The organism is Priestia sp. TRN 1309 (assembly GCF_050846875.1).
GTDB lineage: Bacteria > Bacillota > Bacilli > Bacillales > Bacillaceae_H > Priestia > Priestia zanthoxyli.
Window position 1 is genome coordinate 1 of sequence record NZ_JBOZGM010000004.1, and the last position, 57671, is coordinate 57671.

The following is a 57671-nucleotide window of genomic DNA, read 5'->3' on the forward strand; positions in this document are numbered from 1 at the left end:
GTCACCGGTACAATATCGGCAACTGGTCGTTTAAAAGGTGTTTTGATCCCTGTCTCAAAAACAGGGGTCAGTCCCAATGTTCATTGAGTGCTTTTTGTTCTACTGCCGGTTATTTAAATAAACTCCTTAAAAAACCTCGTTACTTTTGCAAGGGTATACAGTAAGGTACGCTTCATAACAGGCTCTTCTTTCTTTTGGATTTCAGGAGGTTTAACCCAGCGCTTGTGATTGGCAATAAGAATACTTTTATCCATTTTGTTTTCCATCGCCATCGTCAACTCTTTTGCAAATTTTTGACTATCGATAATGACCATTGATTCGTTATTCAAAAATGTAGAACGGGAATCTAAATTAAAAGAGCCTACGGCGCTAAGTCTTTGATCATAAATCACAGACTTTGCATGGATCGAATAAGGTCCTTGGTATTCGTAAAGCTTTACACCTGTCTTCATAATCGTATCACGCATACTAATATATCCGGAAAAAGCCAACACATTGGGCGTAGATGTAACTGAATTTGTGAGTAGCGTCCATTTAACGTCTGGCTTCTTTTTCATGGCTGTATACTTTCTCATCGCATTGGTGGGCACCACATAAGGACTTTGAATAAGAACAGAGCGGTTAGCTTCTTCTGCTAGGTTAATAAACGTTTTCCACATAAAAGGTCGTTTATTAAAGCGTTCAATTGGATTATGAATAAAAGAAACACGCTTTGTAGAAACGGTGGAAGCATTCCAATTAATCTTGGGGGTCGCAAACGTTTCTCCTACTTGCTTAGCTTTATCATATTGCTGCAGCAGCAAAGCTTTCATCCTCTTCCCCTGATCAACCTGGTACTGTGTGAGATGATGAAAAGCTTTTTTAGTGTAAGGATGAGCCCATAATTCATTTATATAATTTTGCATTTGAGTGATGACGCTATCTTGTTTATGTTTACTGTTTGTAATAAAGACATCACGATCATAGACGAAGTCTGGAGGAGGCTTTTTAGCCAAATATTTGTCCCCTATATTCCGTCCCCCTATTATGCCTAGCTGTCCGTCTACAACCATTATTTTGTCATGCATACGATTTTGCCACGCCCAAGGTTTAAACAATTGAAACGGTTCGTAATACTTCACTTCAATATTAGGATGTGAAGCTAATGCATAGAGCACGCCCCTTCGGTTTCCCCGTAAGCCGTTAGCTATCCCATCCAAAAGAACGCGAGTATGGACGCCTCGATCAGCTGCTTTAAAAAGAGCGGCCATAATTAAATCAGTTGACTCTCCTTTTCCTATTGAGTAATAAGCAATATCAATCGATTTCTCAGCTTGTTGAATCATTTGAATACGAACTCTTCCTGCCTCATAACCATCTTCAAGAAGTCTCACTCGGTCCGTAGACTCACTGTGACCAAAAAAGCTAGCCGGTTTAATTGAGGTCGTTTCCTCTCCTATTTTTAAAGGTACATAAAAGAGAACCACCGCCGTTATAACCACATACAGAATATATAAAGATAAAATAATAAGTAATCCTTTGAATGCTATTTTTATCATCGCAACTCCAGCTTTTTGTCTTTTTCTGTTATCGTTCACAAATAATGATCATTACATGCAAGAAACTGCTTCCTTGATTACTTTGCGCTTTGTTCTTTTGACACATTTATTTTTTCTGATTCACTATTTGTATAGTATGCTAGTACATATCATAGAAAAAAGGATGATGGTGATGGAGGAATATTCTTTTCGTTTTCATATTACAGATTCTTACCCTTTGCAAAATGAAAACGATAAAATAGAAGCTGTTGTACGCACCAAAATCAAGCATGCGGAGCGAGGATGCTTGTACGAGGGTTATCTTCGTGTTCATATCACTAAAATCGGGGTGTTTCCTGTAGCAAAAGATATTGCTGAAGCGATTGGCGTTCGTTCGCTTCGTCAGCAGTTAGCGGCCGAATTAAAAAGATACGTACGGCCGCACCGCAATTTTTTATAACTTTATCCAAACATTTGTCCAAGTGGACTTTCATCTGTAATAATATCTTGAATAGCATAGATAGAAATTGGAAAGTAAGGAATTCCATATGCGTAAGGAGCCAGGTCATACAGCTGATAAAATAGTACAAGTGATTTATCGGCGATATAAAAATCCTGATCTGGTTTAATTCCTTTATATTCTCCAAGAACCATAATATCGCGCTCTTTTATTTGCGCTCCTACTATTTTAGAAAGAACACTTACGTAATTACTGTCTTTTTTAAACAAATCTTTTAGTTGATACGTTTTTCCAGTCAGCACATTAAACGTTAACGGAACTACCACGGTCAATCCGTGCGCTCCCCCGGAATAAGCAAAATTGACAAGCGTTAAGCTGAGCACATTTCGCTCGTTTGTTTTCAACTCATAATAACCCGTTTCTTCTGTATCCGGATTTTCTCCATATCCCTGCTGACGAATTAATTCATTCGTACGCTGCAAGATTTTACTGTTAATGCTGTGCTGAACCGCTGGATTAGTCAAATGAACAGCTGGATAGTAAACGTTTAACTTTTTCTTCACTATTTGTTGAGAATATACCGTTGCAGGTAACGTAACCATCGCTTCCTCCTCTTTCTATACAGAATGTTACATTCTATTCTTTTAGCTTTCATTCCATTACTGAAGCAAAAAAATCCCGTGCATATACGCACGGGATTTTTAACTTTCTATTATTTTACGTTGTTAATTGTTTTAGCAGCGTCTACCGTATTTTTTAATAGCATTGTGATGGTCATCGGACCAACGCCGCCTGGTACTGGTGTGATATAACCTGCAACTTCTAAAGCCGCTTCGTAATCAACATCACCAACGAGTTTACCATTTTCCATTGTGTTACCTACATCAATTACAATGGCACCCGGCTTAATATCATCTGCTTTGATAAGTCTAGGTTGTCCTACAGCTGACACAAGAATATCAGCTTGTTTTGTTAAAGCAGATAAATCTTTTGTGCGAGAGTGAGCAATTGTTACCGTTGCACTTTCTTGAAGTAACAGCATGGATACTGGTTTACCAACAATATTGCTTCGTCCAATTACTACCGCATGTTTACCTGAAATTTCTTCACCTGAACGTTTAATTAACTCAACGATACCGTGTGGTGTACATGGTAAATAGCACTCATCGCCAATGACCATATTCCCTACGCTTACTGGGTGGAAGCCATCTACATCTTTTTTAGGAGATACAGCATTTAATACTGCTTTTTCATCAATATGTTTTGGTAATGGAAGTTGAATAAGAATACCATGAACAGATGGATTTCCATTCAAGTGATGGATTTCGTTTAAAAGCTCTTCTTCCGTAATCGTTACGTCACGTTTGATAATTTCAGACGCAACACCGATTTCTTCACAAGCCTTTGCTTTTGCTTTTACATATGATTGGGAAGCAGGATTTTCTCCTACTAAAATTACGGTTAAACCAGGAACGATACCTTTTGTTTTTAATTGAGCTACCTCTTCTTTTAATGCGGCGCGCAGTTCTTGCGCTACTTCTTTTCCTTTAATTACTTTCGCTGTCATGATGTTTTTTGCTCCTTTCAACTGTAGCCATTTAATAAATGTACGAATTATAGTTATTAATCTAACACAAAAGTTCGGTTTTGTTCAATGTTTTTATTATTTTTATTTTAAATAGATAAAAATAAATAACAAATAACGTATATTCCATTCTTATCGCACTATAATATTTTGTATTCATAGAAGCTGTTTTTATTCAAATGTTGCTTTTCTAAATTAAAAACCGCGCCTTCGGCACGGTTTTCGACAATTTATTTTTTTGTTGATATGCTTTTCTTTGTAGTCAACGGCAGCACGTCTTCCTCTGTTTTTAGATCCTTTACATGCATTTCCTTGAGAGGCACACTTATTTTCTTATTTTTCGGAGGTTCTTCAAAATTCTCCACCCAATCACATAGCAGTTCAAATCCTTGATACACATAAGGAAGGAGAGGCTGAAGCTTTCGATCTGGATCAATTTGATGATTCCATACTAAGCTATCAATATGGTTTCCATTTTCAATTACGTAGTGACGATGAAGGTGCTGCTTACCAGAATCTTTTACCAGTTGTTCATAAGGATAAGCATGAATATCCGGAAAAATAAGAGCATCTAACGACCCTGTAATGCTTATCAACGGAACGGAAATATCACCTGTATTTTCAATTTCACGAACTTTTTGCTTAACATCTTGTGGTCTTTCTTGATAATCATACTTTTTAAAAATAGAATCTAACGAACGATCTCTAACTCCGTTTTCAAAAAGCGTCAAGTATTTTTGCCACGGAATGCTTCCAGGTGCTTGACTGTCAAACTCATCTCTATATATATTAAGCGTTAAAAACCAATAATACTGGTCATGATATGGCCATAAAAACTCAGATCCTTTTGGCAACCCTGCTTGATACAACCGGTGCAAAGCTTCTTTTTGCGATTCACCTACCGTATACAGTGCTTCTTCGGCATGATTTACAACAGGTGTTAGGGAAGTGATCAAGTTATCGTGATCAGCTCGCCACATAACCCCTTCCCATTCAACCCCTCCATTAAAAAGCTGAGGCTCTCCATTTTTCCCATCGTTTTCTAAAGCATAGCGAACAACATAACCCCCATTAGAAATACCTAAAGCATACGTTTTTATATCAAAATATTCTGTCACTTCTTTCTGGAGTTTGTGACGATAATTTTCAAACAAAAATCTCTGAGCAATTTTTGTCACTTCTCGGTATTGAATATGCCATTTTCTAATGGAGTCTTCTTCTTTGACTAGAGCGTTTTTTGCTTTAGCAAATGGATCATCTCTCACTTCTTCTCCCTGTGTCCCTTTATCAGAAGCAGCAAACGCAAACCCTTTTGCCAACACATAGTCGCTGAACAGTAAATCCGTTGATTTCTCATCTCTGGTAGCTGGAACTCCCGACATAACTAACTTTCCATTCCAGTCATCAGGAATTCGAATGAGAAATTTACCACCATCAACTTCACCTTCTACTTGAACGCCCGTTATTTCTTCAGGCTGATACATGTAATACCATCCATTTTTTTCTTCTTTTGTTCCCCAATAGATAGGAGCCAGCCCAATGTTCCCATAGGCAGTCGCTGCTTGAAATTGAAGAGGGTTTTTAGTCGTTAACCAGTTTCCATACTTACCGTCAAACGTTGTGATATTCAAGTGATAACCTCCATTCACATTTGCTTTTGAAGACAATCTTCGGGGACTGTACACGCATAATTTTAGTTAAATATTACCATTATTTTCTCGAAAAGTACATCAAAACGCCTTTGTTGCAGAAAGAAAGTAGACATTTATCACATCTGAGCCCATAGCGCCGTATAATATTGAAATTTATTCAAAAAAAGGAGTGTCAATGACTATGAGTTCGTTTAATTCTTCAAAACTCTCTACGACTCTCATTCCCCCTGCTACTTCCTCCTATCCGGTTTCTGGAAGAAAATATACTCTTACTCATTCTGATACAACCGGTCAGCTTTTTTTAAACATCGGATGCTCATATAACAACAAGGCGATAGATAAAAATATGCGTGATGAAGTACTAGCTGCTCTTCACGTAACAGACCGACAAGCAGTTATTCAAGGCGAAGTTTTTGTTAGCGGAGGTGAGTTCAGCCGCGAGCAAGCACAGCTTCGTTATCACATTTTCCGCCGGGAGCTTCCGCTTGCTTTAGAAGCAATATTTTACGGAGACCAAGCGTTTTTTCAACATTATCCAGACTTGCTAAATACACCGATTTACATTTATTTCGTATCGACTTATCAAGAATTTAGAGGGTGGTCCTATTATCAAACCCCTAAATTTTATTTAAAACAAACATGCAGCAGCTAGCACGCTAGTGCATAAACTAATGGGAAATGAACGAGGAAGGTGTGAATATCTCATGTACAGTCAATGGGTTTACCCCTATATGCCGCGCTACTACCATCCAGTGGTTCCTACTACGAATGAAAATTATTTGGAACCTTATAGATACAATGAAGACTTATTTTCTTATATCCTGCATGAAGAAGAGGAAGTTAGATCTACACGCGATGTAGACAGAGTGATGAAAATTTTAAAACGCCAGTATCAGTCCATCTACAGAGATGCTCAACGAGGCGGGATGGATAGCAAACTAACAGAATACTTATTTCGTTCCATTGTAAGATTTGTTGATGATAACTATAACAATTACAGCGGATCTATTAACGAACGCGTCGAAAAAGCCGCGCGACAGCTGAAAAAACGTGATCCCTGGATATTTGAACTTTTTAACTTATACAGCGTTTCCCCTGTTTCACAAGTTCGAATTACTAACACGATTTTAACCGTTTCATTTGAAAATTTACGTAGAGGAAATGAAGTGCCAAATCCTAGATAAACAAAAAACCGCCACAATTGTGACGGTTTTTTGTTATGGTAATACAGTTGCTCCCATTAGATGGCTATCAACTTGTTTAGCTACTTCACGACCTTCATGAATAGCCCATACGATTAAACTTTGCCCACGACGAGCATCACCAGCAGCAAAAACACCTTCAACATTTGTTTTGTAATTTCCATACGCTGCATCTACGCGACGATTTTTCGTTTCAACACCAAACGCTGATAGAACCGGATGCTCTGGACCTTCAAACCCAATCGCAATAAAGACAAGCTGAGCTGGCCATACTTTTTCTGTTCCTGGAATTTCGGTAAAGATGTACTGTCCATTTTCACCTTTTACTTTTTCCATTTGAACCGTATGAAGTTCTTTTAGATTACCTTGCTCATCTGCCACGATTTTTTTCGTTTGAATTGAATATTCACGTGGATCGTCCCCAAATTTCGCCTGTGCTTCTTCATAAGCATATTCAAGATTAAATACATGTGGATATTCAGGCCACATATTATCTGCCGTACGCTCAGCAGGAAGCTGAGGATGTTTACCAAACTGAACAACACTGCGGCATTTTTGACGAAGAGCAGTAGCTACACAGTCAGCTCCCGTGTCTCCGCCTCCAATAACAATAACGTCTTTTCCTTCAGCATCAATAAATTGACCATCTTTGAAGTTAGAATCTAAAAGGCTTTTTGTTGAAGTTGTTAAGTAGTCCATTGCAAAGTGAACTCCTTTTGCTTCACGACCTTCTAATACTAGATCTCTTTGCTTCTGAGCTCCTGTACACAAAATGACAGCATCATATTGTTCTTTTAACTCTTCAGCAGTAATGTCTTTTCCAACTTCGGTATTCGTTACAAAATCAATACCTTCTTGTGTCAATAAGCGAACACGTCTTTCCACTACTTCTTTATCTAGCTTCATATTTGGAATTCCATATGTTAATAAACCACCGGCACGATCTGCTCTTTCATATACCGTTACTGAATGACCCGCTTGATTCAGCTGATCTGCGCTCGCTAAGCCTGCTGGCCCAGAGCCAATAACAGCAATTTTTTTGCCTGTTCTTTTCTCCGGAATACGCGGAGTAATCCACCCATTCTCAAACCCTTTATCAATAATAGCGCGTTCGATATTCTTGATCGAAACCGCTGGGTCTGAAATAGCAAGCGTACAGGAACCTTCACACGGAGCAGGACAAACGCGCCCTGTAAACTCCGGGAAGTTGTTCGTTTTCATTAAACGCTCTAAAGCTTCTTTCCAGCGTCCTTTATAAACTAAATCATTCCACTCTGGAATTAAGTTATAGATTGGACATCCAGAAGTAAAAGCATTAATATCCATTCCCATGTGGCAAAAAGGTGTGCCACAATCCATACATCGTGCTCCTTGACGGCTTAGCGCTTCATCAGATAAAGGAGCAGCATACTCTTTCCAATCACCTAAACGTTTTAACGGGTCACGTTCCTTCCCTTTTTCACGTTTGATTTCCATAAATCCTGTTGGTTTTCCCATCGTACTCTCCCCTTTCTTACTGAGCTACCGCTTCTTGTTGTTTTGCCGATGCTTTCTTTTCTTGTTTTGCATTTTCCTCAAACGCACTCATAGCTGCTTCTTCTTCCGTTAACCCAGCTGCTTTTTGCTCTTCAATGCGATTCATCATGCGTTTATAATCATTCGGAATCACTTTTACAAATTTCGAAAGCGATTCTTCCCAATTTTCTAATACAAATGCTGCTTTATGACTGTCAGTATATTTTAGGTGATTTGCAATCATCTCTTTTACTTCTTCTGCTTCTTCTCCTTTTAAGCTCTCAAACCCAATCATGTCTTTATTACAAAGGTTTTTGAATGCTTCTTGATCATCAGCAAATACGTAAGCAATACCGCCAGACATTCCCGCACCGAAGTTTTTACCTACATCACCTAATACGACAACGCGTCCGCCAGTCATATATTCACAGCCATGATCGCCAATTCCTTCAACCACTACGTTCACACCGCTGTTACGAACCGCAAAACGTTCTCCTGCTAGCCCGCTAACATAAGCTTCACCGCTTGTTGCACCGTAAAATGCCACGTTCCCGACGATAACATTTTCACCTGACACAGCTGTTGTTTCCTTAGGTGGAGCAACGATGATTTTACCTCCTGATAATCCTTTTCCGATATAATCATTTGCATCTCCAGTTAGATACATAGACATTCCTTTTGGAACAAATGCACCAAAACTTTGTCCTGCAGAGCCAGTGAATCGAAGAGTAATCGTATCTTCTGGCAGACCTTTCTCACCGTAACGTTTTGTAACTTCACTTCCTACAATTGTTCCAGCTACACGGTTAATATTAGAAATTGGCAGTTCTAACTCGACTTGATACTTATGCTCGATTGCTTGCTGTACCGCTGGCAAGATTTTTTGCATATCAAGAGATTCGTCAATTTTATGGTTTTGAGGTGTTTTAAAAGTACGTACACCTTCAGCTTGATATAAAAGAGTTGTTAAGTCTAAGTGCTGCGCCTTCCAGTGATTTTTTGCACGTTCGCTAACGCTTAATACGTCTGTACGTCCAACCATTTCATCTACTGTTTTAAATCCAAGTTCAGCCATAATTTCGCGTACTTCTTGTGCAACAAATTTCATATAGTTAACGATGTGATCCGCTTCTCCTAGGAACTTTTTACGAAGCTCTGGGTTTTGCGTCGCCACTCCAACTGGACATGTATCTAAGTGACACGCACGCATCATGATACAGCCTAAAACAATTAAAGGCGCCGTAGCAAAACCAAACTCTTCTGCTCCTAAAAGTGCTGCCATGACTACATCTTTACCCGTCATTAATTTCCCGTCTGTTTCAAGCACTACCTTTTCGCGAAGACCGTTTAACATAAGCGTTTGATGAGCTTCCGCTAAGCCCAGTTCCCACGGTAGTCCCGTATGTTTAATACTTGTTTTTGGAGATGCTCCCGTACCTCCGTCGTAGCCGCTAATAACGATAACGTCCGCTACTCCTTTTGCTACTCCGGCAGCAATCGTTCCTACTCCTGCTTTTGAAACGAGTTTGACGCTGATTCGTGCATCACGGTTTATATTTTTTAAGTCATGAATAAGCTGTGCTAAATCTTCAATCGAGTAAATATCGTGGTGTGGAGGAGGTGAAATTAAGCCTACTCCTGGCGTTGATCCACGCACATCTGCTACCCATGGATATACTTTGTTTCCTGGAAGCTGACCGCCTTCTCCGGGTTTTGCACCTTGTGCCATTTTAATTTGAAGCTCATCCGCATTCACAAGGTAATGACTTTTCACTCCAAAACGGCCAGAAGCAATCTGTTTAATCGCACTGCGGCGATTATCTCCATTTTCATCCACAGTGTAGCGGCTAGGGTGCTCGCCACCTTCTCCACTGTTACTGCGTGCGCCTAAACGGTTCATCGCAATCGCTAATGTTTCATGAGCTTCTTGACTTAAAGATCCAAACGACATAGCACCTGATTTAAAACGTTTTACAATCGAATCAACTGATTCCACTTCATCAATGGAGATAGATGAACGCGTTCCATTAAACGAGAATAGGTTGCGCAAGAAACCGATGCGTTCTTCATTAGCCGATTCAGAGAATTTTTTAAATAAGCTGTAATCTCCCTTACGGCAAGCCCACTGCAGCGTGTGAATTGTTTTTGGATTAAACGCATGATGCTCGCCCGTGTGTCTCCACTGGAAGTCACTTCCTGACTCTAACGTTTGCTCAATTGTTTCAACATAAGCATTGTCGTGACGCGTTTTCGCTTCTTTTGCAATAACATCTAAACCGATACCGCCAAGTTGCGAGGCAGTACCTGTAAAATATTGCTCGATAACCTCTGCACTGATTCCAACTGCTTCAAAAATTTGTGCGCCCCGATAACTTTGCACCGTTGAAATGCCCATTTTAGACATTACTTTTACAACACCTTCAGTAACGGCTTTTACATATTTCTCAACAGCATAGTCATACGATACGTTCAACGTACCTGCGTTAATTTCATTTTGATATGTTGCAAAAGTAAGATATGGATTAATTGCGTCTGCTCCGTAACCAATCAGTGCTGCAAAATGGTGCACTTCGCGCGCTTCTCCTGTTTCCACTACAATGCTCGCTTTTGTACGGTTTCCTTTTCGCACTAGGTGCTGGTGCAGCCCGCTGACCGCTAATAAAGCTGGAATGGCTACAGAGTGAGCTCCCGCTTCACGGTCTGTCAGAACAAGAATGCTAGCGCCTGCGTTAATTGCCGCTTCAGCTTCAGCAAATACGCGATCAAGATCTGCTTTTAAATCATTTGTGAACACCGAAGAAATAACAGCACTTTTGAAATCTGGATGAATGGCAGACTTCAGCTGATGAGTTTGATCGTTTGTTAAAACCGGCGTCTCAAGCTGAATTCGATGAATGTTTTCTTTGGTTGGATGCAGTAAATTCCCTTCTGCACCAAGCAACGTCATTGTTGATGTAACCAACTGTTCACGAATAGCGTCAATCGGTGGGTTCGTTACTTGAGCAAACAGCTGCTTAAAGTAATTGAACAGCGATTGAGGACGATCAGACAACACGGCTAATGGAGTATCATTACCCATTGAACCAAGCGGATCTTTTCCTTCTGTAATAACTGGAACTAAATATTTATGAATATCTTCATACGTGTAGCCAAATGACTTCTGGCGAATGACCAAATCATCGAAGTATTCAGATTTTTCTTCCTGCACTTCTGGCAACGTTACCAGCTGTTCATCTAACCATTCTTGATAAGGCTCAGCCTGTGCCATTTCAGATTTAATTTCTTCACCTGAAATAATTCGGCCTTCTTCTAAATCGATTAGAAGCATTTTACCTGGGCTTAAACGATCTTTATATAACACATTTTCATCTTCAACATCAATGACGCCTACTTCTGATGAAAGTATGATGTAATCATCTTTTGTAACATAATAGCGAGCTGGACGTAAACCGTTACGGTCTAAAATAGCACCGATTTGCTTTCCATCCGTAAACGAAATAGCAGTCGGACCATCCCATGGCTCCATTAATGCGCTATGATACTCATAGAAAGCACGTTTTTCTTTTGACATGTGCGGATTCTCAGACCAAGGCTCTGGAATAAGCATCATCGCTGCATGGGCTGGCTTGCGGCCGGCCAATACAAAAAACTCTAGCGCATTATCTAACATGGATGAGTCGCTTCCTTCAGCATCTAAAATTGGAAGAACCTTCGGCAAATCCTTACCAAATGCGTCCGAAACAAACTGCTGTTCACGCGCTCTCATCCAGTTTTGATTACCGCGAAGCGTATTGATTTCACCGTTGTGAATTAAATAACGGTTTGGATGTGCTCTTTCCCAGCTTGGGAACGTGTTTGTGCTAAAGCGAGAATGCACTAAAGCAAACGCTGAAGTAAAGTCTTCATCTTGTAGGTCAAGATAAAAAGCATCCACTTGTTCAGGTGTTAACAACCCTTTGTACACAATTGTTCTGCTTGAAAGACTTGTAAAATAAAAACGGTTTTGACGTGCCTGCGCCCAATTTTCCGCTTGCTTACGAATAACATATAGCTTGCGCTCAAACGCTAAGTCATCTTGAATACTGTCATTTGCCCCAATAAATACTTGTCGTACGTATGGACAGCTTTCTTTTGCAACTTTTCCGATTTTTCCGACATTTACAGGCACAGTTCTCCAACCTAATAACGTTTGTCCCTCTTCTTCAATTAATTTATTAATATAAGCTTCAATTTCTCGACGCTCGTCTTCATTATTTGAGAAAAAGATCATTCCAACTCCATAACGACCGTTTTCTGGCAAGTTCAGTTCAACGCATGTCTTTTTAAAGAACGCGTGTGGAATTTGTACCATTAATCCAGCTCCATCTCCTGTTAGCGGATCACTTCCCTGTCCGCCTCGATGGTCAAGCTGGCAAAGCATGTTTAGTCCTTTTTTAACGATATCATGTGACGCTACGCCTTTCAATTGAGCGTATAGTCCGATTCCACATGCATCGTGCTCAAATTCAGGACGGTAGAGACCTTGAGCTTTTGGCATTTGATTGTATGTCATCTTCTTCTCCCCCGTTCGTTTTCTTTATCTTTTTAAGATCACCTGTTTACATTGTAAGTTTTCAAATCAATATAAACAATATATAATTTAGATAAAACTAATCTAATTTTGATATATATAGATGGAGGATGCTTATGGAACTGCGTCAATTACGCTATTTTATGGAAGTTGCAAAAAGAGAACACGTATCTGAGGCGGCAGAATATCTGCATGTAGCTCAATCAGCAATCAGCCGTCAAATCGCGAACCTGGAATCTGAGCTAGGTGTTAGTTTATTCAAACGTGAAGGAAGAAATGTCAAGTTAACAGCAATAGGAAAAGTCTTTCTTGAGCATACGGAGACGGCCATGAAAGCTATTGACTATGCGAAAGAACAAATTGATGAATACTTGGATCCCGAAAGAGGAACGATTAAAATCGGATTTCCAACAAGTCTTGCTAGTCACCTTCTACCTACTATTATATCAGCCTTTAAAGAAGAGCACCCAAATGTTGCTTTTCATCTTAGACAAGGTTCGTACAAATTTTTAATTGAATCGGTTAAAAAAAGAGATATCAATATCGCTTTTTTAGGCCCTGTACCTGTAGAAGATCAGAGTATTGAAGGGCATATTCTATTCACTGAAAATCTTTTAGCCCTTGTTCCTTCTCATCACCCGCTCGCTGAACGGGATAACATTCGGCTGCGGGATTTAAGAAATGAAGATTTTGTGCTATTTCCAAAAGGATTCATTTTACATAAAATGGCCTTTGACGCTTGCAAACAAGCAGGATTCATGCCCAATATTTCATCTGAAGGAGAAGATTTAGATGCGATTAAAGGTCTTGTATCTGCAGGAATTGGCGTGACGCTTCTTCCTGAAAGTACAGTGTCTGAAACGACTCCTCGTTTTACGACTAAACTTCCTATTCATACGCCGCAGCTTCAGCGGACAGTCGGAATGATTATTCCTAGAAATCGTGATTTAGCACCTTCTGATAAAATTTTTTATAAGTTTGTCAAAACCTTTTTTGAACGTTTGGAACAGTATAAATAAGAGAGGCCCCCTGCCTCTCCTATTCTTTGCTTTATACACTATTCCTCAGCTGATCAATTGTATAAATAGATCTTTTTCCCCTAAAGCTAACAGGCATTGACGCTTACCAGACTCTTTCTTATACTGAAGTAACTGACTAAAAAGAAACAAGGTGACTGCTATGGATTTTAAAATTAATTTTTTATCATTTTACGTAATACAAGTAGAAGGAAAAGAAGAACAGGCCTCTAAACAATATAAGCATTTTCAAACGCTTGATACGGAAGAATATGAAGAAAGTTCCATTAAAGATTTTTTAGACGGTGAATTTAAAAAAATTGTAAAGCGCAAAGTAGAGCGACACCCCAAAGCAGAACAAGTGCCTACAAAGCTCGGGTATTTTATAGTTGAACCGGGACACGCTCTCGACTCAAACCCTAATTATAATTTATTTCACCGCACTCGTTTTGCCACAACCAAAGAAGAATTTGAAGAAAACAGCGAACAGTTTATCAATGCGTACCTTGATACTGCAGCCGTTCGAGGAGGAGCATTTTTAGTGGTATCTGCTGTTCCAAGAAAATATTTTGATCATGCTTTTGTGTTTATTTTAAAATGTGACTTCGAACCAAAAGTGGCTTCAATTTCAGATGAATCAACCCTTATTCGTCACGTAGAAATGGCGATTACTACTAAAAACATGAAATCCATTCAATACCCATACATGCCTGAAGAAGGCATGGTGGAAGAAAGCGAACTCGTTATCCACCAAGCGTCTCACGCCCGTTATTTTGAAGACTTTTTGAAATTCATTGATTACAACGAGCCCATGCCTGAGATTATGAAAACACAAGTGATGGATATGGTGCGTGAACACGTCAGCGAAACGCTTGAAGCAGAAAGCGTAGAGCTTGAACAGTTTGAATCAGACATGGAACTGTGGGCAACAAGCGAAAAGCGTGAGCTTCAAGAACGTTTGGATACCCATCAAGTCATGGAAGCCGCTGCTCATATCGTCGAGCATACGCCTGATGCCGAGCTAAAAATGAAGCTTGGCGAAACCGAGATTAAAGGACTGTTAGCTGATTTTGGGGAGAATATTCACTTAGCGAAAGTGAACGGACGCTACGTGGCGTTAATTGAAGCGGAATCGATTCTGTTTGAAAAAGGCGCGTCTCCGATTGAGTTTCATAAGCCTGGTGATTTGCACGGGATTATTGAGAAAATCAACAGTAAGAAATGGGAAGAATAAATAAAAGGAAGAGAGCTGTGTATCTGCTCTCTTCCTTTTATTTAACTGAACTAGTAGCTCTATTTATCCACCTTAATTCTCTACTAATTGACTCACCGCAACATTTTGTTCATTTTCCGGCTGACCTAGCGGATAAATTCTTGCCGTATCATTTTCTTCGCTTACATGTTGAATATAAACGGCCGTATCGTTATACGTAACGTTAGCCATAACGGGTGAATCAGCAATTTGTTTTGCTCGCTGCTTGTCCACGTTTCTTCCCCCCTCTATGCTGATATACATATAAGGTTTGCTTAAAGAATGGATGATATTCGCCGTTTATAATCGTTCTAGCGCTTTTTAGCGGTGCGGTAGCCAAGGTAAAAGATGAAAGAAGTATAGATAATAAATGCAGCTCCAGCTAGCAAGATCATTTTGTGATGATGCCAAAGGTCTACGTATGTTTTGATGAAGACCCCTTTTGTAAGTAAAATATATTGATACACAATAAAACCAACCGCCAAAGCAAGAAACAGCACGCGAAACAAACGAATGAAATCAATGTTAGATAAAATGGAAGCAGCTTTTACCCAAGGCGATGTAGGAGGCGGAGCTTTTTTGGTGCTGCGGCTCTTCGGCTTTTGTTTCTTTGCAGGCGGAGCTTTTGATTCTTCTATTTTAGGTGCTGGTTTTTGTTTCCCTTGAGCCATCGGTCACTTTCCCTCTTTCTTAAATAAAGTGTCTAAAAAAGAAGCTTTTCTATTTTGCATATTCAAGAAAGGGTTTGCTATCTCCTTTTTCCTCCTAAAAATATTTTCCTTTTTTAAAATACAGAATGTCTTTAGGTATGTGCCTATAGCATTTTTCTTATCTTCGCATACGTTATATCGTGTTTGATTTGAAGTTACTATTTAAAAGGAGCGGTGCCCTAATGAACCCTTATTATTTCAACCCTGGATATATTCCTCAGCAAGTTGATTACTCAGTTCAACAATACTATCCCCCTTACGTACCACAGCATGAAGAATACGATGAAAGACAGCAGCTTCAAAATCTTGGAGGATTTGAACGAAGAATTCGTGCTCTTGAGAGACAAAATGAGGAGCAAGTCAGAGAAATTACTCGCTTAAATCGAGTTGTGGAGCGACATACTGACCGTATAAACAGATTAAATCAGCGCTTACGCAATGTAGAAAGAAGACTTAACATTCCATTTACAGCAAGCCAGGACGGATTTTAAACTTACCTTAAGCATTCCCGTTTCTTTTGAGCGAGAATGCTTTTTTACATATCTTCCGTCGTTTTTGATAGCACGAAGGATATTTGATTAAACTTTACATAAAATAAAATTCGACTATAAAAAAGAAAAGGAGAAAATCACATGAAATCCCCTGTTGTTATTTGTCCTAACTGTCATTCTCAAAAAGAGCTCGCTACCGTTTTAACTGCTCAGTCCAATCAAAACGTTATCTATATATGCTCAGCTTGCGGCTATAAGCTGACAAACATTAAAACAAGCAAAGGATAACCAGTATCTCTCCCCTCACTTAGTACCTATACTTAATACGTTCTTCTGTCCACATACAAAAATTAACGTTTACGTAAATGTTATTAATTTTGTATACTGATAGTATTATGGGAAAGGGAGTTGAAGAAATTGAAGTTTAAAATGAAGGAACGCGGGCAGCTGCATTTGAGTCCGGAAGGAAAACAATTGATTTTAGACTTATACGAATCAAATATGATGGAATCTGTAAATGAAGCTTTGGATGCTGAAACAAGAAGCTTTCACAGCGGAAAAGCCGACGGGATACAGGCTATTCTACTTCTTTTAGGGGTACAGCTAGAAGAAAACTCTTCACAATCATAAATAAATTCCCTATAAAACACATAAAAGCAGACGCACTCTTCTGGTGAATGCGCCTGCTTTTTATGATTCTTCCTGCTCGAATTTTACAATTGCAGCCTTAGCACGATCTCTCAGTGACAGAAGGTCAGACTCTACTTTTAAGATGTTTTTCTTTTTCTGTTCAATCAGCTTGAGCTGCTCTTCTACCGTATGTAACACTTGCTCTAACTTTTCTTTTTGTTGACTTGTTCCTTTCACTTGCCTATAATCCATCTTTTGTATTTCAAGAGTATCACTTAAAGCAAGAAATTCCTGTAATTCTTGAAGTGAAAAACCCATGACTTCTTTGGCATTCGTAATTTTCTTTAAGAATTCTACGTGTTCTTCCGTGTACAGACGAAATCCACCTTCACTTCTTGGAGGTGCTGGCATCAGTCCAATTTGTTCATAATAACGAATCGTACGTTTTGTTAAACCGCTTTGCTTCGCTACATCATCTATTTTTAGTTCACTCATTTTTAAATCCCCTTTAATCAATTAACAATGTCAACTTTTCGTACTTTTTACTATTATACACTAACGCTAGATATCTCAAAACAAATCTGAACAGCTGTGCACTTATTTAAAAATAAATAAGCAATTTCTTCACCCTTTTTTAGAGTAAAAAAATTGCTTATACAGTATATGCTGGGTTCTTTTCTCTAAAACCTTATCATAAATGCCGCTTCTGTTAATTTACGATTTAGCATACAAATTAATAAATTTGTTTTTGAGACTTCTTATTTCTATCGACTAAATGTTTATTAACTTGTATGTAGCCTTCTCTTTCTGTACTAGCCCCGCCTGCGCTGAGTACACCGATAGCCACGCATGCTATCCAACCTAGTTTCATTATAACAGAAAGCGCTTACATAATAAAGTGTTATGCTTTAATTTCTAAAAAGTTATAAATAAAATCAGCAGGTCTTTTTCTAGCCCCTGCTGATTTGTTAAATAGAACGAGCGACGATACACCTTTATGAAATAGTAAATAAGTCGTCTTAATAAGCTACTTTATAAATCAAAAACCGTTCATATGGATTTTTACGATTCAACTCTGGCAGCATTACCTCTTCTTTTAAAATGAAAGAAGGGTGTTTTTCGAGATGATGAAGATAATCCTCTGAGCTATAATACAAAATTAAATCAATCTCGCGCTTATTCTCTTCCCACGAAAGCAAAATATTGTTCACTACTTGGATAAAAATTTGAACTGAAAAAGGATTAAAAAAATAAAAGCAGTTGTCTAGTGGGTGAATCTTATATTCCTGGGCTAAACAACACTGAAAATAAATATGACTTTTTCGGCCCTTGGCTTTTTTTAAATAGCGCCTCTGATTATCTATGGCCTGCTCATAGAAGTGCTCATTCATTTCTATCCCTACAGCGGTGGCATTACATAGGTAGTTCACATAAAAATTCAGCCTTCCTTTCCCACACCCGAAGTCGACAATTCTATCGCTGCTTGTTAGCTCATACTGACTGAAAAGTGCTTCTAATGCACTATAAGGCGTGGGTTCATAACGATGGTAATGAAATGAATCATTAAATCCCTTTTGTTCTCCCGTTGTTTTTATATTTAACAAAGCGTCATAATATTGTTCATTCATGGCCAATCTCCTGTTTATAGTTGTCGAAAAAGAGAAAGAAGGACAGATGTCCTTCTTTCTCTTTTTACTCACTCTACTTTTACGCGCATTTCTGATATTTTAAGACCAATCTCTTCGATTAACTGCACAGCTTCCGCTCGTTTTTGATCATCTAATGTGCTGATTTCTGGTATGTCTATGCTTTTTAAATATCGATAAGAGGCTTTAAGTCGTTCTAGGGTATCTTCTTGGTCAAACTTTTTCATGATTATCTCCTCCAGTTTATGTAGTTACTATATGTATACCACAAACATGTCCGTAATAAATCTAACCTGTTTAATAAATACTAAACGTATCTGATTTATCTAAGAGGAAATGCACTTCTAATAGCTGATATATACTCAAAAAATTCCTGGGTTTTAGAATTTTTACGTTCATTTCTCGTGTTAGTTGAAAAAAAAGCTTCTCTTTGCGCTTTACTTATCTCAATTTGCACACCCATCCGCCTAGCTGTTTTATTGGTTATATTTCTAGGGCTTGTACCGGAAACAGGATCTTGATCTGATAAAATTTCTGTACTAAAGCCTTTAGAAACAAGCGCTTCATGTATTTTGGACCTTAACGCTTTGTCAGCACCGCCGATTTTAGTATGCTTTTCACTTTTGTCGTTGTATCCATGAAAAGATACTGCATAGTCTTCTTTTGATATAATCGTTAACGCATGAGGTTCATCAAAATGAGTGGATGTGATATGAAGATCAGCATTTCCTGATTTCTTTAACCCTTCAAATATATAGTACGAGTATTCGTTGCCCGCTAGGCCAACAGCAAGTTCGGATGTTCCAGTTTCGATACCTCCGCCGTGTATCGCGAGCATAATAATGTTAGAAGGTCTGATTTCAAATTGAATTTTGTAGTCTTGATTGTATACTTCATAAGAGGCAAGTTCAGAGAAGCTAGCATATTTATCTGGCATCATATATCCTCCTTGTGAATAAGACATAGTAAATAAACTTATTAGTTCTTTCTTTAATGTACCACATCTTTTCTTTCATCACATACTATGTGATTGCAATTACCAATAAATATGGTACGATTAAGTTCGAGTTTCTTGCTCGTTAAAAGTTCACCAGATAGTCAAAATTTTCGTTTTTAAGCATTCCATTTTTATCTTATAATAAAGGATGTACTTATTTTCAGTCGGAAATTCGACATTTTTCTTTGTTTTTTAAAAAAGTTCAAGGAATGTTAACAAATTTTACGAGCAACCTTGATGTAATTACGATATTTTTTTGTTAAAATAGTTTAGTTGATTAATAAAGATTAGGTTTATTCATGTAAGAATAAGCTCAAAAAGGAGAATTGCTGTGAAAAATACCGAAGTTATCACAAAGGAATCACTTCCTATCAATCAGTATTTTTCCCGGGAAGTAATCAGTGCTATTATAAAAACTGGGATTATTAAATCGAACTCACTAGGAATGGTTGCTGGGCTTTGTCTCGCAATTGCTGTTAATGACTTAAGCTTTGTGACACAAATTCCTATCATTATTTTGGCTTTAATTGGGACATCCTTTGTCGTAGGAGGAGCTGGGGCAGTTAATAACTTCTATGACCGTGATATCGATGCAATCATGAAACGTACAAAAGACAGACCGACGGTAACAGGAGCGGTCAACCCTAAATTTGCTCTATGGTTAGGACTGGCTTTATTTGTTATTGGTGTAGGTATTTTATTTTTAGTTTCTAACATGGCCGCCATTATGGGTATTTTAGGATTTTTCTTTTATGTAGTGCCTTATACTATGCTTACAAAACGTACAACCATTTATAATACCGAAGTCGGAAGTATTTCTGGAGCTATGCCTCCAATCATTGGCTGGGCCGCTATTTCACCAGACTTATTTCATCCGGTAGCAATTGGATTGTTTGTATTTATGTTTTTATGGCAGCCTCCTCACTTCTACGCTATTGCGATTAGAAGACTTGAGGAATATAAAGCCGCAGGTGTACCAATGCTTCCTGTAGTAAAAGGTATCCGTCGTTCCAAAGTCCAAACGCTTGTATACCTAGTTATTTTACTAGCGGCATCGTTCTTATTTTTATCGTTTAGTAAAATTATTGCATTTACAATGTTCGGTTTAACACTCGTGTGGATGCTTCTTGGAATTGTTGGATTTAAAAAATTAGAAGATACAAAATGGGCTACTTTAATGTTTGTGTTCTCATTGAACCACCTTACGATTATTTTTGCCCTTATGATTATACTGTCATTTTTTAAATAATAAACGTTCAAAAGCAGGTAGCTATCAGCTACCTGCTTTTATACTAGATACTTCTTTTGCTTTCAGTGAAATTATTCCTCCGTATCTCGCCGAAACTGCTCCACCTAACGCGTTGGCAAACATTGTGTACTGCTTACATGACTCCTCACGTTCAGGCAAACCTTTTTCGTGAATACACCAGAGAATTCCTGCCATAAATGCATCCCCCGCTCCCGTGGTGTCTATCGCCTGTACTTTTTTTGCACTCACATGAAGCGTTTGATTTGCAGTAACGGCTACTGCGCCCTTTTCTCCTTGAGTGACCCATACGAACGGAATATGATACGCTCTCAGTTTTTCTAGGCTTTCTGCCAGATCTGTTGAATTCATCAAAAATAGGAGCTCATCTTGAGAGATTTTCAAAATATCTGTTTCGTACAAAAACGATGTTACAATATTTCTACATGCTGCTTCACTTTCCCATCTTTTCATTCGAATATTCGGATCAAAAGCTACCAGCATACGATATTTTTTTGCGAGCCTCACAGCTTCTCTTGTAGTTTCCTGGGAAATCGGATGAAACAAAGTGCCTGATCCAAAATAAAAAATCGCTGCCTTCTCAAATAGAGCTTCCTGCAGCTCATATTTATACACTTGCTCATGAGGGGTAGAATCTATGTAGGAATGAAAGTAACGATCTCCTTCTTTACTTTTATGTACATACACTTCACAAACTTTTTTCGTCACCGAAGTTACACAGCCGCTTTGGTTTACTCCTTCAATTAAAAGCTTCTTTCTTACAAAATCACTTGTTTCATCACTCCCTAACTTGCAGATATAAGATGCTTTTGCTCCTAACTTCTGAACTCCAACTGCTACATTAACGGTTGTGCCTCCTAAAAAAGGGTCAAAGTCAGTGTTAGATTCATTTTTGGCGATAAAATCAATAAATGCCTCACCGTATGAAATAATTCCTTTTTTCACGTTAATCCCCACCTTCTTCCTTCTGTCTCGCAACGCATTTGACGCATACACACGCTTTCCCTCTGCTTTCTAAAGGAATTTGTTTAAACAAATCAGGAGTAAAAACTTTCTGCATGCACCAACACTTTTCTATTTCTCTGCCTTGTACAGAAGCACAGTTATTTTTCTCTCCGCAGATAGGACATCTGCTATCATCGCCTGAAAATGCCATAAATTCCTCTCCTTTTTTCTATGCAGTTGTATAAGTTATCTTTATTAGTATACAAGAGGCAGTTAAAATGCGCTTTCTGCTTTTTGATATTTTCGTTTTCAACTTCTTCTATTCTTGATACTATACATATAAAGGAAATAACATATTGAGAAAGGAGCCTTTATGACGATACATTTATTTCACCAAAAACCCCTTGCTACATGGATCCGTGAATATCCTTTATTAACACCTTTAATCAATAAACAGGAAATACTTTGGATAAATCCTTATTTAAAACCTGCTCAAGAAGCACTTTCGTCTCTTTCTTTACATACCAAAGATATAAAAGATGCAAAAGAGCGACTTTCTCGCTTTTCTTCTTTTCTTCAAATCGCTTTTCCGGAGCTAAAAGCATCAAAAGGAATCATTGAATCACCTCTTCAAGAAATTGCATACATGAAAGACTATTTAAATCAACAAATGAATAACGAGCTGCAAGGAAAATTATTGATGAAATGCGATCACGATCTTCCTATATCAGGTTCTATTAAAGCAAGAGGCGGCATTTATGAAGTATTAAAATTTGCTGAAAGTCTTGCTATCAAAGAAGGGCTGCTTACCGAAGAAGACAGCTACGCTCTTCTAGCTGAAGAACGATGTAAAAAGTTATTTTCTTCTTATTCTATTGCAGTAGGATCTACCGGTAATTTAGGTTTAAGCATTGGTATTATAAGCGCCGCTCTCGGCTTTAACGTCACCGTCCATATGTCAGCCGATGCGAAGAAATGGAAAAAAGATTTGCTTCGTTCGAAAGGCGTAACCGTTATTGAATATCAGTCTGACTACGGAAAAGCCGTGGAAGAAGGACGAAAGCAAGCCGAAGCAGACCCCGCCTGTCATTTTATTGACGATGAGCAGTCTAGAGATTTATTTCTTGGTTATTCCGTCGCTGCCTTACGCTTGGAAAAGCAGCTAGCCGAGCTGCAAATTCAAGTAGACGCTGAACATCCTTTATTTGTCTATTTACCTTGCGGAGTAGGCGGAGGTCCTGGCGGTATTACGTTTGGATTAAAAGCAATATACGGTGATCATGTTCACTGCTTTTTTGCTGAACCTACTCACTCTCCTTGCATGCTGCTTGGATTAATGACCGAGCTGCATGATGGCATTTCCGTTACCGATATTGGACTTGATAACATAACAGCTGCCGATGGACTAGCTGTAGGAAGGCCATCTAGCTTTGTAGGCGAAACGATAAAATCGCTTATTAGCGGAATTTATACTGTAGAAGATGATCAGCTTTTCCGATTTATTTATGAGCTAGCCAATCGTGAAAATATGTATATAGAACCTTCAGCAGCGGCTGGTTTACAAGGGCCTCTTCACCTGATGGAAAGCGGGTCTTCCTATATACAAGCGCAAGCACTAGAAAACGATATGTCAAAAGCTACTCACCTTGTATGGTCAACTGGAGGCAGTATGGTGCCCGCTGACGTGATGAATAGCTATTACGAGCAAGGAAAAAAGTTAATGAATAGATAACGTCAAAAGGCATGAAGAACAATGATGTTCTTCATGCCTTTTTAGAAGAAGTAGCTTGCAGAAAGATAGGATGCCAAATTTCAAATGGAAAATATCCCGATTTATAGCTTCCGCTTGTACCCATAGTTGAAATTTTTATTTTCCTGTATCCTTTTTTCCATAAAAAGGTGCCTGCAAACACCTCAATTTGCTCCACTTTCTTCCTTCTAATAATCGTTGTTTTTCGTGTTAAAAACTGTGAGCGAATAGCGACAAATACCTCGTTCATCATTAAGCCGCCTTGGCGATAGCCCAACCAGTGAATAAGTACATATGCAAGGCATAGCACAGCAATAACCCACACGAACATTGATTTCCAAAAGCTGATGCCAATCCCTGCCGCTGCAAATAACAAGAGCGGTAATAGTAATGGGTACCATGCATATTGAATAGCTGTATTTCTTGGACACTTTATATATTCGTAGTGCGGGACATATACGTTCATTAACGCTGAAATCTCTTTTTGCTGGATAAACGGGTGTAAATAGACCTTTTCTTTTAAATCAGAGGTTACGACATTTAACGAAACGGAAGACCATCCAAATAAGCGTCGAACCAACCCTTCCTCTATCGTAACAGCCTGTATTTTATGAAAAGGAATCGTAAGGGATTTCTTATTTAATAGTCCGTATTTAATATGTAGATAATGATCGTAGCGTTCCACTGTAAAACCGCCAAATCGTATTACATATAAAACGATAGACAACAAATAAGCAAGCACCACAATTGCAGCGACTAATACAAATAAACCAAGCATCGATTGATGAATCACTTCTTCGTAAGCTGTCTTCACCCAGCGGTTGATATACGTATCAATATACTGATAGAGAAAACCAAGAGCAGCAAATATATAGCCAAAATTCCCGGAAAACGCAGCAGCTAACGCCAGCTGTTTCACCGACACTTTCATCATACGTTCAGGACTTTTTTCTGTTATTTCCGGCTGACTCCCTGACAGCTTTAACGTATCTTTAAGATGGTGCGCTTCTTTTAGTGAAATACCAGATAAATCAATTTCAGCATCCGTACCGCTGCTGGCCGTGTCAATACGAAGCCGGGCTAAGCGAAGAATTCTAAAGACAAACGGCTGATCTAACTGAATCGATTGAATGCGATTTCGTTGAATAAATCGTTTTTCCTTTTTAAAAATCCCTTTATACAGACGCACTTCCGTTTCCGTTACTTCATAACGAAATTCCCTCCAGGTAAAAAAAGCAAATAAAGCGACTACGCCTCCCGCTAATAGCGTTGCCCACCAATATGTAAACAACAGGTGCCGATTGACGATAAATACAAACACAAAAGGCAGGATATTATTTTTTATATGTTCAATAAATGCTATTGCAATATATAGCGGATGCAGCCGCTTACTCATCTTCATCATCTACCTCTGCTAGTCTAGCAATATACTCTCGCAGTGCTTCAGCATCTCTTTGTACGAGTGCAGGAATTTCGACGCTTCCAGCTGCTGTGATGATTTTAACAGATGCCAAGTCAAATTTTCGAAAAATCGGCCCTGTCAACGTTTCAACGTGCTGTACTTTCACAAGGGGAATTTTCGTATGATACCAGATGAAGAGCCCTCTTTGCACATCAATTTGAGTATCTGTTACTTCATATGAATATACATTCATATATACATTTGGAGCTATAATTGTATATATGATAAAGCTCACGACTAATAGTCCAGCTGATATCCATCCAATAATTGACCACCAATCAAAAAAATGAACGAGTAGAAAATAACCCGCTGTTGCCAGAAGCCACAGGCTATGTGTAAAAATGGATTGCCAGCGCATCGCTTTTTTAGCCTCGAGGGGCAATTTGCCCTTTAAATGTTCAAACTCCATAAAAACTCCTTTCTCTACCTTTTTTACTATTTCTATTACTATATTACGTTAAAAAAGGAAAAAAGTTTCATCGTTTACTATTTTCTTATTATTTTTTGATAAAAAACAAACAAGGCTGCCTATTTCGAGGCAGCCTTGTTTGTTATCGATAAACGCCGTCTTTCTCTCCGTGTGCAACAGCCGCTCTTTCAACTGCTTCAGATACTGCTTCGTGTACAGCTAGATTAAGAGGGTGAGGAACTAAATCGCCTGGACGCGTTGAATTTGCAATGGCTTCAGCTGCAGCTACAAGCATCGTATGCGTAATATCACGCACTCCCGCATTTAATACTCCTCTGAAAATACCTGGGAAGCCAAGCACATTATTCACTGACCTTCCGTCAGTAGCATAAATAGCTCCTGCTTCAAGAGCATCTTCAGGTTCAATTTCTGGTTTTGGATTAGAAAGTGCTAAAATGATTTGCCCTTTTCGAATCCATTCTTTCTGTATTAAGCCAGGTACACCTGTTGTCGCAATAACAATATCACAGTTCTCCATAAGCTCTTCTAATGAATCCGCTACTTTTCCACCGTAGCTGACCAAGCGCTCATTCGCTTCAGGAGACTTATCAGCTCCTATCACTTGTTTGACACCGTAAGCCATGAACATTCTGCAAGTAGCGATACCAGCAGCTCCTAAACCAATCTGCCCTACTTTTGCTTCTTTCAAATTCACACCTGTGCTGCGACAAGCTGAGATAGCTGCTGCTAGCGTCACAACTGCTGTTCCGTGTTGATCATCATGCATAACTGGAATATCTAGCTCTTCTTTTAAACGTTCTTCAATTTCAAAGCAGTGAGGCGACCCTATATCTTCTAGTAAAATACCGCCAAATCCTGGTGAAATATTTTTAACCGTTTGAATGATTTCTTCCGGCTCATTTACATTCAACAAAATAGGGATAGCGTTTACACTGGCAAGCTGATCAAATAACGCAGCTTTTCCTTCCATAACAGGCATTCCTGCAACTGGACCAATATTCCCTAGTCCTAGTATAGCGGTACCATCCGTTACAATCGCAACCGTGTTTCCAATGCTCGTATAAATTTTAGCTTTGTCGGGCTGTTCTTGAATAGCACGGCAAACGTTTGCTACACCTGGTGTATATACTCTTCTTAAGTCAGCGATCGACTCAATTTTCATTTTGCTTTTCATTTGAATTTTACCGCCTTCATGCGCATGAAGAACTTCATCTGATACTGTATGTAAAGTAATGCCTTCTAAACTGCGAACCGCTTCAAGCAATTCCTCAAGCTGGTCTTCACTTTCTACTTGAACCGTAATACTTCTCATCGTGTAGTTATGTCCTACTTTAACGGTTTCAACCTCGCCAATGTCTCCTCCTACATTTCCAATGGCTGTTGCTACTCTTCCTAAGTTTCCTGGTACAGTCGGTGTTTGTACCATTAATGTGCGTATTAAATTATTCATCATATCCCCATATCCCCCTTGTCCTAATCCTGCAAGTACGTATACTTACTAATGAAGCGTTTAAAACGGTCCAATTTCCCATAAGTTCATATTATCTACTTATCTTACAAGTAGATCTATGCGTACTCTCTTTTTCATCAAAAGAAAATAAATAGATAACGCTTTCAAACAGATGTTTCGCTTTGATTATAAGCAAAGTTTTTAGAATAATCAAGCGATGACATTGTGAAAATTCATAAATTATTAAGAAGGATTTTGTTGTTCATAAACAGAAAAGACTTATATAGAGAAGAAACAAAGGAGTGAAGAAATTGAAATCAATTTGTGTGTTTGCAGGATCAAGCGCAGGAATAAAAACAGAATATAAAGAGGCCGCCGTCTCGCTAGGACGCTACATGGCCCAAGAAAACTACCGGCTGATTTACGGAGGCTCACGAATGGGCCTGATGGGAGAAGTCGCAAATGAAATGCTTGAACATGGGGGCGAAGTCATTGGTATTATGCCCCGCGGTTTGTTTAGCGGTGAAATTGTTCATACCGCGCTGACAGAACTCATCGAAGTAGAGAGCATGCACGAGCGAAAAGCAACTATGCACGAGTTAGCAGATGCTTATATTGCCCTTCCTGGAGGTTTCGGGACATTTGAAGAGCTGTTTGAAGCTCTTTGCTGGGCTCAAATTGGCATACATAAAAAACCAGTGGGGTTATTAAATGTAAACGGCTACTACAACCCGCTTATGCAAATGGTTCAGCATGCAGTAGATGAAGGATTTTCTACGGATTCTGCTATTCGTCTCATCAATATTTCTGATACTCCCGAACAGCTTATCTCTTCAATGGACACCTATACGTCTCCTTCAGAGGACCAAAAATGGAAGACTGAACGCTAAAAAGCAAGCGCATCATTTGCGCTCGCTTTTCAGGCGTTATCAAAAGTAATTTCATATTTTTTTACCCCAAAAACAAAAGGGCTATCTATTGGCTTTAAAGACTGATTCTCAACTTTGGAAAATTCCCCTTTTTCTAGTAATTTAGCAAAGGCAATTTTCCCTTCCATTCTTGCTAACGGTGCTCCTAAGCAAAAATGGATGCCAAAACCAAAGCTTACGTGAGGATTCGTTTTACGACGCACGACAAAAGTGTTAGACCGTTCAAACTTAGCTGAATCTCTATTTGCACTTGCTGCCCAGCTAATTACCTGCTGCCCTTTTTTAATTTTACACTCTCCAAGTTCTACATCTTCAGCGGCTATGCGTCCAATCGCTTGAATAGGAGGATAATAGCGGAGCGTTTCTTCCACGAGATTCGGAACTAGGGATATGTCTTGACGAACTTCATTCTGTATGTCTATGTCTTCTGTCATATACCGGACTCCGTTCGTAATTAAGTTTGTTGTTGTTTCATTGCCTGCTACTAGCAATAGAATACAAAACCCTAGTACTTCCTCTTCTGTTAAATGTTCGCCGTCAATTTCTGCTTCTAAAAGCAGCGAAATCAGATCTTCTTGTTTCTTTCTCTGACGCTCAGCGATAATTTCTTTAAAATACCCTTGTAAAAAAAGCACCCCTTCATTACGCTTTTGCATCATTTTCGCAAAAGCTTCGTCTGAATTATTTTCAGCACCGCTCACTAAGTCATCGGAGTACTTTTTAAACAGTGCTCGATCTTGTATAGGTACTCCTAGCAGCTCAGCTATTACAATAATCGGCAGTGGTCCAGCAAAATCTTCTACTATATCAAACTTTTTTTTGCTGCTTACTTCATCTAATAAATAATCTGCAATCTCTTCAATATGACCCTCCAAGTGCTGAATAGCTCTTGGTGTAAAAGCTTTATTCACTAAGTTTCGTAATTTTGTGTGTTTTGGAGGATCCATCATTAAGATACTTTCTTGACGTTCTTCCATTGCTCGTTTGGATGAAAAAAGCGACGGGTTTTTTAAAATATACTTTACTGTTTCATAATCAAATACATCCCAGCAGTTTCGGCTTTCATCGTAACGAATAGGTGCTTCTTGACGCAGACTGTTATAAATATCAAATGGGTAAAGCTGCTGTTCAACGGATTTAATTTCTTGCATAGGAATTAAGTTAGCATAACGATTTTCTCTTTTCACTGCTTTTGGATTCATCTCGTCTTCCTTCTTTCGTTTAAAAGTGACCTCATTAAGTTTTTTGACCTTCTACAGATGAAAGAATTTTTTTCCATCTTTATATCTTTTGATCAGACTATCACAAGGTTTTTTCACTTTCAACGGACATAATCAGAAAATTTTGTCAATTATACAGAAGACTTATTTTATTTAAGGTCTAAATCAGTGATTCTTTTCCATTTTTTTAGTTCTTTTATCTTGTTTCATAATAATCACATAGATGGTTACACTACAAATAAGTACGCAAGAAAGTAGGGATCTCATGTGATAGATGCCCTTATGTGGGGTGGTGTCTCAGGCTCAGCTGTATTAATTGGAGCTATTATAGCTATTTTTGTACCTTTAAAAAAACAGTTGACTGCTTATATTATGGCTTTTGGCACGGGCGTTTTGTTAGGAGCTGCTGCTTACGAGCTCATTCAAGATTCGGTAAAAGAAGCGGGAATTATTGCTTCTTCTTTAGGCTTCTTAACAGGCGCAGCACTTTTTACTCTTCTTGATATGTCTTTAGCTAAAAAAGGTGCTCACAAAAGAAAACGTTCAAACCACCTTGTCCCAGCTAGCTCAGGACTAGCCATTTTTATTGGTACCATTATGGATGCTATACCTGAATCACTGATGATTGGCGCAAGTTTGATTGAACAGCACCACGTTAGCTGGCTGCTTGTTGTTTCTATTTTTATCAGCAATATACCGGAAGGAATCTCCGGGACAAGCGGACTACTAAAAAGCCAATATAAGCGAAAGAAAATTTTTTCATTATGGCTTTCGGTCTTCTTTATATCAGCTCTTTGCTCTTGGATTGGATATCTATTTCTTCAAGACGCTACCCCAAACATGATGGGCTTTATTGCCTCATTTGCCGGTGGTGGAATTGTGGCCATGGTTGCTTCTACGATGTTGCCGGAAGCTTTTGAAGAAGGTGGTCCTGTTATTGGTTTTATTGCTTCATTAGGGTTATTAACTTCTATTATTTTGGATTATCTGTCTTTTTAATGAATAAATTTATATTTTGTATGAAACAAAAAGTGTAGGTCTTTCGTCTTTACAAGTAGATATAAACAAAAGGAGTTACCATTATGAAAAAAATAGATGCTTCTCTTACACTTTGTATAGTGCTCACTTGCCTATCAGGGTGTGCCTATGCACCTCATAATAATCTGTCTGCTGAAAGAGTCTCTGCTTCTTCTATTCATCATACTTCTTCTTTAGAACGTGATACTTCAATAGAAGAAATAACAAATAAACTTCCAGGACACGTTTATTTAAAAGGTATAACTTTTCAAAATGCGCAAAAACCTTACTACTTAGCAATTAACTACGCTGCAACAGATAATCAGCATGCGTTTGAAAAAAGCTGGACGTCTGTTAAAACTAAACGTATACTTTTACATAACGCAACCATTTTACTTTCTGCCGTACAAAATGTTGACAGCGTTCACTTTACTATTAACACGACTGTTCCTCAGACAATCACGATTACTCGAAAAGAGTTAACCGACTTCTACGGAACAGATCTGCGCAATTATAAGGACGGGACTCAAGCATGGAAAGCAAAATACGAAGGGCAGCAAGAAAAAATCGAGGAATTTTATGATGCACATCCAATTACGGAAATGCAGTAAAAGCGGCCCATTGCCGCTTTTTAAAGTTGTTTTTTCATAAACACCTGCTCAAGTTTGATTCCTTCATCTGTATATAAATCTTGAAAACCAAATGATTTTAACATTTTCACGAGTAAGCTATTTCCTTTTTCAGGTACATTATGTGTATTGTAAGCAATTGGTCCATACATATTAAAAATGGTTGCTAATAAAAAGTCCAGAACGTCCTCTGAATTTGAGATATGTTCCTTAACGCTTCCTTGATAAAAAGTAACGGAATTCACGATGCCTATGGAAGAAAAATTCTTTTGAAATAATAGATAGCCAACTTCTTCGTTTCTTTCATTCAACGCAATAAACGATTCTCCATCACAAATACAGTCAAATTGATTTTTCCACGGAACGTCGTATGTATAAAAGGGTAGGTTCTGAATATCTTTTGCAAGCCTTCGCTTTAACGAATACGCAAGCTGATTCTTCTTTTTAAGTAAAGAAGCGGGAAAACTACCTCTATGCTTTAGAAAGAAAAGCGTATCTACAATTTCATATCCATATTTCTCATAAAGGTGAATGGCTTTTTTATTGACTGTAAATGCTTCCAGACTGGTTTCCACTACTCCTTGCTGCTGATATTTCTCAAGTGTAGCTTTTAGTAAGGCTTCACCAATTCCCATTTTTCGGTAAAGGAATGCTACACTTGTACCTCCATTCCAAGCATGTTTCTTTCCTTTGACTCTTTTTATTCCATTTAACATAATTCCAGCTGGTGTGTCATTATAAAAAGCGACAAAAGAATGCTCGACAGATAAACGATCCACACCAAACCTACAGATGAATTGATTTAGTGACATCTCAACTGGAATGTAATAATCTTCAAAACCCTTATTAAATGCTTCTAGCGCATCAGAAAAAGAACACTGACTTAAAGGCTTAATTATAATCACAGGACATTCCTTCCTTTTTTAAAAAGATAATAATAAATAATTAAAGTAAAAAAAGAAAACTGCTTCCAAAGCAGTTTTCTTTTTAACTTAAGGCAATTTACATTGTATTCGATGAAAAACTTAAAATTCCTTGTTTATAAAATCAATTTCTATTTAGCTGAATTAACTTGGTCTTCATTCATTAGTTTTTTTACTTTTTCACGTTTGTTTACACCACTATAAAAATAGTATCCTACATAGATAAAACATGCCGTCGGAACTAAAAAAGCGAGTTGAAGCGACCCTGTTAAGTCTGATACAAGTCCTTGAACGGCGGGAATAACAGCTCCTCCTACAATAGCCATAACTAGAATAGCTCCCGCGACTTCCGTATGCTGTTTTTCTTCTACTATTTCTAACGTTTCACTATAGATTGTTGCCCAACATGGACCAAAAAGCATGCTTACAGCAACAGCTGCATATACAGCCATCGTACTGGATGCAAACGACGTATACGCAAGTAAAAGCGTACCAATAATTGAATAGATAACTAACACTTTTTTGGCTGAAAAACGTGTCATCAATAGATTAGCTACAAATTTCCCAACAAAAAAAGCAATAAAACTATAGATCATGAAATTTGATGCGCTTCGCTCATTAATTTCAGAATTAAGATCTAAGGCCAATCTGATGGTAAATGACCATACAGCTACCTGCATCCCTACGTATAGAAATTGGGCTATGATACCTTTACGAAAACGCGAATTCCCCCCTAAATACTTTAGCGTTTTTATTAATTCGCTTTTTTGCCCTACCTCGTTCTTCTCTATTTGAGCTTTACATGAAGGATATTTCGTTATAAGAAAAAGTACCAGTACGGCAATAAGAACTAAAATCATATATTTATAAGGCTGCAGCGTATGCTGTAACATTTTAAGACCAAAGATATGTGCTTCTTCCGAGCTCATTTTAGCAAGCTGATTATCAAGGCTTTCCCCTTCTTGAAAGATTAAATACTTACCAAGTACAATTCCTAAAAGAGATCCGATAGGTGTAAACGTCTGACTGATATTAAGGCGTAGCACTGCGGATTCCCTAGGTCCCATCATGGAGCTATACGTATTAGCTGATGTTTCAAGAAAACCTAAACCAATGGCGATTGCAAAAATTGCGCATAAAAACATAGAATAGGTAGCCATATGAGAAGCAGGAAAAAACAGTGAACAACCTATAATATAGAAGATTAGTCCTGTAATAACAGCAAGCTTATAATTTGTTTTTTTAATAATTAACGAAGCTGGAATAGCAATTAAAAAATATCCTCCGTAGAAAGCACTTTGCACAAAAGCCGTTGCAAAGTCGCTAAGAGTAAACACACTTTTAAACTGAGCAATTAAAATATCATTTAAACTCGCGGCTGCTCCCCAAAGTGGGAAAAGAATAGAAAGTAAAATAAATTGAAAGATAGGCGTTCGATTAAGATACCCATTAGGCATTTGAACTAAATTTTTATGTTTCATTGTAAAGCCTCCCTATTATCACTCATCATTTCTTTACAAATCCACTTGCTTCTGTGTTCACCTATGCTGTTAAAATACTCCTTGACATCTAAAGTAATGATGCTGCTTCTTTGTCTACAATAACTGTAACGTTAGAATGTAACTGAAGAAGAGAAGAGGGACATCTTGTTGTAATATGTCCATGTAACGTTTGATAAACAGCCTCTGCTTTTTCATGACCACTGGCGATAAAGATAATGTGTCTTGCTTTTAAAATGTCTCCTACTCCCATTGCTACTGCTTTTTCAGGGACATCTTCTATATTTGAAAAAAACCTAGCGTTGTCTCGTATCGTTTCTTTGGTTAACTTAGCAATATGCGTAGCCCCATGCAAGTAATCTTGAGGCTCGTTGAAACCAATGTGACCATTCCTTCCAACTCCCAATATCTGTACGTCAATTCCGTTGGCTTTTATTAATTTCTCATTGTATTCTTTCACTGCTTGATCTTCGTTCTCAAATATACCTAAAGGAATATGCACCTGCTCTGCTTTGATATTTACGTACTTTAAAAAATTTTCCCATGTATAGTACGCGTAGCTTTGGAAATGCTCTGGCTCCAAACCGATGTATTCATCTAAATTGAATGTTGTTACATTTGAAAAATCTACTTTTCCTTCCTCGTATAACTGAATTAAATTTTTATACGTGCCTAGAGGCGTTCCTCCGGTGGAAAGGCCCAATACTAACTCTGGATTTCCCTTTATACATTTAGCCGTTTCAACAGCTGCCATGTAACTCATTTCCTCATAATTTTCTGTGCGTATAATCTTCATAAGAGGCACATCCTTCACCTTTTTGTAGTCTTTTTGTTAACGCTTTCATTTTTTAGTTATCTCTGTTTTATGTAAGTGAAGAGGAGAAACATTTCCTCCTCACTCCCTTATTTCCCACTTACTTTTGATTGATTAAACTCACTTGAAATTCTTTCAATTTCAGTAAATTGCTCATTGTTTAGTTGAATTTGGAACACTTCTGATATTACCTGAGTCCATCCATGTATGAAATAAATCCATCCGTCTTCAACATATAATGACTGCGTATCTTTTTGCGACAGTGCTTGATGCATAAACAACAAATCCCCTCGATAATTCAGTTCCCACACAAGACTATTGTGAGGAAATAGCGCCTCGTTGCTTAGCGGAGAGCCTGGTCGATCTTTTCCAAGCCCTGTTGCATTAATGACTAGAGAATAGGGGTTCAGTTTAGATAACACTTTATCATTTTTAGATGGCTCGTCTATTGTAAGATACTGAATAGGTACATCCGTAGACATTTCCGAGATAATTTTCTGCATTGAATCTAACCTCGGTTGACTTCGGTTTGTCACATAGATAGCAGACGGCATGCCATTACGTTTTGCATCGTGGATCAGGTTTGAAGCAATAGCAATGGCACTTCCGCCAGCTCCCATAATAAGGACATCCCCCTTATGTTTGTTCCAATAATCTTTTGGAAGAAAACCCTCCATGGCTAATCCGCTAGAGATATGATCCTTAGCATGTCCAATCAGCTTTCCATCTCTTTTGGAAATACTTGATAACTCTCCAAATAACAGCGCATAAGGATCAAGCTCATCGAACAAGTCTTTTGCCGCATGATATAAATCAATTTTGTGTGTTGTGACCAATGCCCCCAGCGACAGAGGATCATTCTTTAAAAAAGTTACCACTTCACGGTACACTTCACGGCTTGCATGAATATCAATATCAATTCCTTTAATCTCCGCATCGATACAAAGAGATTTAGCCCATAAAGGAAATAGCTTCATGATAGAGGATTGTCCTGTTGTAACGCCAATAAAATAAAAGGTTGGTTTGGTTGCATTTACTAGATTTAACATAGTGTCCTCCTTGATTTTTCTAAACGCTTAAAGCTGCGAGCGGATTATCCAGAACTAAGGTACTAATGGTTTTATCTGAAATCCCACTTACTTTCAACTTTGGAATAAAGGTTTTAGTTAAGTAATCAATTCCTATTTCTCCCCCATATGCTTGCAGCCTCGCTCTAGTTGTATCCAGGCTAATTAAAAGAGATTCTTGAAAGCCGCTATTCAACATGTGGTGAATTAACTCAATTTCTTTATCATCGCTGTGATATTTAAACCGTCCAATCGTATCGTACTCAAGGTAGACACCCGTTGCCGCTACTTCTTTATGCAATCCGTAGTCATGATGAGTACGATCGAGATGACAAAGAATTATTTTTTTAGCTGCTACCTGTTTATCCGTCAAAAATTGAATAATTTCAAACGGATCGGATTCTTTTTCAATATGAACCATAATAGGGACGTTTGTTAAAAGTGACGCTTCGGCAGCTGCCTCAAACTTCATTTGATAATAGGGAGTTAACCCCTTTTTATCGACGGCTGTTTTAATTAGCCCTGCCTTTGCATTAACTTTTTTAGTGGGCCTCTCTATTCCATTACCTACATACATTCCTTTTTGAATTTCAGAAACAAAAAGCGCTGTAAGGACCTCTGCTGATTCATTATGGATCCAATGATCTCGCCAATAGAACATGGATTTATGGAACCCTGTTGAAGCAACAATATGAACATCTGTTCGCTTGGAGACTCGTATCAGGTCCATTGCCATGCGCCCCGCGCCGATCGGCTGTGCGTCCACTACAAGAGAGCGCGCAGACAGTTTCTTTACTTCACTTACTGTAACATCGACATTATCAATGCATAAATCTGAATTAGTACTCGCTGCATGACCTTTTTCAAGCATAAGGTGCTCATGCGGCTGAACATGTACGATTTCGTTTGAATCCACAAGGCCTAAAACAGTTTGTATACGACTTGAATTTTTCATTATCTAATACCGCTAAGCGTCAATTTAGCCTGCTGCGCTTTACGTATCAACAAAGAGGCATATTCACGAATTTTTTGGGAGTCAAGCGAATCCCCACCTGCTTTTGTTAAATTAGACCCTACCCCTACAGCGATTGCTCCCGCTTGAATCCAGTGCTCAATATTTGTTTCATTAACGCCTCCAGTAGGCATAATATTAGCTTGAGGCAAAGGCCCTTTTACATTTTTAATATGAGCCGTTCCTGCTAAGTCTGCTGGGAATAATTTAAGAATTTCGCACCCTGCTTTAAGCGCAGTAACCATTTCTGTCATTGTAAAAGTTCCGGGCATAACAAGAGCTTGATATTGATGGCTTACCGCAATAATGTCCATGTCCAAGTGAGGAGTCACAACAAAATCTGCTCCTGCTTGAAGGGCACTAACCGCCGAATGAACGTCCATGACGGTACCCATTCCTATGTAAACGGACTGAGAGGCACATTCACTTTTTAATTGACGTAATATGTCAATTGCATTTGGAACCGTCATCGTTAGTTCGATTGCCTGTATTCCGCCATCAATTGCAGCTCTAGCTGTCGTTAACACTTCCGCTTCTGTACCTCGTAAAACTGCCACAACACTACTTTTACAAATACCATTCATAACTTCACGTTTGCGTGACATGCTGGTTTCCTCCTTGCCCTTTTGAAATTCCTTGCTGAAAAAATTTAATGACGCTATGCGTTGACTGTAATGTCATACGCTCGATTGCCTCTTTACTGGCCGCTGCATTATGAGGGGTTAAAACAGCATTATCTAACTCTAGCAAAGGAGAATCTGTAGGCGGCTCAACGGAAAATACATCAATGCCCGCTCCTAGTATTTTTTCTTCTTTTAAAATATGAAAAAGATCGGTTTCATTTATGATTCCGCCTCTTGCGGTATTAATGAGAATTGCCTCTTTCTTCATCTTCTTCATCATTTGATAGTTTAGAAGGTTTGTTGTTTCAGGCACGAGAGGCATATGAACAGATACAACATCGCTTTTTGTTAACAATTCATTTATGTGGACGTAGGTTGCACCATATTCAGCAGCTGCCTGCTCATCTTGAAAAACGTCATAAACGAGGATGTTCATTTGAAATCCTTTAGCACGGCGGGCAACAGCTTTTCCTATTGCACCGAACCCTAGAATCCCTAGCGTTTTCCCATAAAGTTCAACACCTACGTTTTTTGTCCACTGCCCTTTTCTGAGCCTTTGAGAAGATAGTGAAATTTGTCTGGCTACAGACAGCATTAAACCAAACGCGTAGTCTGCAACAGCTTCATGATTCACACCGGGAGTATTCACGACCACAATTCCTTTTTGGGTTGCATATTCTTTAGGAATATTATCAGTACCTGCTCCATATTTTGCTATAATTTTAAGCTCCGAAGCGTGGTTTAAAACTTCTTTGCTAAGATGGTCAGTTCCTATGATTAAGGCTTGTACATTTTGTATGAGCTCTATAAACCTGGACTCAGAAATAGGGCCGACCTCTCTTATCACCTCAAACCCCTCTTCGCGCCATTTATTCATAATGTCTTCTGTAAACATCCCATATGACCGAGGGGTAATTAATACTTTAAGCATGTGGTTTTCTCCTTTTTTGTTATTTTACCGCTTGTATATAGCGAGGGTTTTCAATATATGTTGGCTTGTCATTTTGTTCAACTAACGCCTTTACAAATCCTTCTGTTTCAATACCTCCGTAATCATGGCCTGCATCTCCCGGGTAAGCTGCAAAAAATACAAAAGGTTCTTCCCCCGTATTAACAGTGCGATGAGCCCATTCTGGTGCCACATATGCCACTGTTCCCGGCACCATTTCTAGGCTAGAAAACTCTCCGTCTTTTGTTTGCATTAGCAGCTCCCCTTTTCCTTTAAGGCAAAAATAAATTTCAGCTCTATCTAATACTTCGTGATAATGTCCCTTGGTCATAAAATACTCTTTTCCTACTTTTCCTGGATGCAAAATAGTTACGCAATGCTGAATGTGAGGCATTGTCTCTGGAACTACTACGTTATAAACCTCGTAAATAAGCGGGTTGTTCTTAAGTTGATTTTCAAATTCTCCCTCGTCTAAGTACATGCCTTCCATATCCGATAAATGTCGAATAATGACTTTTCCTTCTGGGTTTAATTTACCTGTTTCAAAATCTAATTGTGTAGCAAAAGGTTGAAATAATGTACTCATTTATCATGCATCTCCTCTATTTTTAATTAAAAACTTTTAGCTTTTGGTAAACTGGTTTTAGCTGTTCATACGTTTCATTAAATACCGAAAAAAACTCTTGATACTGTTCTTGAATATCTGGCTGAGGATGGTGAATACCTACTCTCTTCACCCATTTTTTAGCCTCTTTAAAATTATCTACTATCCCTACTCCAACGGCTCCAGCCATCGCTGCCCCCATAGATGTTGCTTCATCTAAATAGTTAGGCACATACACATCAAGCCCGTAAATATCTGCTAGAATTTGACGCCATAAAGTGCTTTTTGCTCCGCCGCCTAATACCCACATCCGGTCAATTGGTGCTCCTTCTTTTTGAAAAGTATCAAGTACAATTTTTAAGTTATATGCCACTCCTTCCATGACGGAACGAGCAATGTCTCCTCTTGTGTGAGTAATGGACAAACCAGCAAAAGCTCCCCTAGCATCCGGATTCCATCTGGGTGAGCGTTCTCCCATTAAGTAAGGTAAATAAATTAGCCCTTTTGACGTAGGGGGCGATTGCTCGGCTTCACTATTCATAAGTTCATAGCTTTTGTTGGAATTTTGATAAAGTAACTCTGTGATCCATTGCATAGATCCCCCACCGCACTGCATTGTTCCATTAGGGGAATATTTAGTAGAATCAAGGTGAACCCATGTATACGTTTTCATTTCAGGGTCAAAAATAGGCTTGTTTGATGCCGTTGCAATCCATGAAGAAGAGCCAATGTAATTAAAAGCTTCTCCTTCATCCATAACGCCCACGCCGGCAGCTGCACACACTCCATCACCTCCCCCTATTACCACAGGAGTTCCTTGAAGTAAGCCTGTTTCGTCTGATGCCTTAGCTGTTACTGATCCTACTACATCAGTAGAAGCATACAAATCTGGAAAAAGCTCCGGCTCAATTCTCCATGTATTTAAAATGTCACGAGACCATACTTTATTTACTAAATCAAAACAGTTAGTTCCGCATGCATCTGAATAATCGGTTGCAAATATACCTGTTAGTTTATACACAAGGTAATCTTTCGCTTGTAAGATTTTATATGCTTTTTTAAAGCGTTCCGGCTCATTTTCCTTGACCCATTTAATCTTTGCTCCAGAATATGATGAGCTAATGCGGTGTCCTGTGATTTCATAAACATTTTTCATACCTATTTCATTCTCAAACCGCCGAGCCTGATCGCCCGCCCGCATATCTGCCCATATAATGGAATTACCAAGAGGAGTTCCATCTCGATCTACAAGCAAGCAGCCGAGCATTTGCCCGCTGAAACTCACAGCAGAAATTTCTTCGCGTTTCACTCCACTTTGCTCAAGCAAAATTTTTGTTGTTTCACAAACGGCTTCCCACCAGTCTGATGGATTTTGTTCAGCCCATCCAGCTTTAGGATAGAAGGTTTTATATTTATAGAGCGTACTATTAACCAACGTTCCGTCAGCCTTGTATAAAGTTGCTTTATTTCCCGTTGTTCCGATATCATGAGCAATAATATACCCATTACTCATACCCATCCCTCCTTCAATAGCTCATAGACTAAATCTTTCATCTTGTAATGACGTAATTACCAGTTAGTGCAGAGAAATGAACAAGTTAAAAAACTCGTTCAGCTTTCTTATATTCTTTCGTATTTTACCTCTACTGTAAACTTGTTTAAATCTCCACGGTAACGCCCTATAGAATACTCAAAAGGCTGAGAATCTTTTTGAAAAGCCGTTGTTTTTGTAATTTGAACAGCAGACATCGGAGGAATATTTAAAGCGCCAGCGTCCTCACTCGTAGCATTAACAGCCTCTATTACACGCTTAGCATGACTGATATGAAATCCATATTTTAATTCAAGCGTCTTGTACAAAGACTGAACCTCTAAATCTTCATCAAGCAGACCCGATGCAAGAGATGCTGGAATATAGGTCGTTACAAGGACGTATGGATCTTCCTCAATATACCTTAGTCGATCAATTCGGTAAAAAAACTGATATTTATCTCCAAAGATCTCTTGAAGAGTGGACGTTTTTTCAACAATCTCTTTATTTAACACTTTTGTTTCAAAGGAAAGTCCTTTACGCTCCATTTCATCTCCAAAACTACTCAAACTTTCCAAAAACATTTGGTCAATCTTCTTTGGTGCAACGAAGGTTCCTCTACCGTGCTCTCTTCTCAAAAAACCTTCAGCCACTAGTTCATTTAAAGCCTGCCTTACAGGTGTTCTACTTATCCCATAAGTATCAATTAGTTCTCGTTCAGAAGGAATCAATTCATCCGGCTTATAAATTCCTTTTTCAATTTTTTCTTTAAGTACTTCTTTCAGCTGAAAGTATAGAGGCAAAGGTCTATTTTTTTCTACCACTATTTTATTTGTATTGTCTATCACAATGCACCTCTTCTAAAATTTATTTCTTTTCTCCATTGTAAGACAAATGAATTAAAAAATAAATTTTATTTACACTTACAACTCATAATGATGTAATTACCAGTTGAATAATCTTATTAAATCACTATAAGGCAATACTGTCAATAAAATTCTGAATTTTTCATAACATTTTATTAAAAGGAAGAGACAAACCCTTTATACACCCTGTCTCTTCCTTTCTTTTAACACTCTATTCTATTGTTTTTTAATCTCTACATCCGAAGCTTTCACAAACGCATAGCGGTGATTAAAATAAATTTGATAATATTCATCTTTTCCCACAATCATTTTGTGATCGTTTGGATTTGTTGTAAAAGTGGGTGCATAGTAATAGTCACTCTTTACTTTTTCTCCCCCTACGTACACCTGATCCGGAGAGATTGTATACTGAAGTGGGACCATGTCTTTAACCGGGATATCAGAAGGATAGGCTGAAGCTTCCGGGAAAGCTCCTCCGTACACTTGAATGCTTTCTTTTCCTGCTTTTGGCGTTAATAATATGCCCGTACCTTTACTCGTATTTTGATTATGTGGATTATAAAACCACGCTTTTTGTCCTCCGTACCAAATCGCTGTCCATTCTCCTTTTGTCTCAGCCACTGCGTACGTTTGGCCCGTTACAGCTTTGCTTCCCCAGTCTAACGTTTGTTTCGTTCCTGGCCCTGAAGCTGCAGGCTCATTCAGTAGCGGTGAATCATTGCTAGGAGCTTGATGCAAATACACAAAGTTGGCCGGCTGCTTTGGTGCATCTGATACCTCTGGCTGATTGTTTTCAAAGACGGGATTAATTGTAACGGCTAGTTTGCTTGTATGCTGGCGCTCGACTGGGCTTCCTACTAAATCCATATAGTGCCCCCAATCCCAAAACGGCCCGGGATCCGAATGCATACCTGATTGAGCCTTAGGAGACAAACCCGGTACCTCGTCATGACCGATAATATGAGCTCGGTCTAATGGAATATGATATTCTTTGGCAAGGTGGCGTACGAGTCTTGCTGAAGAACGGTACATTTCTTCTGTAAACCACGTGGATCCTTCAAGGGCGAACCCTTCATGTTCGATTCCAATACTGTGCGTATTAAAATACCAGTTTCCTGCATGCCATGCTACATCTTTGTTATCAATCATCTGTGCAATGTGTCCATCACTTGAACGTATGACATAGTTTGCAGCTGCTCTGTTAGGGTTAGCAAACAAATCAATGGTTCCGTCATAACTTACTTCTGTATCGTGAATAACAATATAGCGAACATCTGATTTTTGACGATTTGCAATATCATAGTTTCCGTAATCTGAAGGACTTTCGCTGAATTTCCCGTAAAAAGCAGGAATGTATTCACATTTTAAAGATGCCGGACAATCCGCTTTATTCGTATTGGAATTTTCAGCACGAGGAATCGACATATCTATATGTTGAGGAGAAATTTTAAGATGCTGTCCATCTGATGTTGTACGCTCTGCCCCTTTTTCCAGCGTTTCATATACATCATCGGCAAATACTTGAGCGTTTTCTTTATCTTGAGAAGAACTGTAAGCGGCGACTGCGTCGTACCATTTCTGATCAGTAGACGGTACGTTTCCATTTTTGTCTTTTGCAATAAAAGCTAGTACAGCAGCGCCACCACGAATATTTTGCACAGGGTCATTTTTTAATCTTTCTTTATCTGACTTAAGCAGCTTAGCAGCTAAGGAGAGCGTTTGCTGTTTGTCATATGCTGGTTGTGAAGACGCAGTTCCGTTTCCTTTTCCATCTTCTAAAAAAGGGATGTCTGTTAAATGCATGAGGCCGTATCCCCCGGCTGCGCTAGGTTTCCCATTATGACTTTCCCAGCGCGACTTGTTGTAGGAAATTGCTTTTAAAAGCGAAGCTGGCACACCAAATTCTTTAGATGCTTGTGCAAATGCTAGCTCCAAAGAGTCCGACTGATTCTCTGCAGCCTGAGCGACTAGAGGCGCTTGTAGCATATGAATAGGCGTATAACCTGTACATATAACCCCAGCCGCAAGCATGGCTGCCCCTATCTTGTTTAGTTTTAATCGTTTTTTTAGTTTCAAACGTATTCCTCCCCCGTAAAGTATGTAAATGAGGTAAATAAAGACATAATATGACTTTACCTCGTTCTCAACCATTTCGTCTTCTTTCTTTCTATTCCCTTGAGACAATAGTCTAGAAGATTCGACAGAGTTACTAGGAGGAAAGATGTGGTAGGAGGAAAAAACGATAAAAACCATCCCTCTTCTTTAAAACTGCGCTTTCAAAAATGGTGAGTACAAAGGCGGTATATTCATCCCTTTGGCTGCCTTTTTAATAAAGCAGCAATATTGTAGATAATGACATTACTTCTATAATTCAACTATTACTAAACCAAATTTCTTAATTTACCAGTTTTTTAACAGACTGTGCGTTCGACATTTTAGTAACTTTTCACCATAGTTAACCATGGAAAAGGTTGCTATTATTAAAGACAAGAGAATGTTTACATATGATTGAACGCAGCAAGAACTGCTCTTGAAAGGAGATACCTTATGAGAGGACACAGCATTCCAGCAATTAAGTTGAATGAAGAAGAAAAAGAAAAATTAGAGGAACTTATTGAACACTATAATTTAAAACGAACGTCTCTCATTCGAAAATTTATTATGGACGGAAAAGTTAAGCCGCCTTTAATCGGCAAAGAAGCAGGTGTGGAACTATTAGTTAACCTGCGAAAAATTGAGTCTGAGCTAAGCCGGCTAAGCAATAATATGCATCAAATCGCAAAGTATTTACATAAACCAAAAGATAAGCAAAATCATTCACAGAACCTTGAACAAATCCTGTTAGAAATGATGAAAAAACAAAAACATGTGCAAGAAGATGTAGAAACTATTTCAGAGCAGCTTAGCGATCATTTATACGTTAAATAGAGAAAAAACGCTCTTTTCATTTTAGAAAAGAGCGTTTTTTATAAAGAAGTAGGGATTTAAATACTTTTTTTCATGCCGCACTTTGCGCATGTACGGATAAAAATAAAGTCTTTTACTAAGCTTTTAAATTTCACATGTCCACAGTTATCGCATCTGCCTGCAACTTTATCCGGAAACTCCTCATATACATATACTTTTGTTAAATCAATCGCTTCTTGTTGCTCTTCCATTTCCATCACACCTTTATGCATCTTTACGATTCAGCTCTTTATATTCTATCAAAAATAAGTAAAATTACTAGGGTGAAAGCTTCAAAAAAACAAGCAGGTTTCTTCACGATGTTTTTATCCGTTCAGCTTTGTACCACCATTTTTCTCTATCTAAAAATGCTTTTACATTCAATATTTTTTTATCGTGAAGTGTAAAGATGGCTACCGCAGCTCCTTCTTCAGAAAAGGTTACCGCTGTTTCTAACTTTTCTTTCGTCACAAACACTTTTAATGTTTCCATATTCTCTTTTGTTAATTCCGCAGTTGTGATAGTTTCTCCTTCAATGATTGTATCTTTTTTTTCAATAAAATGTTCTCCATCAATTATCCAGGCTGCATGCGTTTCACTATCAACTTGAAAGAGGGTATTCTTTTTTAAATAACCTGTTCTCTCTGACATATTGGTATACTTATACGTCTCCTTATCCTCAGTTGTTTTTATCCATAAAGGTTTATATAAAAAAGTAGGCTTTAGAAACCCTTCCTCGTCAGGATCTCCCACAGAATTTGTAGATTTAGGCTCCAAGTTTAAAAACTGCGCAATCCCTTTTGCATATGCCACCCCCATATCTTTTAGAAATTGAGGATTTTTTAAGAGCTTTGCATCGTGTTCTGTATCAATAAACCCAATTTCAGTTAATACAGACGGCATATATGAACGCCTTAACACACTATAATTAGCTAATTTCCTGCCTCGGTTAGAGTGATTGTATTTAGCGAGAACAAATTTCACATGATCGTGAATATCGTTTCGTAACACAATGGTTTGGTTATTTATATTTTTGCTATAAATAAAATCTTCATATCCCGTTTCGCCACCTGAATTTATATGAATAGATAAGTATACATCTGCCCCCCACACATTGGCTTTGTTGACCCGTTCATTTAATGACAAAAACACATCGGTTGTACGCGTTGTCCAAAGAGAAAATCCTTGATAGTGAGTAGAAAGAAAAGAGATGATGTACTGTTGAACAGCTAACACTACGTCTTTTTCATATAACCCGCTGGCTACAGCTCCTAGATCTGCCCCTCCGTGACCTGCATCTAAATAAATTTTTTTCATATAACCTGTCTCCTCCTTATCCGTAGCATATGCATGAATAAGCGAAGACGTTTGTTATACAAAACTACTTTTATGTATAAAGCTTTTTGCTATAGCTCATTTAGAAGTCTTTACAACTGATTTACCATAGCTGGTAACATTAAAATATGTATTTGATCCATCGTCTTCATTGATCACAACATCTAAGTCATGAAAATAACGATGAAGTTCTTTTAACAGTGCTTGATCTTTCGTCTGCTCTAGCTGTCCAGTAAGCTTCTCCATATGCTGAAAGTCTTTCTTTAAAACAGAATCTTTTACTTCAATCGTGCCAATGGTATTTTTAATGGCTGCCGCTTCTTCTTGTACGGCAGGCCAGTCTGGGTGCTCAATGGCACTCCACCCCGTCAAATCATTTAGTACGTCATGATGTTCAGCTATAAAATCTTTTGCCTGCTGATCGTTGCTTTCCAGCTTATCAACTTTTTGTTGATTCACTTTAATGGCACTTGCCTTTATACTTTGCTGTGATAAAAAAGGAATTTTTCCGTTTTGGTACAATATCCATCCTGTCGCTCCTCCCCCGACTAAAAGAACGGATAAAGATATCCACATAATCATACGCTTCTTCTTACTTTTATGTCTTTTTTCCATTTGACTCCTTTCCGGGTATTCAAAACCCTTTAGGCCTTATGAACTGAAACGAATAACCTACAAAAATAATTTTACCATATTTTTAATATTAAAAATATTAAAAAAGAGACTCCTTCGAGTCTCTTTTAATCCACTTCAGTTAACTTTCACCTGTGTGTAACGATTTTTAGGAACATTCAATTGCAAGTTACTTCTTAACGTACTCCCTTCGTATTCTGTACGATACAGGCCTCTTTCTTGCAGTATCGGTACGACGTGTTCAACAAAGTCATCTAAGCCATGCGGAACGCTTGAATGAATAATAAAGCCGTCAGCTCCTTTTTCTTCAAACCACTGTTGCATCAAATTAGCGATATGCTCTGGCGTCCCAATAAATTGTGTTTTAGGTGTAGCAATTCGCAGCGCCACTTCTCGCAGTGTCCACTTATGTTTTTTAGCGTTTTCTTTGATTTTATCAGTTGTACTGCGGAAACTATTACTTCCGATATCCCCTAAATCAGGAAACGCCTCATCTAATGGAAACTGTGAAAAATCAAAATGATCGAAAAAACGTCCTAAATAGTTGAGCGCATGTTCAATTGTTACCAATTGAGCAAGTTCTTCATATTTTCTTTCGGCTTCTTCGGTTGTACTGCCAATGATAGGACCTATTCCCGGGAAAATTAAAAGTTCGTTTTCATTGCGTCCTTGCGCTACGGCTCTTGATTTTACATCTTGGTAAAAAGCTTTCGCTTCTTCTAAATTATCTTGTCCCGTAAACACTGCGTCAGCCGTTTTCGCTGCTAAATCTTTTCCGCTTTCAGAGGAGCCTGCTTGAAACACTACGGGCTGCCCCTGAGCTGAGCGGCCAATGTTTAACGGACCTTCTACAGAAAAAAATTCCCCTTTGTGGTGCAAGCGATGCAGCTTTTTCTCTTCAAAAAATTGTCCGGTTTCTTTATTTCGAATAAATGCATCATCTTCCCAAGAATCCCATAATCCCTTCGTTACTTCTAGAAACTCTTCAGCTATTCTATAGCGTTTATCATGAGTGGGGTGCTCTTTTCCATAGTTAAGCGCAGATCCTTCCAATGGAGATGTTACAACATTCCATCCCGCTCGGCCGCTGCTAATATGATCAAGTGAAGCAAATTGTCTAGCCACCGTAAACGGCTCGCTATACGAAGTCGATAGAGTGCCAACTAAACCAATATGAGAAGTGACAGAAGCAAGTGCTGATAGAATAGTGAGAGGTTCAAAACGATTCAAAAAATGCGGAAGCGATTTTTCATTAATATATAACCCATCGGCAATGAACACTAAATCAAATTTTCCTTCTTCCGCTTTTTGAGCCTGCTGCTTGTAAAAACCGAAATTAACGCTGGCATCTGACAAAATTTCAGGGTGTCTCCATGCCCCCATGTTTCCTCCCACTCCATGAATAATAGCCCCTAGCTTTAATTGTCTTTTTATTGTCATATTACCATTCTCCTTTTTCATATCCATTCATAAATTCTCGTAGTTGATTGGTCAAACCGCCTGCTCCAAAGCGAAGGACTCCTTCTTTTTCTGTCTTTCTTTCATTTCCTTCCTGTGCAAATTGCAAAAAAGCGATAACGTGAACTCTTCTAGGGTGAATATTTTCAATTCCTTCGTCATAAAACCATTGATCAATTGTATTGTAAATCCCTTTATTGACTCTGAATTGGCTGTGGCACCAATTAAAAAACTGTAGATCAGGCAGATTTAAATATCTCGCTTGCCCTAGCTTGGAAGCTGTATGTTCACTAGATACATAGCCCATATGTTGAAATCTTTGCTTAACTTGTAGTGTATCGGCTTTAATTTGATGTTTTAAAAACTCAATGGAAGGGAACTTTTTCTCACCTCGCACCCGAAAGATAACGTCGCATTGAACTGTCTCTCCATAAATAACGTCGTTAAAATCCAAAATATGAACCTCAAATGTTTTAGATAGTTCCGATCCAAATGTCGGCTTAACGCCTACATTCATAACTCCTATATGTTCAAGTCCCCGCAGATGAACGAGGACACCATACACGCCATTTTTTAATTCCTCATGCTGAGTATCTATATTAGCTGTCGGAAAACCCAAATGTCTTCCTTGCTGCCTTCCAGGTACAACCTGGCCTTTTATAATAAGTTTTTTGCTTGTTTTAGCTTTTAATGCTCCTCGATTCACTACGTTCACCCTTCTTCCCTTAAGTCTAGTAAAAAATAAAAGGTTCTTTGCACAATGCGTGACATTGTGCAAAGAACCTCTAGTGATCTAGTCGGTTTGTTTAATTTGATGATTTTATCATATACTTATTATTCCTATGAGTCAAGTTGGTTTTAAATTAAAATATTAGATTGTTTTTTCATAAACATAAGAGTAAGGCGAATGCGTTGGGTTAATACGCTTGAAAAATTGCTTTGTTCGATCTTCTTTTGGATTTAAAAATATTTCTTCAGGATGACCTTGTTCGACAATCTTTCCTCCGTCCATAAACACCACGTGATTAGAGACTTCACGGGCAAAACTCATTTCGTGCGTAACAATAATCATCGTAATTCCTTCTTCAGCAATTTTACGAATAACAGACAGTACTTCACCCACCAGTTCAGGGTCCAAAGCAGACGTTGGCTCATCAAATAAAATGACTTCAGGATTTAAAGCAAGCGCTCTAGCGATACCCACTCGCTGCTGTTGACCTCCTGATAACTGACTTGGGTACGCATTTGCTTTTTCAGCAAGCCCAACTTTTTCAAGGACGTCTAAACTTCGTTGTTTTGCTTCTTCCTTTGGCAGCTTTTGAACAATAACTAGCCCCTCCATAATATTTTCAATAACGGTTTTGTGTTTAAACAAATTGTATTGCTGAAAAACCATCGTTGTTTTTTGTCGAAGAGTTAAAATATCTTTGCGGTTTGGCTTTTGGCACTGAACCGTAAATTGATCGATTGAAACTTCTCCTTCATCTGCTTTTTCTAAGAAATTAATGCAGCGTAAAAACGTAGTCTTTCCAGAGCCACTCGGCCCTAAAATGGTCACAACGTCCCCTTTTTTAACAATTAAATCAATACCGTCCAATACTGTATGTTGACCAAATGTTTTTTTAATATTTGTTAATGTAATCATACAATCCCTCCTCGATTATAAACCGTTAATTTTCGTTCAAGCAGCGCTGTTATTCCTTCTATTAACATCGTCAGCATCCAATAAATAAGGGCAGCAGCAATATAGGCTTCTAAAAACTTAAGATTATTTGAAGCTACGATATTAGCTGCACCGTTTAACTCTTTTTGTGAGACGATGAATGCGATAGAAGACGTATGCAAAAAGCCGATGAAGATATTGCATAAATTTGGTAAAGATAAAGCAAACGCCTGAGGGAAAACAATTCGTTTCATCGATTGAAAACGATTCATTCCAATGGAATACGCAGCCTCAATTTGTCCTTTTTCTACCGCTAACAAACCAGAGCGAATGATCTCTGACATATAAGCCCCCGCTGTAAAAGACAAAGCGATTAATACAAATACGACAATAGGAATGCTGTTTGCATTGAAGCCCCATCCATAGTAGCTTGATAGTTTATTAATCAATAGCGGGAACCCTAGGTAAATAACCATAATATGAAGAATGGCAGGCGTTCCTCGAAAAAATGATACGTATACGTTGGCAATAGGCGTTATTATTTTTACTGAATTAATTCTCACAGCCGCAACAGCAATACCAATAAGCAATCCGCCTAGTAATGGACCGATGGTAATAAGGAGTGTTAAAGGTAATGCCTTCAAAATTTCTACAAATGCTGTCCATATAAACGGTACGTCAATAATCATGTTTACACCTCTTTTAGTAAGCTCGTTTTATACATGAACAGGCTGATCGTGTTTTTGCAGCTTCTGTTCGGATTTCATAAAAAATTTCTCTAATATAATGGCTACCAAATAATAAATAATGGCAAGTGCAATATATACTTCAACTGCATGAGCCGTTGCTGCGATAATGGTATCTCCTCTTCCCATCATATCCATGACACCAATGGTAAAGGCTAAAGACGTATCTTTTAAGGAACCAATCACAAGGTTTCCAAAGTTAGGAAATGCTACAACGAGAGCTTGCGGCAGCAAAATTCGAGTGAACGTTTGTTTTCCGGTCATTCCTACACTATACGCTGCTTCAGTTTGCCCTTTATCTACACTATTAATGGCACCGCGCATCATTTCAGAAAAAGACGCCGCCGTGCTCAGTGAATATGTGATAATCACAAATACGAGCGGAGCCATTCTAGAAACGTCAATATGAATCAATTGTAAGAGGGCAGGTACCCCGTAAAAAACTAAAAATAATTGAATTAAAATAGGCGTCCCCCTCATAAAAGAAATATAAACTGCTGCTAATTGACTTAACACCGGTACTTTATAAATACGAGGCAGGGCAATAAACAATCCCAAGGTACTGCCAATCAAAAGTGAAGCAACCAAAATCCAAATTGTAATATGCAAATAAGATAATAATTGAGGAATAGAGGTGAAAATCAGCTCTATATCAAATGCTTTTCCCATCTTTTTCTCTCCTTTGTTTCCCTCTACAGGTAGCGAAAGGACCCAAGTTCAAGGCTTGGGTCACAGTAAGTGATTTAGTTATTTCCAGCTGCTTTTGTATAATCTTCTCCTAGCCATTTTTTGCTTAATTTTGTCAATGTTCCGTCTTCTTTTATTTCTTTTAGCGCTTTATCAACATCTTTTTGTAAACCTGTTTCATTTTTTCGAAGCATAAAATATACTTTTGAATTTGAAATAGCAGGTCCCACAACTTTTTGCTCTGCGTCCGCTTGCTTATTGACAAAGTCAACTGCAAACGGCGTACTAATTGTAGCGTCCGCACGTCCTGTTTTTAGCTGCGTTTTTGTATCATCAGATCCTTGACCTGAATAAACGATATCAATTTTATTTCCATGTTCTTTGTTATACTTATCGATTAAGTTAGCAGAGTTACTCGTTGCTCCTACAATTACCTTTTTACCGCTCAAATCTTTAATTGATTTAATTGACGTATTTTTTTCATTTACAACTACATGTAGCGGAAAGATATTATAAGGTTCTTTATTAAACAGGAACTTTTGTTTTCTTTCTTCATTCACTTCCATCTGATGGGCGACTAAATCAATTTTGTTGGATTCCAAGCTCAAAAGTAAATTAGAAAAATCCATCGTTTTGAATTCAAACTTGTAGTTTGGAAGACGTTTGTCTATTTCTTTAACAAGCTCTACGTCATAACCCGTTAGATTTCCTTTATTGTCAAGAAAGCAAATGTTGGGAAATTGCGTACCCGTTCCCACAATAATTTTTTGCACTTTGTCTTTGCTTGCGTTAGCTGCTGTTTCTTTATTGGGTGTTCCGCAAGCGGCTAATAATAAAAGAAGTGATAAAAAGATAGCTGTCAGCTGTAGTTTTTTCATGTGTTTGGTCCCTCACTATGTCTCAAAATAATTTATTGTTTTAACGAGTTAATAAAATGGATGTTGCAGCTATTTAACGATTGGTGAATAGTCTTCAATCAACTTTTCTATTTGTTCATAATCTTTTTCAATAACTCCTTGAAACTGCCCCTTATCTCCAATTTCAACGACCGGTACATGACGAATACCGTATTTAATTTCAAGTAGATCTCGCAAATAATCTTTTCCTTCTACATCGATACTTTCATATTGATGGCCTTTTTCATGAAAATATGCTTTTAGTTCTTCACAATGATGACAACCTTTTCGATTCCATAATAAAATTTTCACTGACATGGTTTCTCCTCTTTTCTTTTAAATGATTAATTAGCTTGTTGTAACTCCTTGTGTTTTTCTAACTCATATCTTTCGGGATGTAAGATCTTCCTTAAGAATACGCCTTTTCCTTCTTCTCCTTGATCGACTTCAAAAAAGCGTTCATACCCTTTTCTTTCATACATAGGAATCAGCCATGGGTGTCGATCAGAAGTAGCTAATGTAACAGCAGGAGCCCCCAGTTGATCTCGAATAATCGTTTCTTCAACCCACGTTAAGAGTTTAGAACCTACTCCTTTCTTTTTAAGCAAAGGATCTACCGCAAACCACCATAAGAAAGGCCAGTTCGTTATTTCTTTATACGTTCTTGCTGTAATCGTAGCTACGATTTTTTCATCACTTTCCAGCACGTAGCAGCGGCTGTTTTGAATGTTTTCTTTTACAAGTTGAATCGTTGCCGTCGCAGCAGGAAATTTAATTCCTAGCTTTCGAATCGGCTCATATGCTCGAAGCGTTAAATCCAACAGTTCTTCAGCATCTTCTACGGTAGCTAATCGAAATAATTCACTCATTTTCTTCACCTCATTTTATAAATGTTTGAAGGGATAGATTACCTTTGTAAATCAGCTCATCCACCGCTTCCTTTAAACGACTTTTGGCATTCGCATTGTTAATACCTGTAAAAGAGACGTATTCATGCAGTAGAAAAAGACTGCTGAGCCAGTAAGGTCTACCTAAAAAAGACGCTAAAAGTTTTAAATCATACTTAGCTTTTAGTAAAGAATTCACATTTTCACCAATAAGAATTGGCAGAAGTATTTTTTTATACAATAAATCTTCTGGCAATATTTTTGTTAGCCGTTCAAAAGATTCTACGTATGTTTCATTTACTCCCGATAACAGAACGACAATGCTTTTAGCTTGGTTCATTTTCGAAATAAATGCCTTTACTTCTTTCTGCGCTTCCTGCTTCAAAGCGTGTACATCATGATACGAGATAGCTTCGGCGTGCACTCCTTTTGAGGTTAAGCAAGCTTCTAGCTCATCTTTCACTGAGGCTATTTGTTGATAATTATGAGAGCTTCCGTTATATAAAATACATACATCGCTCACCTTTTCCCCCTCCTTTTTACAGCAAAAAGACTCCTAGAGTTTCCTCAGGAGCCTTTGGTAGACCAATCAGCTTTAACTGTTTTTTTGATAAAACCGGAGAATGAAGTGAAGTGTCTTTGAAACATACTCACTCAATTCTTATTTATCCAAGTTGTTTTATCGGCTTTTCTATTTGATGATTCAACTATATAGCCTCAAAATGGCAAAGTCAACTTATTTTTCAAAAAATATTTTTCTTTAAAAAAACTCTTTTCATCTGGAAAATCCTTTGCTAAAATTAATCCCAATTATTCTTACCTTTTTTATCAACTTTAAGGAGTGTTTTCAGTGAAATTAAGTATTTTAGATCAAAGCCCGCGTTATGAAGGTGAGCGTGCTGAAGATGCATTTCAGCATACCATTCAATTAGCTCAGCTAGCAGAAGAACTTGGCTACCACCGTTTTTGGGTAGCGGAGCATCATGACTCTGAACATGTTGTAGGATCATCACCCGAAGTGTTAATTTCTCACCTGCTCGCCAAAACACATCATATCCGTATCGGCTCAGGCGGTGTTATGCTTCAACACTACAGCCCTTATAAAGTAGCAGAAAATTTTAACGTTTTAGCCTCATTATCTCCAAATCGCATCGATCTTGGAATCGGCAGAGCACCAGGAGGACTACCTCATTCTACTCAAGCCTTGCAACAAAACTCTCAGCCCACTAAGTCCTTAACAGACAAACTGATAGAACTTAAACAATACCTAAACGATACGCTGCCGGAAGATCACCCTCTTTACGGTTTAAAAGCCTATCCAAGGCCCCAAAAAGCAGCAGATATGTTTTTACTGGGAGCAAGTGCTTCAAGCGCAGAGCTAGCGGCATCTCTAAATCTTCCTTATGTATTTGCTCAATTCATTAATGGTGATCAAAAAGTGCTAGAAGAAGCGATTTCCGTCTATAATCAGCACGTTTCATCCCATGCACGCTCGCTTGTCGTTGCCCTTTCCGTCATCGTAGCGGATACCGTAGAAGAAGCAAAAGCATTAGCATCCAGCACAAAAATATTTAAAGTATACTTACAAAGTGGGAAATCCGCTACATTAGGCTCCAAAGAAAAAGCGGAAGAATTTGTTCAGCAGTCTAAAGAAAGCTATCGAATTGAAGAAAAAGAAGCAAACGTCATATACGGCACAAAAGAAACCGTTCGTCAAAAGCTCCAAGCTTTGAAACAGGCATTTTCTATTGATGAATTTATTATTCTTACTGCTCTTCAAGATTTTGAACAAAAAAAGCGGTCTTATACGCTCTTAAAAGAAGCTTTCAGTGAAGGAGATGCTCAGAAAACGAATCAAACTCTAGCAGCTTACTAATCAAGAGGCTGAAATAAAAGAATTTTAGTCGAAGTAAAATACGAAGTAATAATTAAAATGATTGATTATTACTTCGTATTTTTTCGTTGTCATGGTAAACGTAGCTTTCATGTGTTTAATTGCTTTTAGCTATTGATTGGGCTGTTTTAGCTATGTCTCAAGTTCTTTGTTTCATCTACTTACGAGGCGTTCAAACAAAGTATACGCATGCTTCTTTTTTTCAAAAAATCATTAAATTGAATCAAACGTTTTTTTATAGTACCATATGAAGATATGAGTCTAGTAGAAGAAGGGAATTTAAAATTATGCCTTACAAAATGATTGTTTTAGATTTGGATGACACACTATTATGCGATGATCACACTATTTCTCCCCGCACAAAAGAAGCATTAATGAAGGCGCAAGAATCGGGAGTAAAAGTTGTACTTGCTTCTGGCCGACCAACTTACGGAATGGTTCACATCGCCAAAGAACTGGAGTTAGAAAAGTACGGAAGCTTTATTTTATCGTTTAACGGGGCGAAAATTATTAATTGCTTAACAAATGAAGAGCTATTTAGCAGCACCTTATCTCCGCGTACTGTTGCACGTCTCGACGATATTAGCCGCGAAGAAGGCGTCTTAATTCATACGTACGTTGGAGATGAAATTATAACCGAAGTAGAAAATAAATTTACGGATATTGAAAGTGACATTACAGGTCTGCCGATCCGTGTTGTTTCATCTTTTACTGATGCCGTTACAGAACCTGTTGTAAAAGTACTCATGCTGGCAGAGCCGGAAAAGCTAGTTCATGTGGAAAAGAAACTTCAAAAGCAGCTTCAAGGAGAGCTAAGCGTAATGCGCTCTAAACCATACTTCCTTGAATTTACAGAAGAAGGTGTCACAAAAGGGACAAGCTTACATTTATTAATTCAACAGCTTGGCATTACACGTGATGAAGTGATTGCTATTGGCGACAGTTATAATGATCTTGCCATGATTGAATTTGCTGGACTTGGCGTAGCAATGGGAAATGCTCCTGAAGATATTAAAGAAAAAGCCAACCACGTAACAGATACAAACATGAACGACGGTGTGGCAAAAGTTGTGGAAGAATTCATCTTAAAACCTGTTAGTGTTTCATAAGACAAAAAAAGCAGCTCGTACGAACCGAGCTGCTTTTTTGTTTTGATTTTATACTCCTAAAAGTTTCATAAGAAGCGTAGCTAAAATAACAGTGGAAGCGCCTCCAAGTCTTGTTGCTACTTGAGCAAATGGCATAAGTGACATACGGTTGGAAGCTGATAAAATCGCTACGTCTCCCGTACCTCCTAAACCGCTGTGACAGCCGGTTACAATTGCTGCATCCACCGGATGCATTTTCATCATTTTACCTACAAAATAACCGGTTGCTACCATAGCCATAACAACTGCTGCACATACGACTACATAACCTGGTGTCACAATTTTCACTACATCTTCAAGAGGAATATACAAAATTCCTAGGCCTACCATTAACGGCCATGTCAAGCTCGTAGAAATGAATTTGTACATATGGTAAGCACCTTGCTCCATCTTAGCAGGCATTACTTGTAAACATTTGACTAGCGTTGCCGCTACGATCATTAAAACTGGACCTGGAATTCCTAAAAACTTATGTGCTAAGCCTCCAAAAATAAAGAAACTACATGCAATTAAAAGACCTGCGCCCATTAACGAAAAATCTACTGGTTTCTTGATATTTGTATCTTCTGAGATGCCATCTCCGCCTTTTGTCTTCACAAGAACTCCATTACCTGTTAATTCTGGCTTTTTCTCTCCTAGACGTTTCATTAAGCCAGCACATACGATAGCAACGATGTTTCCAATAACAGCAGCTGGAATCATTTGCGACACAAAAGATTCTGCTGAACTACCTAAAATTTGAGAATAAGCAAGTGAAAGCGGTAAAATACCTTCACCAATTCCTCCTCCAATGATTGGTACAACAATATAGAAAAATGTATGTTTTGCTCCGTAACCAAATAACATCCCAACGGCTACGCCTGCAGCTACAGCGGCTAGCGTACCTAACACAAGCGGTACGAACATACGTGTAAAGCCTTGAATTAAAACTTTACGGTTCATGCCCAGAATACTTCCGGCTACTAAACAAGAAATATAAAGGTATAAAAAGTTTGATGTTTTCATCAAAGTTGTTACCGCTTCCATAGACGCGGGATTTAAAACATTATAAAAAACTAATACGGAAGGTACAAGCAGTGATAAAATAGCTGGTCCGCCAATATCTTTTAAAATCGGAATTTTTAATCCTAAATCACCAAGTAGCATTCCCATTACCATAATAATCGCAAATCCGCCAATCATATCTGGAGGAAGTTCGTTGTAAACGGCCGCGCCATATACAATTAATGCAAGTAAAACGTATAGCGGTAGAGGAATAACTCCTACTTTAATATTGTTGATTCGGTTCCAAAAACCCTTATTTTCAGGCTGTGAATCTTGAGTAAACGTTTCCAATTTACGTGCTGTATTCATCTCATAACCCCCTGTGGTTCTAATATAGAGAATCATACACAAGTTTAAAAAAACTATATACGTTATGTAACTTAAGAATTCTTTTTGTAACTAAAAAAAGCACAGCTTCTGAAAAAAGAAGCTGTGCTTTTTCTATCTAAAAATTAAGCATTTACTGTTTCTAAAGCTTTAATTTCTTTGTATGTTGGTTCCCACATTGCTGCTTTTACTGCCGCTTTTACATCTGTTGGAACTTCTTTTGCAACGCCATCTTTAATTGCTGCGTTAGCAACCGCTAAAGCAACGTTATATGATACTTCACGTAATTCTTCTACGCGTGGTAGTAATGAAGCTCCTGGTTTGCTGCTGTCTACCATTTGAGCTACAGCGTGTGCACATGCTGCGAACATGCTGTCTGTAATAACTTCTGCTTTTACCACGATTGATCCAAGACCAAGACCAGGGAAAACAAAAGCATTATTAGATTGACCAATTTCATATTCCACACCGTCGTAGTTAACTGGTTCAAACGGACTTCCAGTCGCTACAAGTGCTTTTCCTTCTGTCCAATTTAATAGGTTTTCAGGAGTAGCTTCCGCAAGCGGAGTTGGATTTGACATTGGTAAAATAGCTGGGCGTTCTACATGCTTCGCCATTTCTTTTACGATTTCTTCTGAGAATGCGCCTGCTACACCAGACGTACCAATTAAGATTGTTGGCTTAACTTGTCTGACAACTTCTAAAAGAGAAATTTTGTCTTCTTCACGGTTCCAGTCCTTCACTTCTTCTGCTTTTCGTGCATAAGGCGTTTGGAAACCTAATAAGTCGTCCATGTCATCTGTTAAAAGGCCTCGGAAATCGACTGCCCAGAAGTTTTTGTATGCTTCATCTTCTGTGATCCCGTCTAATACCATTGCATCACGTACTTGATCTGCAATACCGATACCTGCTGTACCTGGTCCAAAGATTAAAACACGGTGGTCACGAAGTGGCATTTTAGACACTTGAACTGCTGAGAAAATAGCGGCAAGCGTTACGGCACCTGTGCCTTGAATATCATCATTAAACGTTAGAATTTCTTTTCCGTACTTGTTAATAATATTACGAGCATTTACATTACCGAAATCTTCCCAGTGTAACAGTGCATTAGGGAATATTTCAAGAGATTTTGAAATAAATTGATCTACGAAATGATCATAGCGCTCACCGCGGATACGTTCATGGCGGTTTCCGATATATAAAGGATCATTTAATAATTTTTCATTGTTTGTTCCTACATCAAGAACAACTGGAAGTACTCTGCTTGGATCGATTCCTGCTGCAGCTGTGTACACGGCTAATTTACCGATAGCAATATTAATACCACCAACGCCCCAGTCACCAATTCCTAAAATACTTTCTGAATCTGTAATAACCATTAAATCAATGTCTTCACTATTTGCATCGATATTTTTAAGAGCTTCTTCAATGCCTTCTACATTATCGATTGACAAGTATACGCCACCCGGACGGCGATATTCGTGGCTGTATTCTTGGATTGCTTGTCCAACTGTTGGTGTATAAACAACCGGAAGCATTTCTTTTAAGTGATCTTGCAATAAACGATAAAATAATACAGCATTACGGTTCTGTAAATCGTTTAAATACACATTCTTACCAAGGTTATCTGCCTGAGCTAAAAATTGCTCATATGCACGTTTTGCCTGCTCATCTAAACTTAAAGTCATTGGAGGAAGTAAACCTTCTAATCCTAACGTTTTACGCTCTTCTTTTGTAAAAGCTACTCCTTTGTTTAACATTGGAGCTCCTAAAATTT

Annotated in this window: 59 protein-coding genes (1 of these 59 running past the window's edge); 16 read left to right on the forward strand and 43 right to left on the reverse strand. The window is 38.3% G+C overall.

Going from position 1 to position 57671, the window contains the following annotated elements:
* Positions 1-113 precede the first annotated feature (113 nt).
* Positions 114-1538: a phospholipase D family protein gene (locus ACRPLQ_RS16240; protein WP_165635958.1), complete on the reverse strand. Its 1425-nt coding sequence runs from the start codon at positions 1536-1538 to the stop codon at positions 114-116.
* A 172-nt stretch (positions 1539-1710) separates the two neighbouring features.
* Between ACRPLQ_RS16240 and ACRPLQ_RS16245 the strand changes: the two genes are divergently transcribed.
* The gene (locus ACRPLQ_RS16245; RefSeq protein ID WP_028413557.1) at positions 1711-1977 is read left to right on the forward strand and encodes a hypothetical protein; all 267 of its coding nucleotides are present in this window, start codon (positions 1711-1713) and stop codon (positions 1975-1977) included.
* 2 nt (positions 1978-1979) lie between these two features.
* On the opposite strand, the gene ACRPLQ_RS16250 is transcribed toward ACRPLQ_RS16245, so the two are convergent.
* The 3 genes from ACRPLQ_RS16250 to ACRPLQ_RS16260 all read right to left on the reverse strand — a co-directional run bounded on the left by ACRPLQ_RS16250 (position 1980) and on the right by ACRPLQ_RS16260 (position 5193).
* Complete coding sequence (locus tag ACRPLQ_RS16250; RefSeq protein ID WP_165635957.1) at positions 1980-2579, reverse strand: DUF3298 and DUF4163 domain-containing protein; 600 nt, start codon at positions 2577-2579, stop codon at positions 1980-1982.
* Positions 2580-2689: 110 nt separating this feature from the next.
* Positions 2690-3544, reverse strand: a complete 855-nt coding sequence (gene folD, locus ACRPLQ_RS16255) for a bifunctional methylenetetrahydrofolate dehydrogenase/methenyltetrahydrofolate cyclohydrolase FolD (protein WP_028408722.1) — start codon at positions 3542-3544, stop codon at positions 2690-2692.
* 248 nt (positions 3545-3792) lie between these two features.
* A complete protein-coding gene (locus ACRPLQ_RS16260) occupies positions 3793-5193 on the reverse strand; it encodes a tannase/feruloyl esterase family alpha/beta hydrolase (RefSeq protein WP_034265692.1) in 1401 nt (466 codons plus the stop codon).
* A 202-nt stretch (positions 5194-5395) separates the two neighbouring features.
* Here ACRPLQ_RS16260 and ACRPLQ_RS16265 point away from each other — a divergent pair, with 202 nt between their 5' ends.
* Positions 5396-5866, forward strand: a complete 471-nt coding sequence (locus tag ACRPLQ_RS16265) for a staygreen family protein (protein WP_165635956.1) — start codon at positions 5396-5398, stop codon at positions 5864-5866.
* 52 nt (positions 5867-5918) lie between these two features.
* Complete coding sequence (locus tag ACRPLQ_RS16270) at positions 5919-6398, forward strand: hypothetical protein (RefSeq protein WP_047751087.1); 480 nt, start codon at positions 5919-5921, stop codon at positions 6396-6398.
* Between the two features lie 33 nt (positions 6399-6431).
* On the opposite strand, the gene gltD is transcribed toward ACRPLQ_RS16270, so the two are convergent.
* Positions 6432-7913 (reverse strand): glutamate synthase small subunit, encoded by a 1482-nt coding sequence (gltD, locus tag ACRPLQ_RS16275; protein WP_013082931.1) that lies wholly within the window; start codon positions 7911-7913, stop codon positions 6432-6434.
* A 16-nt stretch (positions 7914-7929) separates the two neighbouring features.
* Positions 7930-12483 (reverse strand): glutamate synthase large subunit, encoded by a 4554-nt coding sequence (gltB, locus tag ACRPLQ_RS16280; protein WP_432236170.1) that lies wholly within the window; start codon positions 12481-12483, stop codon positions 7930-7932.
* A gap of 134 nt (positions 12484-12617) precedes the next feature.
* Between gltB and ACRPLQ_RS16285 the strand changes: the two genes are divergently transcribed.
* Complete coding sequence (locus ACRPLQ_RS16285; protein ID WP_013056801.1) at positions 12618-13520, forward strand: LysR family transcriptional regulator; 903 nt, start codon at positions 12618-12620, stop codon at positions 13518-13520.
* A gap of 160 nt (positions 13521-13680) precedes the next feature.
* Positions 13681-14751 (forward strand): DUF3900 domain-containing protein, encoded by a 1071-nt coding sequence (locus ACRPLQ_RS16290; protein WP_028413563.1) that lies wholly within the window; start codon positions 13681-13683, stop codon positions 14749-14751.
* 72 nt (positions 14752-14823) lie between these two features.
* Here ACRPLQ_RS16290 and ACRPLQ_RS16295 read toward each other — a convergent pair whose 3' ends face one another.
* Both ACRPLQ_RS16295 and ACRPLQ_RS16300 read right to left on the reverse strand, forming a co-directional pair.
* Complete coding sequence (locus tag ACRPLQ_RS16295) at positions 14824-15003, reverse strand: small acid-soluble spore protein H (protein ID WP_028413564.1); 180 nt, start codon at positions 15001-15003, stop codon at positions 14824-14826.
* A gap of 77 nt (positions 15004-15080) precedes the next feature.
* Positions 15081-15440: a hypothetical protein gene (locus tag ACRPLQ_RS16300; protein ID WP_028413565.1), complete on the reverse strand. Its 360-nt coding sequence runs from the start codon at positions 15438-15440 to the stop codon at positions 15081-15083.
* Between the two features lie 221 nt (positions 15441-15661).
* Between ACRPLQ_RS16300 and ACRPLQ_RS16305 the strand changes: the two genes are divergently transcribed.
* The 3 genes from ACRPLQ_RS16305 (at position 15662) to ACRPLQ_RS16315 (ending at position 16600) form a co-directional block, all read left to right on the forward strand.
* Positions 15662-15970, forward strand: coding sequence for a flagellar hook-associated protein FlgK (locus ACRPLQ_RS16305; protein WP_013056797.1), 309 nt, complete (start codon positions 15662-15664; stop codon positions 15968-15970).
* Positions 15971-16111: 141 nt separating this feature from the next.
* Positions 16112-16258 (forward strand): hypothetical protein, encoded by a 147-nt coding sequence (locus ACRPLQ_RS16310; RefSeq protein ID WP_098626789.1) that lies wholly within the window; start codon positions 16112-16114, stop codon positions 16256-16258.
* A gap of 129 nt (positions 16259-16387) precedes the next feature.
* Positions 16388-16600, forward strand: coding sequence for a hypothetical protein (locus ACRPLQ_RS16315; protein WP_028413567.1), 213 nt, complete (start codon positions 16388-16390; stop codon positions 16598-16600).
* A 60-nt stretch (positions 16601-16660) separates the two neighbouring features.
* Here the strand turns inward: ACRPLQ_RS16315 and ACRPLQ_RS16320 are convergent, their stop codons facing one another.
* The 4 genes from ACRPLQ_RS16320 to ACRPLQ_RS16335 all read right to left on the reverse strand — a co-directional run bounded on the left by ACRPLQ_RS16320 (position 16661) and on the right by ACRPLQ_RS16335 (position 19183).
* Positions 16661-17095 (reverse strand): MerR family transcriptional regulator, encoded by a 435-nt coding sequence (locus ACRPLQ_RS16320; protein WP_033578828.1) that lies wholly within the window; start codon positions 17093-17095, stop codon positions 16661-16663.
* A gap of 524 nt (positions 17096-17619) precedes the next feature.
* Entirely contained in the window at positions 17620-18228 is a 609-nt protein-coding gene (locus ACRPLQ_RS16325; RefSeq protein WP_028413569.1) for a methyltransferase, read from the reverse strand.
* 68 nt (positions 18229-18296) lie between these two features.
* The gene (locus ACRPLQ_RS16330) at positions 18297-18473 is read right to left on the reverse strand and encodes a hypothetical protein (protein WP_165573411.1); all 177 of its coding nucleotides are present in this window, start codon (positions 18471-18473) and stop codon (positions 18297-18299) included.
* A gap of 95 nt (positions 18474-18568) precedes the next feature.
* Entirely contained in the window at positions 18569-19183 is a 615-nt protein-coding gene (locus ACRPLQ_RS16335; RefSeq protein ID WP_230624623.1) for a poly-gamma-glutamate hydrolase family protein, read from the reverse strand.
* A 391-nt stretch (positions 19184-19574) separates the two neighbouring features.
* On the opposite strand from ACRPLQ_RS16335, the gene cyoE reads away from it, so the two are divergent.
* Positions 19575-20492 carry a heme o synthase gene (gene cyoE / locus ACRPLQ_RS16340; RefSeq protein WP_013056789.1) on the forward strand — a complete coding sequence of 306 codons (918 nt, stop codon included), beginning with the start codon at positions 19575-19577 and terminating at the stop codon, positions 20490-20492.
* 24 nt (positions 20493-20516) lie between these two features.
* On the opposite strand, the gene ACRPLQ_RS16345 is transcribed toward cyoE, so the two are convergent.
* Together ACRPLQ_RS16345 and ACRPLQ_RS16350 are read right to left on the reverse strand one after the other, a co-directional pair.
* Positions 20517-21455 carry a carbohydrate kinase family protein gene (locus ACRPLQ_RS16345; RefSeq protein WP_165635955.1) on the reverse strand — a complete coding sequence of 313 codons (939 nt, stop codon included), beginning with the start codon at positions 21453-21455 and terminating at the stop codon, positions 20517-20519.
* 1 nt (position 21456) lies between these two features.
* Positions 21457-21666 carry a cysteine-rich CWC family protein gene (locus ACRPLQ_RS16350; RefSeq protein ID WP_033578825.1) on the reverse strand — a complete coding sequence of 70 codons (210 nt, stop codon included), beginning with the start codon at positions 21664-21666 and terminating at the stop codon, positions 21457-21459.
* 162 nt (positions 21667-21828) lie between these two features.
* Here ACRPLQ_RS16350 and ACRPLQ_RS16355 point away from each other — a divergent pair, with 162 nt between their 5' ends.
* Positions 21829-23187, forward strand: coding sequence for a D-serine ammonia-lyase (locus ACRPLQ_RS16355; RefSeq protein WP_154991407.1), 1359 nt, complete (start codon positions 21829-21831; stop codon positions 23185-23187).
* 31 nt (positions 23188-23218) lie between these two features.
* On the opposite strand, the gene ACRPLQ_RS16360 is transcribed toward ACRPLQ_RS16355, so the two are convergent.
* The 3 genes from ACRPLQ_RS16360 to ACRPLQ_RS16370 form a co-directional block, all read right to left on the reverse strand.
* Positions 23219-24601: a PH domain-containing protein gene (locus tag ACRPLQ_RS16360; RefSeq protein ID WP_224357898.1), complete on the reverse strand. Its 1383-nt coding sequence runs from the start codon at positions 24599-24601 to the stop codon at positions 23219-23221.
* The gene (locus tag ACRPLQ_RS16365; protein WP_013056785.1) at positions 24594-25076 is read right to left on the reverse strand and encodes a PH domain-containing protein; all 483 of its coding nucleotides are present in this window, start codon (positions 25074-25076) and stop codon (positions 24594-24596) included. Before ACRPLQ_RS16365 ends, ACRPLQ_RS16360 begins: the two co-directional genes overlap by 8 nt.
* Positions 25077-25218: 142 nt before the next feature.
* Positions 25219-26550 (reverse strand): NAD-dependent malic enzyme, encoded by a 1332-nt coding sequence (locus ACRPLQ_RS16370; protein ID WP_034265658.1) that lies wholly within the window; start codon positions 26548-26550, stop codon positions 25219-25221.
* Positions 26551-26858: 308 nt separating this feature from the next.
* Here ACRPLQ_RS16370 and ACRPLQ_RS16375 point away from each other — a divergent pair, with 308 nt between their 5' ends.
* On the forward strand, positions 26859-27437 hold the full coding sequence (locus ACRPLQ_RS16375; RefSeq protein WP_028413576.1) for a TIGR00730 family Rossman fold protein: 579 nt from the start codon (positions 26859-26861) through the stop codon (positions 27435-27437).
* 29 nt (positions 27438-27466) lie between these two features.
* Here ACRPLQ_RS16375 and ACRPLQ_RS16380 read toward each other — a convergent pair whose 3' ends face one another.
* A complete protein-coding gene (locus ACRPLQ_RS16380) occupies positions 27467-28678 on the reverse strand; it encodes a cytochrome P450 (RefSeq protein ID WP_033578821.1) in 1212 nt (403 codons plus the stop codon).
* 285 nt (positions 28679-28963) lie between these two features.
* On the opposite strand from ACRPLQ_RS16380, the gene ACRPLQ_RS16385 reads away from it, so the two are divergent.
* Both ACRPLQ_RS16385 and ACRPLQ_RS16390 read left to right on the forward strand, forming a co-directional pair.
* Positions 28964-29695: a ZIP family metal transporter gene (locus tag ACRPLQ_RS16385; protein WP_028413578.1), complete on the forward strand. Its 732-nt coding sequence runs from the start codon at positions 28964-28966 to the stop codon at positions 29693-29695.
* Between the two features lie 83 nt (positions 29696-29778).
* Positions 29779-30324: a DUF4825 domain-containing protein gene (locus tag ACRPLQ_RS16390; protein WP_432236171.1), complete on the forward strand. Its 546-nt coding sequence runs from the start codon at positions 29779-29781 to the stop codon at positions 30322-30324.
* 20 nt (positions 30325-30344) lie between these two features.
* On the opposite strand, the gene ACRPLQ_RS16395 is transcribed toward ACRPLQ_RS16390, so the two are convergent.
* The 11 genes from ACRPLQ_RS16395 to ACRPLQ_RS16445 all read right to left on the reverse strand — a co-directional run bounded on the left by ACRPLQ_RS16395 (position 30345) and on the right by ACRPLQ_RS16445 (position 42306).
* Positions 30345-31247: a GNAT family N-acetyltransferase gene (locus ACRPLQ_RS16395; protein WP_165635952.1), complete on the reverse strand. Its 903-nt coding sequence runs from the start codon at positions 31245-31247 to the stop codon at positions 30345-30347.
* A gap of 149 nt (positions 31248-31396) precedes the next feature.
* A complete protein-coding gene (gene fucP, locus ACRPLQ_RS16400; RefSeq protein ID WP_033578818.1) occupies positions 31397-32746 on the reverse strand; it encodes an L-fucose:H+ symporter permease in 1350 nt (449 codons plus the stop codon).
* 88 nt (positions 32747-32834) lie between these two features.
* Complete coding sequence (gene nagB, locus ACRPLQ_RS16405) at positions 32835-33560, reverse strand: glucosamine-6-phosphate deaminase (protein ID WP_432236172.1); 726 nt, start codon at positions 33558-33560, stop codon at positions 32835-32837.
* Positions 33561-33667: 107 nt separating this feature from the next.
* Entirely contained in the window at positions 33668-34627 is a 960-nt protein-coding gene (locus ACRPLQ_RS16410; protein ID WP_432236173.1) for a shikimate dehydrogenase family protein, read from the reverse strand.
* 19 nt (positions 34628-34646) lie between these two features.
* Positions 34647-35600, reverse strand: a complete 954-nt coding sequence (locus ACRPLQ_RS16415; protein ID WP_047751096.1) for a phosphotriesterase family protein — start codon at positions 35598-35600, stop codon at positions 34647-34649.
* A complete protein-coding gene (locus ACRPLQ_RS16420; protein WP_033578814.1) occupies positions 35600-36262 on the reverse strand; it encodes a bifunctional 4-hydroxy-2-oxoglutarate aldolase/2-dehydro-3-deoxy-phosphogluconate aldolase in 663 nt (220 codons plus the stop codon). The genes ACRPLQ_RS16415 and ACRPLQ_RS16420 overlap by 1 nt, the downstream gene beginning before the upstream one ends.
* Complete coding sequence (locus ACRPLQ_RS16425; RefSeq protein ID WP_047751097.1) at positions 36246-37211, reverse strand: phosphoglycerate dehydrogenase; 966 nt, start codon at positions 37209-37211, stop codon at positions 36246-36248. Before ACRPLQ_RS16425 ends, ACRPLQ_RS16420 begins: the two co-directional genes overlap by 17 nt.
* A 19-nt stretch (positions 37212-37230) precedes the next feature.
* Positions 37231-37815 carry a glucose-6-phosphate isomerase family protein gene (locus ACRPLQ_RS16430; RefSeq protein ID WP_033578812.1) on the reverse strand — a complete coding sequence of 195 codons (585 nt, stop codon included), beginning with the start codon at positions 37813-37815 and terminating at the stop codon, positions 37231-37233.
* A gap of 22 nt (positions 37816-37837) precedes the next feature.
* Positions 37838-39346: a xylulokinase gene (gene xylB / locus ACRPLQ_RS16435; protein ID WP_328141505.1), complete on the reverse strand. Its 1509-nt coding sequence runs from the start codon at positions 39344-39346 to the stop codon at positions 37838-37840.
* 107 nt (positions 39347-39453) lie between these two features.
* Positions 39454-40212 (reverse strand): GntR family transcriptional regulator, encoded by a 759-nt coding sequence (locus ACRPLQ_RS16440; protein WP_049164277.1) that lies wholly within the window; start codon positions 40210-40212, stop codon positions 39454-39456.
* Positions 40213-40446: 234 nt separating this feature from the next.
* Entirely contained in the window at positions 40447-42306 is a 1860-nt protein-coding gene (locus ACRPLQ_RS16445; protein ID WP_432236174.1) for an N-acetylmuramoyl-L-alanine amidase, read from the reverse strand.
* Between the two features lie 471 nt (positions 42307-42777).
* On the opposite strand from ACRPLQ_RS16445, the gene ACRPLQ_RS16450 reads away from it, so the two are divergent.
* Positions 42778-43158 carry a plasmid mobilization protein gene (locus ACRPLQ_RS16450; protein WP_028413582.1) on the forward strand — a complete coding sequence of 127 codons (381 nt, stop codon included), beginning with the start codon at positions 42778-42780 and terminating at the stop codon, positions 43156-43158.
* A gap of 56 nt (positions 43159-43214) precedes the next feature.
* Here the strand turns inward: ACRPLQ_RS16450 and ACRPLQ_RS16455 are convergent, their stop codons facing one another.
* The 12 genes from ACRPLQ_RS16455 to ACRPLQ_RS16510 all read right to left on the reverse strand — a co-directional run bounded on the left by ACRPLQ_RS16455 (position 43215) and on the right by ACRPLQ_RS16510 (position 52004).
* A complete protein-coding gene (locus ACRPLQ_RS16455) occupies positions 43215-43394 on the reverse strand; it encodes a hypothetical protein (protein ID WP_025752091.1) in 180 nt (59 codons plus the stop codon).
* A 97-nt stretch (positions 43395-43491) separates the two neighbouring features.
* On the reverse strand, positions 43492-44493 hold the full coding sequence (locus tag ACRPLQ_RS16460; protein ID WP_047751100.1) for an N-acetylmuramoyl-L-alanine amidase family protein: 1002 nt from the start codon (positions 44491-44493) through the stop codon (positions 43492-43494).
* A 96-nt stretch (positions 44494-44589) separates the two neighbouring features.
* On the reverse strand, positions 44590-45093 hold the full coding sequence (locus ACRPLQ_RS16465) for a hypothetical protein (RefSeq protein ID WP_432236175.1): 504 nt from the start codon (positions 45091-45093) through the stop codon (positions 44590-44592).
* A gap of 168 nt (positions 45094-45261) precedes the next feature.
* The gene (locus tag ACRPLQ_RS16470) at positions 45262-46584 is read right to left on the reverse strand and encodes an LLM class flavin-dependent oxidoreductase (protein WP_033578807.1); all 1323 of its coding nucleotides are present in this window, start codon (positions 46582-46584) and stop codon (positions 45262-45264) included.
* Between the two features lies 1 nt (position 46585).
* A complete protein-coding gene (locus ACRPLQ_RS16475) occupies positions 46586-47308 on the reverse strand; it encodes a riboflavin kinase (RefSeq protein ID WP_047751101.1) in 723 nt (240 codons plus the stop codon).
* Between the two features lie 165 nt (positions 47309-47473).
* The gene (locus ACRPLQ_RS16480; protein ID WP_034265635.1) at positions 47474-48247 is read right to left on the reverse strand and encodes an amino acid ABC transporter ATP-binding protein; all 774 of its coding nucleotides are present in this window, start codon (positions 48245-48247) and stop codon (positions 47474-47476) included.
* Positions 48244-48954 (reverse strand): amino acid ABC transporter permease, encoded by a 711-nt coding sequence (locus tag ACRPLQ_RS16485; protein WP_155010187.1) that lies wholly within the window; start codon positions 48952-48954, stop codon positions 48244-48246. The genes ACRPLQ_RS16480 and ACRPLQ_RS16485 overlap by 4 nt, the downstream gene beginning before the upstream one ends.
* 27 nt (positions 48955-48981) lie before the next feature.
* Entirely contained in the window at positions 48982-49680 is a 699-nt protein-coding gene (locus ACRPLQ_RS16490) for an amino acid ABC transporter permease (protein ID WP_155010188.1), read from the reverse strand.
* 74 nt (positions 49681-49754) lie between these two features.
* Positions 49755-50576: an amino acid ABC transporter substrate-binding protein gene (locus tag ACRPLQ_RS16495; protein ID WP_033578803.1), complete on the reverse strand. Its 822-nt coding sequence runs from the start codon at positions 50574-50576 to the stop codon at positions 49755-49757.
* Positions 50577-50645: 69 nt separating this feature from the next.
* Positions 50646-50912 (reverse strand): glutaredoxin family protein, encoded by a 267-nt coding sequence (locus ACRPLQ_RS16500; protein ID WP_165635948.1) that lies wholly within the window; start codon positions 50910-50912, stop codon positions 50646-50648.
* A 26-nt stretch (positions 50913-50938) separates the two neighbouring features.
* Positions 50939-51463, reverse strand: a complete 525-nt coding sequence (locus ACRPLQ_RS16505; RefSeq protein ID WP_165635947.1) for a GNAT family N-acetyltransferase — start codon at positions 51461-51463, stop codon at positions 50939-50941.
* A 10-nt stretch (positions 51464-51473) separates the two neighbouring features.
* The gene (locus ACRPLQ_RS16510; RefSeq protein ID WP_028413593.1) at positions 51474-52004 is read right to left on the reverse strand and encodes a hypothetical protein; all 531 of its coding nucleotides are present in this window, start codon (positions 52002-52004) and stop codon (positions 51474-51476) included.
* Positions 52005-52331: 327 nt separating this feature from the next.
* Here ACRPLQ_RS16510 and ACRPLQ_RS16515 point away from each other — a divergent pair, with 327 nt between their 5' ends.
* Positions 52332-53357 (forward strand): MsnO8 family LLM class oxidoreductase, encoded by a 1026-nt coding sequence (locus tag ACRPLQ_RS16515; protein ID WP_165635946.1) that lies wholly within the window; start codon positions 52332-52334, stop codon positions 53355-53357.
* Positions 53358-53662: 305 nt separating this feature from the next.
* A complete protein-coding gene (locus ACRPLQ_RS16520) occupies positions 53663-54484 on the forward strand; it encodes a Cof-type HAD-IIB family hydrolase (RefSeq protein WP_063247285.1) in 822 nt (273 codons plus the stop codon).
* A gap of 48 nt (positions 54485-54532) precedes the next feature.
* On the opposite strand, the gene ACRPLQ_RS16525 is transcribed toward ACRPLQ_RS16520, so the two are convergent.
* Positions 54533-55876: a 2-hydroxycarboxylate transporter family protein gene (locus ACRPLQ_RS16525; protein WP_028413595.1), complete on the reverse strand. Its 1344-nt coding sequence runs from the start codon at positions 55874-55876 to the stop codon at positions 54533-54535.
* A gap of 143 nt (positions 55877-56019) precedes the next feature.
* Positions 56020-57671: the 3' portion of an NAD-dependent malic enzyme gene (locus ACRPLQ_RS16530; RefSeq protein WP_034269256.1), read on the reverse strand. The gene runs 58 nt beyond the window's last position; the window shows 1652 of its 1710 coding nt (coding positions 59-1710); the start codon falls outside the window, past its right edge; its stop codon occupies positions 56020-56022.

Excerpts from the sequence above, each read along its gene's own strand:
- ACRPLQ_RS16240 (WP_165635958.1), bottom strand. The coding sequence starts at position 1,538 with ATGATAAAAATAGCATTCAAAGGATTACTTATTATTTTATCTTTATAT.
- ACRPLQ_RS16245 (WP_028413557.1), top strand. The coding sequence starts at position 1,711 with ATGGAGGAATATTCTTTTCGTTTTCATATTACAGATTCTTACCCTTTG.
- ACRPLQ_RS16250 (WP_165635957.1), bottom strand. The coding sequence starts at position 2,579 with ATGGTTACGTTACCTGCAACGGTATATTCTCAACAAATAGTGAAGAAA.
- folD (WP_028408722.1), bottom strand. The coding sequence starts at position 3,544 with ATGACAGCGAAAGTAATTAAAGGAAAAGAAGTAGCGCAAGAACTGCGC.
- ACRPLQ_RS16265 (WP_165635956.1), top strand. The coding sequence starts at position 5,396 with ATGAGTTCGTTTAATTCTTCAAAACTCTCTACGACTCTCATTCCCCCT.
- ACRPLQ_RS16270 (WP_047751087.1), top strand. The coding sequence starts at position 5,919 with ATGTACAGTCAATGGGTTTACCCCTATATGCCGCGCTACTACCATCCA.
- gltD (WP_013082931.1), bottom strand. The coding sequence starts at position 7,913 with ATGGGAAAACCAACAGGATTTATGGAAATCAAACGTGAAAAAGGGAAG.
- gltB (WP_432236170.1), bottom strand. The coding sequence starts at position 12,483 with ATGACATACAATCAAATGCCAAAAGCTCAAGGTCTCTACCGTCCTGAA.
- ACRPLQ_RS16285 (WP_013056801.1), top strand. The coding sequence starts at position 12,618 with ATGGAACTGCGTCAATTACGCTATTTTATGGAAGTTGCAAAAAGAGAA.
- ACRPLQ_RS16290 (WP_028413563.1), top strand. The coding sequence starts at position 13,681 with ATGGATTTTAAAATTAATTTTTTATCATTTTACGTAATACAAGTAGAA.
- ACRPLQ_RS16300 (WP_028413565.1), bottom strand. The coding sequence starts at position 15,440 with ATGGCTCAAGGGAAACAAAAACCAGCACCTAAAATAGAAGAATCAAAA.
- ACRPLQ_RS16305 (WP_013056797.1), top strand. The coding sequence starts at position 15,662 with ATGAACCCTTATTATTTCAACCCTGGATATATTCCTCAGCAAGTTGAT.
- ACRPLQ_RS16310 (WP_098626789.1), top strand. The coding sequence starts at position 16,112 with ATGAAATCCCCTGTTGTTATTTGTCCTAACTGTCATTCTCAAAAAGAG.
- ACRPLQ_RS16320 (WP_033578828.1), bottom strand. The coding sequence starts at position 17,095 with ATGAGTGAACTAAAAATAGATGATGTAGCGAAGCAAAGCGGTTTAACA.
- ACRPLQ_RS16325 (WP_028413569.1), bottom strand. The coding sequence starts at position 18,228 with ATGAATGAACAATATTATGACGCTTTGTTAAATATAAAAACAACGGGA.
- ACRPLQ_RS16330 (WP_165573411.1), bottom strand. The coding sequence starts at position 18,473 with ATGAAAAAGTTTGACCAAGAAGATACCCTAGAACGACTTAAAGCCTCT.
- ACRPLQ_RS16335 (WP_230624623.1), bottom strand. The coding sequence starts at position 19,183 with ATGCCAGATAAATATGCTAGCTTCTCTGAACTTGCCTCTTATGAAGTA.
- ACRPLQ_RS16350 (WP_033578825.1), bottom strand. The coding sequence starts at position 21,666 with ATGGCATTTTCAGGCGATGATAGCAGATGTCCTATCTGCGGAGAGAAA.
- ACRPLQ_RS16355 (WP_154991407.1), top strand. The coding sequence starts at position 21,829 with ATGACGATACATTTATTTCACCAAAAACCCCTTGCTACATGGATCCGT.
- ACRPLQ_RS16360 (WP_224357898.1), bottom strand. The coding sequence starts at position 24,601 with ATGAGTAAGCGGCTGCATCCGCTATATATTGCAATAGCATTTATTGAA.
- ACRPLQ_RS16365 (WP_013056785.1), bottom strand. The coding sequence starts at position 25,076 with ATGGAGTTTGAACATTTAAAGGGCAAATTGCCCCTCGAGGCTAAAAAA.
- ACRPLQ_RS16370 (WP_034265658.1), bottom strand. The coding sequence starts at position 26,550 with ATGATGAATAATTTAATACGCACATTAATGGTACAAACACCGACTGTA.
- ACRPLQ_RS16380 (WP_033578821.1), bottom strand. The coding sequence starts at position 28,678 with ATGAATCCAAAAGCAGTGAAAAGAGAAAATCGTTATGCTAACTTAATT.
- ACRPLQ_RS16390 (WP_432236171.1), top strand. The coding sequence starts at position 29,779 with ATGAAAAAAATAGATGCTTCTCTTACACTTTGTATAGTGCTCACTTGC.
- fucP (WP_033578818.1), bottom strand. The coding sequence starts at position 32,746 with ATGAAACATAAAAATTTAGTTCAAATGCCTAATGGGTATCTTAATCGA.
- nagB (WP_432236172.1), bottom strand. The coding sequence starts at position 33,560 with ATGAAGATTATACGCACAGAAAATTATGAGGAAATGAGTTACATGGCA.
- ACRPLQ_RS16410 (WP_432236173.1), bottom strand. The coding sequence starts at position 34,627 with ATGTTAAATCTAGTAAATGCAACCAAACCAACCTTTTATTTTATTGGC.
- ACRPLQ_RS16415 (WP_047751096.1), bottom strand. The coding sequence starts at position 35,600 with ATGAAAAATTCAAGTCGTATACAAACTGTTTTAGGCCTTGTGGATTCA.
- ACRPLQ_RS16420 (WP_033578814.1), bottom strand. The coding sequence starts at position 36,262 with ATGTCACGCAAACGTGAAGTTATGAATGGTATTTGTAAAAGTAGTGTT.
- ACRPLQ_RS16425 (WP_047751097.1), bottom strand. The coding sequence starts at position 37,211 with ATGCTTAAAGTATTAATTACCCCTCGGTCATATGGGATGTTTACAGAA.
- ACRPLQ_RS16430 (WP_033578812.1), bottom strand. The coding sequence starts at position 37,815 with ATGAGTACATTATTTCAACCTTTTGCTACACAATTAGATTTTGAAACA.
- xylB (WP_328141505.1), bottom strand. The coding sequence starts at position 39,346 with ATGAGTAATGGGTATATTATTGCTCATGATATCGGAACAACGGGAAAT.
- ACRPLQ_RS16450 (WP_028413582.1), top strand. The coding sequence starts at position 42,778 with ATGAGAGGACACAGCATTCCAGCAATTAAGTTGAATGAAGAAGAAAAA.
- ACRPLQ_RS16455 (WP_025752091.1), bottom strand. The coding sequence starts at position 43,394 with ATGGAAATGGAAGAGCAACAAGAAGCGATTGATTTAACAAAAGTATAT.
- ACRPLQ_RS16460 (WP_047751100.1), bottom strand. The coding sequence starts at position 44,493 with ATGAAAAAAATTTATTTAGATGCAGGTCACGGAGGGGCAGATCTAGGA.
- ACRPLQ_RS16465 (WP_432236175.1), bottom strand. The coding sequence starts at position 45,093 with ATGATTATGTGGATATCTTTATCCGTTCTTTTAGTCGGGGGAGGAGCG.
- ACRPLQ_RS16470 (WP_033578807.1), bottom strand. The coding sequence starts at position 46,584 with ATGACAATAAAAAGACAATTAAAGCTAGGGGCTATTATTCATGGAGTG.
- ACRPLQ_RS16480 (WP_034265635.1), bottom strand. The coding sequence starts at position 48,247 with ATGATTACATTAACAAATATTAAAAAAACATTTGGTCAACATACAGTA.
- ACRPLQ_RS16485 (WP_155010187.1), bottom strand. The coding sequence starts at position 48,954 with ATGATTATTGACGTACCGTTTATATGGACAGCATTTGTAGAAATTTTG.
- ACRPLQ_RS16490 (WP_155010188.1), bottom strand. The coding sequence starts at position 49,680 with ATGGGAAAAGCATTTGATATAGAGCTGATTTTCACCTCTATTCCTCAA.
- ACRPLQ_RS16495 (WP_033578803.1), bottom strand. The coding sequence starts at position 50,576 with ATGAAAAAACTACAGCTGACAGCTATCTTTTTATCACTTCTTTTATTA.
- ACRPLQ_RS16500 (WP_165635948.1), bottom strand. The coding sequence starts at position 50,912 with ATGTCAGTGAAAATTTTATTATGGAATCGAAAAGGTTGTCATCATTGT.
- ACRPLQ_RS16505 (WP_165635947.1), bottom strand. The coding sequence starts at position 51,463 with ATGAGTGAATTATTTCGATTAGCTACCGTAGAAGATGCTGAAGAACTG.
- ACRPLQ_RS16520 (WP_063247285.1), top strand. The coding sequence starts at position 53,663 with ATGCCTTACAAAATGATTGTTTTAGATTTGGATGACACACTATTATGC.
- ACRPLQ_RS16525 (WP_028413595.1), bottom strand. The coding sequence starts at position 55,876 with ATGAATACAGCACGTAAATTGGAAACGTTTACTCAAGATTCACAGCCT.